General features: G+C 67.2%; 64 protein-coding genes, 1 tRNA gene and 1 pseudogene (2 of these 66 running past the window's edge). 17 read left to right on the forward strand and 49 right to left on the reverse strand.

Translation table 11 applies throughout. From position 1 onward, the window contains the following. The 4 genes from C507_RS0119400 to C507_RS0119415 form a co-directional block, all read right to left on the reverse strand. Positions 1-577: the 5' portion of a hypothetical protein gene (locus C507_RS0119400; RefSeq protein WP_156829399.1), read on the reverse strand. Its footprint begins 515 nt before the window's first position; 577 of the gene's 1,092 nt are visible here — the first part of the coding sequence; it begins with the start codon at positions 575-577; the stop codon falls past the left edge of the window. 143 nt (positions 578-720) lie between these two features. Next, complete coding sequence (locus C507_RS0119405; RefSeq protein ID WP_018701389.1) at positions 721-1,320, reverse strand: YmfQ family protein; 600 nt, start codon at positions 1,318-1,320, stop codon at positions 721-723. Then, entirely contained in the window at positions 1,317-2,459 is a 1,143-nt protein-coding gene (locus C507_RS0119410; protein ID WP_018701390.1) for a baseplate J/gp47 family protein, read from the reverse strand. Before C507_RS0119410 ends, C507_RS0119405 begins: the two co-directional genes overlap by 4 nt. Beyond that, positions 2,459-2,917: a phage GP46 family protein gene (locus C507_RS0119415; protein WP_018701391.1), complete on the reverse strand. Its 459-nt coding sequence runs from the start codon at positions 2,915-2,917 to the stop codon at positions 2,459-2,461. The genes C507_RS0119410 and C507_RS0119415 overlap by 1 nt, the downstream gene beginning before the upstream one ends. A gap of 69 nt (positions 2,918-2,986) precedes the next feature. Here C507_RS0119415 and C507_RS23200 point away from each other — a divergent pair, with 69 nt between their 5' ends. Continuing rightward, positions 2,987-3,652 (forward strand): hypothetical protein, encoded by a 666-nt coding sequence (locus C507_RS23200; protein WP_156829400.1) that lies wholly within the window; start codon positions 2,987-2,989, stop codon positions 3,650-3,652. On the opposite strand, the gene C507_RS0119425 is transcribed toward C507_RS23200, so the two are convergent. The 28 genes from C507_RS0119425 to C507_RS0119560 all read right to left on the reverse strand — a co-directional run bounded on the left by C507_RS0119425 (position 3,618) and on the right by C507_RS0119560 (position 25,685). Continuing rightward, positions 3,618-3,875, reverse strand: a complete 258-nt coding sequence (locus C507_RS0119425) for a PAAR domain-containing protein (protein WP_018701393.1) — start codon at positions 3,873-3,875, stop codon at positions 3,618-3,620. The two genes, C507_RS23200 and C507_RS0119425, sit on opposite strands and share 35 nt — an antisense overlap. Next, on the reverse strand, positions 3,875-4,312 hold the full coding sequence (locus C507_RS0119430) for a phage baseplate assembly protein (RefSeq protein ID WP_018701394.1): 438 nt from the start codon (positions 4,310-4,312) through the stop codon (positions 3,875-3,877). Before C507_RS0119430 ends, C507_RS0119425 begins: the two co-directional genes overlap by 1 nt. Before the next feature lie 10 nt (positions 4,313-4,322). After that, positions 4,323-5,579, reverse strand: a complete 1,257-nt coding sequence (locus tag C507_RS0119435; RefSeq protein WP_018701395.1) for a phage baseplate assembly protein — start codon at positions 5,577-5,579, stop codon at positions 4,323-4,325. Beyond that, a complete protein-coding gene (locus C507_RS0119440; protein WP_018701396.1) occupies positions 5,579-6,853 on the reverse strand; it encodes a DNA circularization N-terminal domain-containing protein in 1,275 nt (424 codons plus the stop codon). The genes C507_RS0119435 and C507_RS0119440 overlap by 1 nt, the downstream gene beginning before the upstream one ends. Further along, a complete protein-coding gene (locus C507_RS0119445) occupies positions 6,850-9,342 on the reverse strand; it encodes a phage tail tape measure protein (RefSeq protein ID WP_018701397.1) in 2,493 nt (830 codons plus the stop codon). The genes C507_RS0119440 and C507_RS0119445 overlap by 4 nt, the downstream gene beginning before the upstream one ends. A 123-nt stretch (positions 9,343-9,465) precedes the next feature. Further along, positions 9,466-9,948, reverse strand: coding sequence for a hypothetical protein (locus C507_RS0119450; protein ID WP_210162157.1), 483 nt, complete (start codon positions 9,946-9,948; stop codon positions 9,466-9,468). Positions 9,949-10,051: 103 nt separating this feature from the next. Continuing rightward, complete coding sequence (locus tag C507_RS0119455; protein ID WP_018701399.1) at positions 10,052-10,411, reverse strand: phage tail tube protein; 360 nt, start codon at positions 10,409-10,411, stop codon at positions 10,052-10,054. A 54-nt stretch (positions 10,412-10,465) separates the two neighbouring features. After that, positions 10,466-11,962, reverse strand: a complete 1,497-nt coding sequence (locus C507_RS0119460) for a phage tail sheath subtilisin-like domain-containing protein (RefSeq protein WP_018701400.1) — start codon at positions 11,960-11,962, stop codon at positions 10,466-10,468. After that, positions 11,963-12,226, reverse strand: coding sequence for a hypothetical protein (locus C507_RS22145; protein ID WP_018701401.1), 264 nt, complete (start codon positions 12,224-12,226; stop codon positions 11,963-11,965). It abuts the gene before it with no gap. Beyond that, positions 12,219-12,806 (reverse strand): hypothetical protein, encoded by a 588-nt coding sequence (locus C507_RS0119470; protein ID WP_018701402.1) that lies wholly within the window; start codon positions 12,804-12,806, stop codon positions 12,219-12,221. Before C507_RS0119470 ends, C507_RS22145 begins: the two co-directional genes overlap by 8 nt. Beyond that, positions 12,806-13,237 (reverse strand): gp436 family protein, encoded by a 432-nt coding sequence (locus tag C507_RS22150; protein WP_018701403.1) that lies wholly within the window; start codon positions 13,235-13,237, stop codon positions 12,806-12,808. The genes C507_RS0119470 and C507_RS22150 overlap by 1 nt, the downstream gene beginning before the upstream one ends. 162 nt (positions 13,238-13,399) lie before the next feature. Beyond that, a tRNA-Met gene (locus tag C507_RS0119480) sits at positions 13,400-13,474 on the reverse strand. Between the two features lie 8 nt (positions 13,475-13,482). Next, on the reverse strand, positions 13,483-13,917 hold the full coding sequence (locus tag C507_RS0119485; RefSeq protein WP_018701404.1) for a hypothetical protein: 435 nt from the start codon (positions 13,915-13,917) through the stop codon (positions 13,483-13,485). Positions 13,918-14,014: 97 nt separating this feature from the next. Further along, the gene (locus tag C507_RS0119490; protein ID WP_018701405.1) at positions 14,015-14,908 is read right to left on the reverse strand and encodes a Mu-like prophage major head subunit gpT family protein; all 894 of its coding nucleotides are present in this window, start codon (positions 14,906-14,908) and stop codon (positions 14,015-14,017) included. A gap of 9 nt (positions 14,909-14,917) precedes the next feature. Continuing rightward, positions 14,918-15,307 (reverse strand): hypothetical protein, encoded by a 390-nt coding sequence (locus C507_RS0119495; RefSeq protein ID WP_018701406.1) that lies wholly within the window; start codon positions 15,305-15,307, stop codon positions 14,918-14,920. Then, a complete protein-coding gene (locus C507_RS0119500) occupies positions 15,307-16,335 on the reverse strand; it encodes a phage protease (RefSeq protein ID WP_018701407.1) in 1,029 nt (342 codons plus the stop codon). Before C507_RS0119500 ends, C507_RS0119495 begins: the two co-directional genes overlap by 1 nt. A 146-nt stretch (positions 16,336-16,481) precedes the next feature. Continuing rightward, positions 16,482-16,997 carry a phage virion morphogenesis protein gene (locus tag C507_RS0119505; protein WP_018701408.1) on the reverse strand — a complete coding sequence of 172 codons (516 nt, stop codon included), beginning with the start codon at positions 16,995-16,997 and terminating at the stop codon, positions 16,482-16,484. Positions 16,998-17,110: 113 nt separating this feature from the next. Further along, entirely contained in the window at positions 17,111-18,217 is a 1,107-nt protein-coding gene (locus tag C507_RS22615; protein ID WP_018701409.1) for a phage head morphogenesis protein, read from the reverse strand. Positions 18,218-18,336: 119 nt separating this feature from the next. After that, complete coding sequence (locus C507_RS0119515) at positions 18,337-19,923, reverse strand: DUF935 domain-containing protein (protein WP_018701410.1); 1,587 nt, start codon at positions 19,921-19,923, stop codon at positions 18,337-18,339. Next, complete coding sequence (locus tag C507_RS0119520) at positions 19,923-21,563, reverse strand: hypothetical protein (RefSeq protein WP_018701411.1); 1,641 nt, start codon at positions 21,561-21,563, stop codon at positions 19,923-19,925. Before C507_RS0119520 ends, C507_RS0119515 begins: the two co-directional genes overlap by 1 nt. After that, complete coding sequence (locus C507_RS0119525; RefSeq protein ID WP_018701412.1) at positions 21,560-22,117, reverse strand: DUF3486 family protein; 558 nt, start codon at positions 22,115-22,117, stop codon at positions 21,560-21,562. Before C507_RS0119525 ends, C507_RS0119520 begins: the two co-directional genes overlap by 4 nt. Position 22,118: 1 nt before the next feature. Beyond that, positions 22,119-22,421 carry a VpaChn25_0724 family phage protein gene (locus C507_RS0119530; protein ID WP_018701413.1) on the reverse strand — a complete coding sequence of 101 codons (303 nt, stop codon included), beginning with the start codon at positions 22,419-22,421 and terminating at the stop codon, positions 22,119-22,121. Then, positions 22,418-22,804: a hypothetical protein gene (locus tag C507_RS22620; protein ID WP_018701414.1), complete on the reverse strand. Its 387-nt coding sequence runs from the start codon at positions 22,802-22,804 to the stop codon at positions 22,418-22,420. The genes C507_RS0119530 and C507_RS22620 overlap by 4 nt, the downstream gene beginning before the upstream one ends. A gap of 17 nt (positions 22,805-22,821) precedes the next feature. Continuing rightward, complete coding sequence (locus tag C507_RS0119540) at positions 22,822-23,346, reverse strand: type 2 periplasmic-binding domain-containing protein (RefSeq protein ID WP_018701415.1); 525 nt, start codon at positions 23,344-23,346, stop codon at positions 22,822-22,824. Positions 23,347-23,357: 11 nt separating this feature from the next. Beyond that, entirely contained in the window at positions 23,358-24,245 is an 888-nt protein-coding gene (locus C507_RS0119545; RefSeq protein WP_018701416.1) for an N-acetylmuramoyl-L-alanine amidase, read from the reverse strand. Between the two features lie 179 nt (positions 24,246-24,424). After that, the gene (locus C507_RS0119550; protein WP_018701417.1) at positions 24,425-24,796 is read right to left on the reverse strand and encodes a hypothetical protein; all 372 of its coding nucleotides are present in this window, start codon (positions 24,794-24,796) and stop codon (positions 24,425-24,427) included. Beyond that, positions 24,793-25,071, reverse strand: a complete 279-nt coding sequence (locus tag C507_RS0119555; RefSeq protein WP_018701418.1) for a hypothetical protein — start codon at positions 25,069-25,071, stop codon at positions 24,793-24,795. Before C507_RS0119555 ends, C507_RS0119550 begins: the two co-directional genes overlap by 4 nt. Next, complete coding sequence (locus tag C507_RS0119560) at positions 25,068-25,685, reverse strand: MT-A70 family methyltransferase (RefSeq protein ID WP_018701419.1); 618 nt, start codon at positions 25,683-25,685, stop codon at positions 25,068-25,070. The genes C507_RS0119555 and C507_RS0119560 overlap by 4 nt, the downstream gene beginning before the upstream one ends. Before the next feature lie 74 nt (positions 25,686-25,759). Between C507_RS0119560 and C507_RS0119565 the strand changes: the two genes are divergently transcribed. Continuing rightward, the gene (locus tag C507_RS0119565) at positions 25,760-26,227 is read left to right on the forward strand and encodes a hypothetical protein (RefSeq protein ID WP_018701420.1); all 468 of its coding nucleotides are present in this window, start codon (positions 25,760-25,762) and stop codon (positions 26,225-26,227) included. 14 nt (positions 26,228-26,241) lie between these two features. On the opposite strand, the gene C507_RS0119570 is transcribed toward C507_RS0119565, so the two are convergent. The 14 genes from C507_RS0119570 to C507_RS0119635 all read right to left on the reverse strand — a co-directional run bounded on the left by C507_RS0119570 (position 26,242) and on the right by C507_RS0119635 (position 35,415). Next, positions 26,242-26,877: a regulatory protein GemA gene (locus tag C507_RS0119570; RefSeq protein WP_018701421.1), complete on the reverse strand. Its 636-nt coding sequence runs from the start codon at positions 26,875-26,877 to the stop codon at positions 26,242-26,244. Continuing rightward, positions 26,874-27,266 (reverse strand): winged helix-turn-helix domain-containing protein, encoded by a 393-nt coding sequence (locus C507_RS0119575; RefSeq protein WP_018701422.1) that lies wholly within the window; start codon positions 27,264-27,266, stop codon positions 26,874-26,876. The genes C507_RS0119570 and C507_RS0119575 overlap by 4 nt, the downstream gene beginning before the upstream one ends. Further along, the gene (locus tag C507_RS0119580; protein ID WP_245559719.1) at positions 27,244-27,978 is read right to left on the reverse strand and encodes a DUF6551 family protein; all 735 of its coding nucleotides are present in this window, start codon (positions 27,976-27,978) and stop codon (positions 27,244-27,246) included. The genes C507_RS0119575 and C507_RS0119580 overlap by 23 nt, the downstream gene beginning before the upstream one ends. A gap of 113 nt (positions 27,979-28,091) precedes the next feature. Then, positions 28,092-28,307, reverse strand: coding sequence for a hypothetical protein (locus tag C507_RS0119585; protein WP_018701424.1), 216 nt, complete (start codon positions 28,305-28,307; stop codon positions 28,092-28,094). Beyond that, on the reverse strand, positions 28,304-28,540 hold the full coding sequence (locus C507_RS0119590; protein WP_018701425.1) for a hypothetical protein: 237 nt from the start codon (positions 28,538-28,540) through the stop codon (positions 28,304-28,306). The genes C507_RS0119585 and C507_RS0119590 overlap by 4 nt, the downstream gene beginning before the upstream one ends. 12 nt (positions 28,541-28,552) lie before the next feature. Then, on the reverse strand, positions 28,553-29,212 hold the full coding sequence (locus C507_RS0119595; RefSeq protein ID WP_018701426.1) for a DUF3164 family protein: 660 nt from the start codon (positions 29,210-29,212) through the stop codon (positions 28,553-28,555). Beyond that, positions 29,202-29,852, reverse strand: a complete 651-nt coding sequence (locus C507_RS0119600; RefSeq protein ID WP_018701427.1) for a helix-turn-helix domain-containing protein — start codon at positions 29,850-29,852, stop codon at positions 29,202-29,204. The genes C507_RS0119595 and C507_RS0119600 overlap by 11 nt, the downstream gene beginning before the upstream one ends. Further along, entirely contained in the window at positions 29,849-30,154 is a 306-nt protein-coding gene (locus C507_RS0119605; protein ID WP_018701428.1) for a hypothetical protein, read from the reverse strand. Before C507_RS0119605 ends, C507_RS0119600 begins: the two co-directional genes overlap by 4 nt. After that, complete coding sequence (locus tag C507_RS0119610; RefSeq protein WP_018701429.1) at positions 30,144-30,527, reverse strand: hypothetical protein; 384 nt, start codon at positions 30,525-30,527, stop codon at positions 30,144-30,146. The genes C507_RS0119605 and C507_RS0119610 overlap by 11 nt, the downstream gene beginning before the upstream one ends. After that, a complete protein-coding gene (locus C507_RS0119615) occupies positions 30,524-31,138 on the reverse strand; it encodes a hypothetical protein (RefSeq protein ID WP_018701430.1) in 615 nt (204 codons plus the stop codon). The genes C507_RS0119610 and C507_RS0119615 overlap by 4 nt, the downstream gene beginning before the upstream one ends. Beyond that, positions 31,138-31,887: an AAA family ATPase gene (locus tag C507_RS0119620; protein WP_018701431.1), complete on the reverse strand. Its 750-nt coding sequence runs from the start codon at positions 31,885-31,887 to the stop codon at positions 31,138-31,140. Before C507_RS0119620 ends, C507_RS0119615 begins: the two co-directional genes overlap by 1 nt. Positions 31,888-31,943: 56 nt before the next feature. Further along, on the reverse strand, positions 31,944-34,115 hold the full coding sequence (locus C507_RS22165) for a DDE-type integrase/transposase/recombinase (protein WP_018701432.1): 2,172 nt from the start codon (positions 34,113-34,115) through the stop codon (positions 31,944-31,946). Further along, positions 34,112-34,570 (reverse strand): hypothetical protein, encoded by a 459-nt coding sequence (locus tag C507_RS0119630; protein WP_018701433.1) that lies wholly within the window; start codon positions 34,568-34,570, stop codon positions 34,112-34,114. The genes C507_RS22165 and C507_RS0119630 overlap by 4 nt, the downstream gene beginning before the upstream one ends. Then, positions 34,570-35,415, reverse strand: coding sequence for a ParB N-terminal domain-containing protein (locus C507_RS0119635; RefSeq protein ID WP_018701434.1), 846 nt, complete (start codon positions 35,413-35,415; stop codon positions 34,570-34,572). The genes C507_RS0119630 and C507_RS0119635 overlap by 1 nt, the downstream gene beginning before the upstream one ends. Before the next feature lie 110 nt (positions 35,416-35,525). Between C507_RS0119635 and C507_RS0119640 the strand changes: the two genes are divergently transcribed. Next, the gene (locus tag C507_RS0119640) at positions 35,526-36,032 is read left to right on the forward strand and encodes a hypothetical protein (RefSeq protein WP_026319262.1); all 507 of its coding nucleotides are present in this window, start codon (positions 35,526-35,528) and stop codon (positions 36,030-36,032) included. 29 nt (positions 36,033-36,061) lie between these two features. Here C507_RS0119640 and C507_RS23205 read toward each other — a convergent pair whose 3' ends face one another. Both C507_RS23205 and C507_RS22170 read right to left on the reverse strand, forming a co-directional pair. Further along, the gene (locus C507_RS23205; RefSeq protein ID WP_018701436.1) at positions 36,062-36,226 is read right to left on the reverse strand and encodes a hypothetical protein; all 165 of its coding nucleotides are present in this window, start codon (positions 36,224-36,226) and stop codon (positions 36,062-36,064) included. After that, entirely contained in the window at positions 36,223-36,522 is a 300-nt protein-coding gene (locus tag C507_RS22170; RefSeq protein WP_018701437.1) for a helix-turn-helix domain-containing protein, read from the reverse strand. The genes C507_RS23205 and C507_RS22170 overlap by 4 nt, the downstream gene beginning before the upstream one ends. 170 nt (positions 36,523-36,692) lie before the next feature. Between C507_RS22170 and C507_RS23695 the strand changes: the two are divergent. Beyond that, positions 36,693-36,908, forward strand: a pseudogene (locus C507_RS23695) (helix-turn-helix domain-containing protein); the annotation flags it as partial. Positions 36,909-36,917: 9 nt separating this feature from the next. Continuing rightward, the gene (locus C507_RS23530; protein WP_018701438.1) at positions 36,918-37,211 is read left to right on the forward strand and encodes a hypothetical protein; all 294 of its coding nucleotides are present in this window, start codon (positions 36,918-36,920) and stop codon (positions 37,209-37,211) included. A gap of 504 nt (positions 37,212-37,715) precedes the next feature. Here C507_RS23530 and C507_RS22175 read toward each other — a convergent pair. Further along, positions 37,716-38,162, reverse strand: a complete 447-nt coding sequence (locus C507_RS22175; RefSeq protein WP_018701439.1) for a BLUF domain-containing protein — start codon at positions 38,160-38,162, stop codon at positions 37,716-37,718. Positions 38,163-38,334: 172 nt separating this feature from the next. Here C507_RS22175 and C507_RS22180 point away from each other — a divergent pair, with 172 nt between their 5' ends. The 12 genes from C507_RS22180 to C507_RS0119720 all read left to right on the forward strand — a co-directional run. Continuing rightward, positions 38,335-39,192: an IclR family transcriptional regulator gene (locus C507_RS22180; RefSeq protein ID WP_018701440.1), complete on the forward strand. Its 858-nt coding sequence runs from the start codon at positions 38,335-38,337 to the stop codon at positions 39,190-39,192. Between the two features lie 68 nt (positions 39,193-39,260). Further along, positions 39,261-40,418, forward strand: a complete 1,158-nt coding sequence (locus C507_RS0119670; RefSeq protein ID WP_245559720.1) for a zinc-dependent alcohol dehydrogenase — start codon at positions 39,261-39,263, stop codon at positions 40,416-40,418. Positions 40,419-40,530: 112 nt separating this feature from the next. Beyond that, positions 40,531-41,448 (forward strand): FAD binding domain-containing protein, encoded by a 918-nt coding sequence (locus C507_RS0119675; protein ID WP_018701442.1) that lies wholly within the window; start codon positions 40,531-40,533, stop codon positions 41,446-41,448. After that, positions 41,441-43,327: a molybdopterin-dependent oxidoreductase gene (locus C507_RS0119680; RefSeq protein ID WP_018701443.1), complete on the forward strand. Its 1,887-nt coding sequence runs from the start codon at positions 41,441-41,443 to the stop codon at positions 43,325-43,327. Before C507_RS0119675 ends, C507_RS0119680 begins: the two co-directional genes overlap by 8 nt. Continuing rightward, positions 43,324-44,325, forward strand: a complete 1,002-nt coding sequence (locus C507_RS23580; protein ID WP_018701444.1) for a xanthine dehydrogenase family protein molybdopterin-binding subunit — start codon at positions 43,324-43,326, stop codon at positions 44,323-44,325. Before C507_RS0119680 ends, C507_RS23580 begins: the two co-directional genes overlap by 4 nt. 81 nt (positions 44,326-44,406) lie before the next feature. Continuing rightward, the gene (locus C507_RS0119690; protein WP_018701445.1) at positions 44,407-45,363 is read left to right on the forward strand and encodes a Bug family tripartite tricarboxylate transporter substrate binding protein; all 957 of its coding nucleotides are present in this window, start codon (positions 44,407-44,409) and stop codon (positions 45,361-45,363) included. 107 nt (positions 45,364-45,470) lie between these two features. Continuing rightward, on the forward strand, positions 45,471-45,962 hold the full coding sequence (locus C507_RS0119695) for a tripartite tricarboxylate transporter TctB family protein (protein ID WP_018701446.1): 492 nt from the start codon (positions 45,471-45,473) through the stop codon (positions 45,960-45,962). 3 nt (positions 45,963-45,965) lie between these two features. Beyond that, entirely contained in the window at positions 45,966-47,477 is a 1,512-nt protein-coding gene (locus tag C507_RS0119700; protein WP_018701447.1) for a tripartite tricarboxylate transporter permease, read from the forward strand. Continuing rightward, positions 47,470-49,341: a thiamine pyrophosphate-dependent enzyme gene (locus C507_RS0119705; RefSeq protein WP_040401460.1), complete on the forward strand. Its 1,872-nt coding sequence runs from the start codon at positions 47,470-47,472 to the stop codon at positions 49,339-49,341. The genes C507_RS0119700 and C507_RS0119705 overlap by 8 nt, the downstream gene beginning before the upstream one ends. A gap of 11 nt (positions 49,342-49,352) precedes the next feature. Beyond that, positions 49,353-50,801: an NAD-dependent succinate-semialdehyde dehydrogenase gene (locus C507_RS0119710; protein WP_018701449.1), complete on the forward strand. Its 1,449-nt coding sequence runs from the start codon at positions 49,353-49,355 to the stop codon at positions 50,799-50,801. Between the two features lie 2 nt (positions 50,802-50,803). Continuing rightward, positions 50,804-52,564, forward strand: coding sequence for an IlvD/Edd family dehydratase (locus C507_RS22185; protein ID WP_018701450.1), 1,761 nt, complete (start codon positions 50,804-50,806; stop codon positions 52,562-52,564). Next, on the forward strand, positions 52,561-53,264 hold the 5' portion of the coding sequence (locus tag C507_RS0119720; protein ID WP_026319265.1) for a Re/Si-specific NAD(P)(+) transhydrogenase subunit alpha. It continues 868 nt past the right edge of the window; the window shows 704 of its 1,572 coding nt (coding positions 1-704); it begins with the start codon at positions 52,561-52,563; its stop codon lies beyond the right edge, outside the window. The genes C507_RS22185 and C507_RS0119720 overlap by 4 nt, the downstream gene beginning before the upstream one ends.

Below are 53,264 nucleotides of genomic sequence, written 5' to 3' on the forward strand. Positions count from 1 at the left end.
GGAAAGCGAAGTTCTTCACCCCGAAGCCAAGGGAGACGACGGCCTCCACGGCCGAGAAGCCGCCGGTCATGACGAGGCCGTCGACCGGCGAACCGTCGCCGAGGAACGCAATGTTCTTGAAGGTCCCCAGATTGCCAACCACCGAGGCGCGTGCACCATTCTCGCAATAGACCCTTGTGGCGAAGACGCTTTCTGCCAACGCCTTGTTCGCCGCAAGATCGGTTGCCCGGTTGCCGGCGCCGCCACCGTTGGCGGCCCATGCCGATTGCGCGGGAAAGGCCGCGAGCAGATCGGCGGCGATCAGGTGAATGCGAGACCCGTCGGGATGGCTGAAGATGGCGGTCTCGGCGGCGCCGTCGAGACCGAAGTCTTCGGCCGCCACCAGGAAGGTGAGCGAATAGCCGGGCGCGATCCGGTAGCGCGTGGCCCATTCGAACGCATCCTGGAAGGTTGCAAAGTCCCCTGTGCTGCCGATCGTCTTGACGACATGGGTGTCGATCACCCGGGAGGCTTTCAGTGCCAGCCAGAGCAGGTCCCAATTGTCGATGTCCCCCTCGAGGCCGGCTTCCTCGATCACCTTCATCAGGTTTTCCTGGACGGCGTTGAGCCAGGGGGCGGTCACCTCCGTACCGGACACTCCGTCGACAAGGCTCTGCGAGCGGAAGCCCCGCCTGCCGCCGCCGATATCAACCCAATCGGCTCCGTTGACGCGGTCCATGGTCAGGCCTCCTCGAGCACGTAGGAAAACACCACGCGGGTGTGGGAATGGGCGATGCGGCGGAGCTCGCACTCGATGGCGGAGATGACGATCCAGCCGAGTGGGTCGCCGGCTCTGCCGGCGCCGGCCCGAAACAGGAACTCGCCGATCGGAGCGAGCTTCACGCGCCAGACGAACTGCTCGCCGTCCGCGATGAGCGGTTGTCCTGCCCTCAGGACGCCGGCCTTCGACGGCCAGAACTCGTCGATCTGGATGGTCACGCCAAGCCGGGCCGCGACGGAGATCAGATAGGGAAGCGACTGGCCGCCGGTCGCTGTCCATCGCTGATGGGCAATCCGCTGGCGTTCGCCCAGCGAGGGCGGGCCAACATCCCGCCCGCACGGGTCCGGGCCGAGCACCCGCTCGAAGTCGGGAAGCAGCGCGACGGCCGCCCGGGGGTCGACCTCGTCCATCAGGGCTTCGGCGCTCGCCTCGGCATCGGCGATTGGGGCGGCGATCCCTTCCAGGAGCGCGTCAAGCACTCCACCACGCTTGCCGAGGGCAAAGCCGATCGGCAGCTTGCCGATCAGGCTCGACAGGATCTGGGCGACGCTGCGGCTCATGGGGCGGCCTCGAAGATGGGCTCGCCCGGCACCGGGTATTCGGTGCGGTCCAGGGTGAACGGAGCGGCCGGCTCGAGGAGGTCGTGGGCGTATTCGCCGGAGGCGGCCGAGATCGCCTCGGAGATCCGCGACGGTTCGATCAGCGCCTCGATCGGCCCGACGTTCACGTCGTCGTCCTCGTCGCCGATCGTGGCGACGAAGCGTTCCCAGGCGTCCGTGACTGCGGCGCGGGTCTCCGTGGTGTCCGGCCGCAACCGGACCCGGAGCGTCAGCTCCGTGACCTCGCCAGGCACCACGATCGCGTTCGCCGTCACCGGCCGCACGCCTTCGGCCTTGCCGAAGCGGCCGATGTGGATCTGCATGGCCTCGAGCTCGCCGACGGTGGGCGCGCGGCCGAAGGTGCCGTCCTTCATCACCGCGACCACGCCCACGGAGCCGCGGCCGATCCACTCCGGCACGACGTGGACGGCGCGCACATCGAAGGCACTTGCCAGCCAGGTCGGATAGTCGAAAGCCGCGCCACCATGCGGGCGCTGGCGGATGTGGGCCATCACCGCCTGGGCCAGTTCGGCCGGCGTCGCCTCGGCCGCTCCGCCGGCGATGCCATCGCCGGCGACGGTGATGCGCGAGATCCCCGCAAAGGGCGTCACGGTCGCCAGCCGAATGCCCGCCTCCAGGTTGCCGGCCGGCCCGGCTGCCGCGGCCGCCACGGCAACCGTCGCGGTGCCTGCCACGCCGATCGTTCCGGCTTCCGTCGTGACGTAGAGCGTGCCATCTGAGCCCGAGAGCTCAAGGTTGGAGGGAAGCGGCGTCCCAGCCGTCCCCTCGATGTCGACGCTGCCGACGGCCGTCGTCGCCGGCCGGGGCTCAATGCCCCAGATCCCGGAGTGCCGATAGACGAACTCATCCTCGGCCGTGTCGACGAAGTACTGTCGGCCCCACCAGGCGACGTGATCGTGGACCTCCCGGATTTCGAGCGAGACGGCGCGGCCGACGGCAGCCAGCATTCCCCGTGCGGAGCGCACCGCTCGCGACAGCGCCACCGGATCGACCAACGGCCGGATACGGGTGATCGCGACCTCGAGGCCGCCGGCGATGCGCTCCGCGATCTGGGTCGCACTCCGGACCGGCCAGGCCATCAGCTGATCGCCTTCGTGCCGGAGACGGTCGCGTCAGCGACGAGCACGCGCCAGCCGAGTGTCTGGGGATGGATCCAGCTCACCTCGATGTCGGCCGGCTGGCCGGTATCGCGCTCCGCCCAGGCGAGGCATTCGCTAAGCCAGTGCTCGAACAGAAGCCGGGTGGTCTCGGTCTCCTTCGCCCGGTCCAGAAGCCACAGGCGGGAGCCGACGCGCTCGCCGGCCTGGTCCAGGGCGTCGCCGGCCCAGCCGCGGCGTTCGTTGAAGCCGGAGGGTGTGAGGAACTCGGTGCGGCCCTGGGGCAGCTCGTCGTCAGGCTCGGCGCGTCGATCCAGCCCGACCGAGAGCAGCACGGCCGTGATCGACGTGTCGTCGATCAGCAGATCGCCATCGTCCCCGAGTGCGAGATCGCAGCGTCGGGTCTCCCGGTCGTAGACGAGGGCGAGGTCGAAGAACATTGCGCGACGCTATCGCGCGCGCGATCCTCGGATCAGACCGCCACGGCGGGCGAAGTTAAGAGGTGGGAAATGGGAGAAATTCAGGAGTTCCTCCACCGCCTGATCGTGGAGATCAACCAAGCACTGGAACCCACGTTGTCATGGGCCGCCGTCAAATCATTCTTTGAAGGCTCGTCGTCAGTTTGGGCGGCGGTCGCTGCGGCGATTGCCCTAGCCAGCACGCTGCTGAATTGGTGGTCAAGTCGGGAAGCCCTTAATCAGGCTCGGCAACACTTCATCGAGGATGCTCAACAATCCAGGCTGCTCTTCCTTGAAGAAAAGCGTCGCCATAGGGAAGAAAGGTCGTCTGCAGTCACCTTCGAACGTGCCAGGTGGGGCATGCGAAACCGGGAGGCCAAGAAGGTTGGGGACCTCGAGCCGGAACAGTGGAGCGAGCACTTCACAAATTTCCATACCCAGCTCTGGATCTGGCGCGAAGCGGCGGCAGACGGGCTTCCAACCCATCCCGACTTCAGAGCATGGGACTTACTCGATTGCTCACATGCTGCGGATATTCGCGACCACGGGGCAGCTGCCGCATTTCCCGAGCCATTGCGGACAACAATCCTGAATGCCGCCATGACCTTTGACGGTTGGGTCGAACAACAGAAGGCGCGAGGAGAACCATTCACCAGTGACGACGTGCCACTATTTTGTTTCCCTATTCACACTCCCACTTCACCGCCCCCGAAATGAGCGCTGCGCCGCAGGCGGCGTGATCGCCGTGCCGGGCAATCGGCGCGCCCTCGCACGTCCACCTCGAGGAGCCTTCGACGATCGGTTGAGGGCCGTGTAAAGGGCATTCGAGGATGTCCCCAACGCGGGCGATCGGCTCGCCCTCGCAGTCCCAGGCGGCCGCGCCCGACGAGACCACGCCGCCATGGTCGGAGCCGTCACCCAGGCGAACGATCAGCGGCATTATTCCAGCTTCCCCGAGCCGGCCTTCAGCGACAGCGCATCACCTTCCACTGAGACACCGGCCGGCGACGTGACGGTGACGCTCGCGCCCGTCTTGATGTCGAGGTCGCCGCCGGCGGTCAGCACGAGCTTATCCCCGTGCTTGTTGTAGAGCCCGACCTCGCCCTCCTGGAGACCGCCCATACGGTTGGAGGGATTGGCGATCGGCAGCACGATCAGGTCGCCTTCGTCGCCGCCGATCGTGAGCACGATGCCGAGCGCCCCGTCCGGCGGCACGTGAGCGGCGAATCCGTACGGCATGATCACCTCGACCTCGTCGCGCCAGACGCCGGCGGCAACCTCGACCGAGCAGGTCTGCATCTCACCGTCGTCGCGGACGCTGCGGATCGTGCAGCGCCGCATCATCCCCCGCAACTTGCCGGCGGTGTCCTGATCCATGGTGATCTCCTCAGAGTTCGTAGGCGGTGGTGTCTAGCGCTTTTGGAGCCGGCTTCGCCTTGGCGGTGCTGCGGCTCTTCTGGTTGGTCCGCCGGCGATCGACGGGGCGCTCGTCGAAGGCCTCCGGCGACGAGAGAGCCATCTCGGTCAGCTCGCCCTGCTCGTCGTAGCGGTAGACGGTGCGCGCGATCAGAAGGTCACGCTCGATGCCCTGGTAGGCGTCGGAGACGAAGGCGAGCTGGTTGATCCTCCAGAGCTTGCCGTTGGCCCGGAATCCGTGCACCCAGGTCACGAGCTCCTCCGCCTCGGCGCGGGCCGTCCGCATCCGCCAGTCGGCTTCGTCGGCCGCCGCCTGGGCGTCGGCTTGTGTCTTGGCGAGGTGGACGATCGGCCGGTAGCGGGTGATCTCGGGATCCTCGGCCGAACCCTTCACGGCCGTGCCGAACCGCTCGCGTTCCGTGGCGCTGCCGTCTCCGGCAGTGCGGTCCCCGATCGAAAGCGGCTCGGCCGTCACATCGAGAGGCGCGGGCCGCCCCGAGCGACGTCCGCCGGCTCGCTCCGCCTGGGCGTGCACCACCGTGACAGAGTAGCGGGCCTCGTGGCTGTACTCGGCCAGGCTGCCCTTCATGTTGCCGGGGAGCGTCAGGTCGGCCGGCGCCCGCGTGGCGCCCGTGCGGGTGATCACGACGCCACCTGTGCCGTCCGACGTCATCAGGGCGTGCCGCTGGCGCGCGCCCTTCTCGATCGCCGCGAGCCCCGTCTCGGCCAGCTCCAGCGGATAGCGGTCGAAGGGCCGGCCGGTGTCGATCTCGCAGCGGACCGAGAGACCGAAGGGCGCGCAGATCCGCTTGGCGGCATCCTCCAGCTTCACCTGGCGGAACTCGCCGGGCCCGGACGGCGCCGCCGCGCAGTCGACCAGGTCGCCCGCCTTGTCGCGCCCGGAGATCGTCACCTCGGCGCGGACCTCGTCGATGACCGGGCGCGCCCGCTCGATCCAGCCGGTCAGCACCGGCTCGTCGTCGATATAGAGCCGAGCTCCCGGCCCGGGCCGCAGCCGGACAATCGGTGGCGGCGAGGCCCAGTCAAAGGTGGCGATCGAGCGGGTCGCGTCGCGCGCGACCACGGTGAAGGAGCCGGAGAAATCCCTCAGGTCGCGAACAATCTCGACGGAGACGAAGCTGTCGAAGGATCCGGCGCCGTCGATCTCCAGGCGCACGCGCCGGGTCGGCTCGGTGGCCGGGACAAGCTCGCGCGAGATCACGGCCATCAGCGCGCCGCCTCGATCCGCCCGGCCGGCAGTGCGGCGGGATGGCGCGGCCGGTTGCGGGCCACGATGTCTGCATAGCCGGCCTCGATCGCCGCCGGCGTGTCGCCGAAGAGATGCGCGGCCACCTGGAAAGCGTCGGCCGGTCGGGACGTGGAGAGCGCCACCACCTGCGGCAGCCGGCCGATCACCTCGTTGAGGTCGGCGATCGCCGCCGTCCGGAAGGTCTCGAGCTCGAGTCTGGCGTCAGTCACGACGCCTGCGAAAATGGTCTCGACCAGAAGGTCGGCAGCGGCAGAGGTCCGGTTCGTCTCGGTGGCGATCGCCGCACGGGCGGTGCGCGCCTCTTCGCGGGTAGCGAACTCCGCCTGGGCAAGCATCGGTCCGGCTTCGGCGATCGCGGCCGCGGCGGAGCCCAGGAGCATGGCCCGGTCGGACGCGGACGGCGCATCGCCGGCGGCCGTGGTCAGGCGGCTCGCCAGCCCCAGCGTGAACTCCAGCCCTTGCCTCGGCGTCAGTCCCTCGTCGGCGGGCAGCGCGGAATAGGCCGGCGCCACCACCGGCGCGGCGGTGAGGGCCGGAACGGAGGACCGCAGCGCCGCCGTCGTCGCCGCGACCAGGTCGGCCACCGCCGCCGGGGTCGCCGGGCTGGCGGATCCGGCGGCCGCCAGGATCGCGCGGGTACCGGAGCCCCGGCGCACGTCGGGCCAGGCCTCCGCCGTCTCTCCGACAGTCGTTGCGAACACGCGTCCCGTTCGGGTCGAGGCTTTGGCGCTGGCGCGGCTGATGGTGAGGCGGTCGACACTCTCGATCAGGAGCAGCGCGGCCGACGTGAGAAGCGCCGCCGTGGCGGCGACGGCTGCCGCCGTGGAGAGGCGCGAGGGCTGGGCCCCGTCCGGCATCCGCTTGAAGTAGGCGAAGAAGCGGGCGACCCGCAGCTCGCGCGCCGAGAAGGTGATCTCGGGCGGCCGATCGACGATCACCCGCATCCAGCCGAGCCAGGGATGGTAGAGCGTGCCGGGCCCGGCCTGCTGGAAAGCGGCACGGAGCGCCACCGCGCGGGCGATGTAGTCGTCGCCGACGATGACGCCCTCCACCGAGACCACCTCGGGCAGTGCCCCGAGATCGTCGTATTCGGCATCGTCCCGGCCGGGGAACAGGTGCTCGGCGACGCGCCGGCCGAACTCCGTGCGGGTGTCCGGCACGTCGAAGGCGACGCCCCGATACTGTCCGGGGATCAGGCCAGGCAGGAGGTCGGCGACGGAATCGAGGATCATGCGCGGCTCACGGCGCGGCCGCGATCGGGGGCGAATGCGACCTGGCGGTTGGAGGATGCCGCCTCGGTGACCCGGCCGGGCCCGTCGACGGCGATACGGATCGTACCCGAGACGTCGGTCTTGGCGGCCGGAACGGCGGCGAACTTGCGGCCGGTTTCGAGTGAGGAGCGACGGCGCAGGCGGCGCCCCTCGACACCGCCGGGCGACGGTTCGGCTGGGGTGTTCTCGTTGGCGGGAGCGCCCCAACCGGCACCACCACCGCCTCCGCCGGCTCCACCGAAAAGGTCGATGCTACCGATCGCGCCCCTGATCTTTCCCGGGATGTCGCGAACCCAGTCGAGGAGAGCGACGAACTGCTGCTTCATTCCAGCGAGCAGGCTGTTGATGGCGTCGATGCCCGCCTGCATCAGGTCGATGTTGCCGAACTCGGCCTTGATGTTCTCGATCGTGGGTCCGAGCAGCGTCGACCAGAAGCCCACGTGGAAGTCGAAGAGCTTCCGCATCACCGACTCTATCAGTTCGCCGCCGCCCTTGATGGCATTGCCGACCGCGTCAAGGAGCGCCCCGCCAATGCCGCCGGCCTCGCCGGACAGGGCAGCGCCGATCACATCTGTCGCGGCCTTGAAGCCGTTCACGAGCATGCTTGCCAGGCTCTGGCCCAATGCGCCGGCATCGATCTTGTCGATCTGGTCGGAGAGCCAGGCGAGCATGTCGCCGGCGGCGTTGATGCCCTCGATCCGCAGCCGCCACCCGGCGATGATGCCGTCGGCGATCGCCTTTCCGGCGTCCGTGGCGGTGGCGCTCCAGTCAATGTCGTCGAACCAGGCGCGCAGGTTCGGGAGGGTCAGGTCCTCCATCGCCGGCATGCGCGCCCAGGCCCGCGATGCCCGCTCGCTCGCCCAGTCCCAGGCGCGGCCGATGCGGTCGCGGATCATCGGCTCGTAGCGGGCCGCGAGCGCGCGACCCTGCCGGAGGATCTCCTGACCGCCTTCGACGAAGGCCCGCTTGGTGCGATCCCAGGCGCGCTGGATCCGGGGACCGTACTTGTCCCAGTTCTTGGCCATGTGGATCGCGCCGGCGGTGATGAGCCCGATGATCAGGCCGAGCGGCCCGAGCGCGATGGCCACGATGGAGCCGAGCGCGGCGAAGCCCGCTCCGACGATCGGCAACGCCAGGCCCAGAGCGCCCAGGGCGCCCGCGAGAAGGATGCCGCCGCCGGCGGCAACCAGCGCCTTGCTGATCCACCCCCCGGTCGCCTCGTCCGTGGCGCGCATCCACCTGAGGCCGGCCTCGAGCTGGTCGTTGATGCCGGGCAGCCATTCGCCGAACGCGGATCCGACATCGCGCACGGCCTGCACGCCGATCTCCCGGAAGCGAACCAGCTGGACGTTGAGCCCCCGCATCTTGGTGTCGAAGTCGGCGTCGATCGTCGCGCCGGTCGCGGCCGCGACCTCCGCCTTGATCCGCTGGTACTCGTCGATGTTCGCCATCATCGGGATGAGGAAGTCGAGGACCTGCTGATCCTGGAACAGCTCGCCCAGCTTGCCGGCCGCCCCGATGGCCTCCAGCTGCTCGCGGACGAACTCGAGCGCCTCGCCACCTTCAAGGCCGCGCTTCTGGGCGATCGCCATGTACTTGCCGATGGCATCCCCGGAGACGCCGGTGAGCGTCCCGATCTTCTGGAGCATCGCCTCGATCGGATTGATGCCCTTCGCGGCCGCGTCCTGCATCACTGCCTGGATGTCGACGCCCATCTCCTGGAACTTCTTCTGGGTCACCGGCGCCAGTGCTTTCGACAGGAAGTTCTGCAGGTTCGTCGCCGCCTGGGCGGGATCGCTCGTTCCCATCCGGGCCACCTGCAGCATCGCCGCCAGCTGGTCGGACGCCTCCCGGCCGACGATGCCGAACTTCTTCATCTGGCCGGTCAGCTGCGGGAAGTAGCGCGCCATGTCCTTCAGCTCGAAGGCGCCTTCCTTGCCGCCGACGACGAGGCCCGCGAGCGCGCCTTCCAGTTCGGTCTCGGGCACGTCGAGGATGTTGAGGAGCGACGTGGCGACGGCCGCCATGTCGGAGAACTCGGTGCTCGCCGCGGTGGCGGCCTTGCCGATCGTCCCGAGATTGCGGTCGATGACGCCTTCGTTGACGCCGGCGGCGATCATCTGGCCAGCGCCGGCCGCGATCGTGTCCGACGTCTGGCCGACGGTGAGCGCGAGATCCTCGTACTGGCGCCTGGTCTCCCGTGCGAAATCGAAGGCCGCGTCGCCGACCAGGTTCGCCGTGCCGGCTATGTCCAGGAGTTGCTGCTCGAAGGCGGCCGCCTGCTGGATCGGACCGAGGAAGGAGATCGCGGCTATCGCCGTGCCGATAAAGCCGATCTGGCGGCCGACGTTCACCAGCGAGCGCAGGTTGCCCTGCAGCCGGCGCATCGGGCCGGACATGCGGTCACGCAGCCGGACCAGGACGTCGAGAGCCATCGAGCGGTTCGCCATGTCACTCCACGTCCCTCATCAGCTCGCGGCCGGCCATGAGCGCGTTCCACCAGAACGTCAGGTCGGAGACGGTGAAGGCCTCCAGCTCAGCCGGCGAGAAGCCCGTGGCCTCGGCCAGGACGCCTAGCTGCGCTTGCCAGTCGTCCGGCCACTCGCGAAAAAATTGTTCATCACCTGACCGCCGGCGGCGATGTCGGCGGCGTCCATTTCGTCGAAGAGCTTGTTCATCACCGCCTGGTTCTCGCGGGTGCTGCGGGCGAAGGCGACCACCGCCTGCATGTCGTCGCTTGCCGCCGCGATGGCCCGCTGATCGGCGCCGGTCAGGCGATGGAAGACCAGCTTGTCGAAGCGTTGCTCTCTGATCTGGTTGTTCTTCTTCCGCCGCACGGTGCGGGGATAGAGCAACGGCAGCGTCACCGAGCCGTCGGAGTTGCGCACGGCGCGCTTCGGCAGGCGGTCGGCCGGGTCGAGCTCAGCGTCCTCGTCGACCACGTCCTCGTCGGTCTCTGCGAGCGCCACCCGCGCGTCCTCGTCGATCGGCGCCTCGGCGTCCTCGTCGACCACGTCTTCGTCCAGGGCCAGCGTGCGGGCGGGCGTCTTGTTCATCATGGCAGCCTCACGTCAAACGGGTTTCGAAACGACCTTAAGAGGTCCTGGGTGGGACCAGGAAAAGTGGGAACCGGTTTTCCGCTCGGGTCCCTCCCTCAGGCTACGAGAGGATTTCCTCAGGGGCTGAGGCCGCCCAGGTCAGCTCGAACTGTCCGTCTTCGCCGCCTGTGATCTCGGGGCGTTCCGTCAGGAAGGCGTCGCCCATGACGAACGTCTGGCCGGTATCGCAGACCACCTGCAGCTCGCCTTCGTTCGGATCCCAGAGCGAGCCCCAGCGCTGGCCGCGCTCGAAGTTGGAGGTCGCCTTGACCTCCGAGCCCATGAACTCCTGGGCCCGTCCGACCTTGCGGCCGTACGTGACCACCGTGTTCTGGATGCCGCCGATGGTGATCTTGGCGCCCTTCTTCACGGGGATCTGCCGACCCCGCCAGACGATGTCGATGATGCCGAGCGTCTGCATATCTCAAGCTCCCTGTCGTGACTGCGGCACGCGCGCCGGCCGGTCAGGCCGTCCCTAAACCTCGAACTCAAGGCTGCCGGCGAGCACCATGAGGTTGCCGGCCACCTTCACGTGCTGCCGGCTTTCCAGCCGGTTGGCGTCGTCTTCGGAGATCACGAACTGGCTCTTCTTGATCGTGCGGTCCGCGTCCTGGATCCACACCTTCTTGGCGTAGAGCCGGCAGCGGGCGGCCCAGCTCGCGTGCATGCGACGCGGCGTCACCACCGAGTTGTCGTCCCCGTCGTCGTCGCTGTCACCGGAGCGTTCGGTGATCGCGGCCGTCTCCTCGTCGATCACGAGCTTGGCGCGCGGATACTGGAGCGAGACATAGGCCGCCCAGTCGTAGCGGATCCGGCTCATGGTCGCCGGGACCATGATGTCCAGCCAGGCGCGATCGGCGACGCCCAGGTTCGACTGCTTGTAGGTCGTGACCATGCGCGACACGACGGTGGTGCCGTCCGAGAGATGGTCGAAGGTCGAGATGCCCTTGCGCAGGAGAAGATCCTGCTCGGTCTCGGTGAACTGGTCGACCCCGTCGGGCCCGTCGAAGCCGGTCATCGCCAGCGATTTCAGCTGGCGTGCCGGATCGTTCGTCAGGTGGAAGGTCGCGAGACCCATGGCGACGGCCGACAGCACCCACGAGCTGGACTTCGGACGGCTCAGCCCGAGGCAGGTGAGGAACGGCGAGTTGGTCAGCGCGCCCCAGGTCCCGAGCTGGCCATACGTTCCGCGCTTGCCGACGAAGCCGTGCGCGTCGAGCTTCGACATCGCCTGGTAGCGCCGCGCCAGGTCCTCGGCGAACGCCGCCATGTTGGTGGCGTCGTTCCACGGGTGCCCGATCTGGGTGAACCAGTCGTTCTCGATGATGTCGAGCGCGTCTTCCAGATCCGGGTTGCCGGCGCCGTTGGCCATGTCGACGATCGTGATCGTCAGACCGGAGGGGAGCGGCTGGTCGGTCGTGTCGACGCGAAGGTCGATGTCGTTGCCGACCTCGCCGCCGTGCCTGGCGGTCACGGTCACGACGGCCGCAGCCGCCGCGGCCGTCACGGTCAGCGACGTCTCGGCGTTGATCGCCGCGGCAAGCTTGGTGGCCATGTCGGCGACCGCGTCGCCCGAGGCGGCGGTGAAGCGGATCGGCTTTCCGGCGATCATGAACCGGAGGACGGTGGAGACCGCGACCGCGCCGGCGAAGGTGAGCGTGCCCGTTGCCTTGACCGCGCCGCCGGCGTCGGCGAGCGCCTGGACCATGAGCGGGCTGGTCCTGTTGATCGCCCGGAACGCGGCCACCTGCTCGGCGCCGATCGAGCCCTCGCCGAAGAGAGCGATCGCCTCGTCGGGATGCACGACCTCGACCAGCTGGCCGGGGGCGAGCGTGCCGGTGTCGAGCTTCTGGCCGATGAGGTGCGCCTTCACCGGATAGGGCAGAAGCCCCGTGCGCGAATAGTTCGGCTTGACCTCGAGAAAGGTGCCGGGCTCGAGCCAGTCGAAGGGGATCTCATCGAAGGTGAACATCTAGCTCTCCGTCTTCTCGCGCCGCCGGGCGCCGCCGGCCTTCGGTGTGGTCTCTTCCGGTACCGGTTCGGGATCCGGCTGGGCGGGTTCAGCCTGGTCCGTCTTCGGGGCGACCAGGTCTCCGTCCTTCACCCGCCGGCGCACGTAGCGGCTCGGCGCGGCCGCGAACGGGATCGGGCGGCCCTTGTCGTCCGTAGGCCAGGGCGATCCGTCTTCCAGCGGCACCGTGCGGCCTTCGGCCGGAACGAGGGTCTTCTCAGACATCGGTCACGATCTCCTGGGTGATCTCCGGCACCTCTGCGAGGTCCGCGTTGTCTTCGTTCAGCCAGGTCACGCCCAGGCCGGCGAAGTCGGCGGCGGTCACCAGCTTGAGAGCGCGGGCGCTGGCCGAGTACGCGACCTCGAAGTCGACCTGGTTGACGACGGTGGCGTCGTCGCCCCAACCCTCGGCGTAGACGGCTTCCACGCTGGTGACGCGGGTCGCGCCGATCCCTTCGAGGGATGCGCCCTGCAGGAGCACCACGGCCACGTCGGTCATGGCGTCGAGACCGATCTCGTGGGCGTCGCCGGAGAAGCGCGTGCGGAAGTCCCGGCTTGCCTTGACCACGATGATCAGCCGCCAGCGCATGGCGGCCTGGATCTCCCGGCCGGAATTCGGGTCGGGCCGGATGCCCATGAAGGCGAGCCCGAGGAACGGCGGCTGATGCAGCACCCGTTCGAACTCCTTCACCGTCAGGACCGAAGGTATCCGCTCCAGCGAAAAGGTCTTCTCCGGAAAGGCGAGCCGCAGCCGGGCGGTCAGCACCGGTTCGACGGTTCGGATCGGGGCGGTGGAAAGGTCCATCACCAGCCCCTGAGGTTATCGTCGGAGAAGGGACCGCAGCGGTCTGAGGTGCGCGCGCCGCCGGCGCCGCCGGACGTCGCACCCGAGGCCGGCGCGTCGATCGTCACGGAGCCGTTCGCGAGCCCCTCGAGCCACCCGATGACTTCCTTGCGGGCCAGGCGCATCTGCTCGGTCGGCTCGGTGCGCTCGCCCTGGGCAAGGTCGTAGCGGGCGAGAACGCAGTTGGCCCGGACCAGGCTCTCCGGCGGCGTGGCGACAGGGACCTGGTAGCGCTTGCGCAGATAGTCGTCGATCAGCGCCGAACCGTCCGCCAGGGCGACCTCGATCTTCGCCGCGTCGACCTCCTCGGCCGTGCGATCGTCGGGCTTGGAAAGCCGGATCATCTCCAGCTCTCCGAAGCGGTCGATCATGTTGGCGACGGTGGCGTACACTTCGTTCGGTCCCTGTCGTGCCTACGGCACTCCACGCCTCTTGATGATGCGAGGCGTCTCTCGAAAAGCTTCGGCCGGCGGGCTGAGCCCCTACGTTCTCGACATCCCCAAAGGGTGCTGGGGGCCTTGCGAGCCGTACCAGACCGGCCTCTCTGGGCATTCTGGTTGCGGAGGCCGGACTTGCACCGACGTCCTCCTGGTTATGAGCCAGGCGAGCTGCTTCTGCTCCACTCCGCAGAAAGCTGTCAGGCCCCCGAGTTGGCGGCCGTATCGGTCTCCCCGTCGTTCTGGGAGGCGCCCTCGGGCGACGCGGTCTCTCCGGCCTCGGCCGGCGTCGCGTCGGCGGCGTTCACGGCGGCGGCCATCGCCGCGTCGATCTCGTCGGCCGTTGGCTTGAACCCGAGCTTGCGCTCCAGGACGGCGACCTTCGGGCGGCCGCCCTGAGTGAACTCGTCTTCCTTCAGGGTGCCGACCGCGGCCCGGACGGCTTCGCTCCGGGGGACGCTGCCGCCCGGCTCCGCCGCGCCGTCTCCGGACTCGATCACCTCGAAGGCGGGATCGGCACGGATCGTGTCGAGCTCGTCGGCCGTCCAGCGGCCGGACGGATAGGTCTTCTTGGCGGGATGCTCGACGCCGCAGCGGCGCATGCCCGGCGAGCGGCAGAGGATCTGAACGGTCATGGTGCGTCTCCCGATGGGCTTGCCGGAGCCGCTCTCGCAGCGGCTCTGGAAAGCCCCGCCCGGTCGGCCCGGGCGGGGAAGTTGGGGAGGAAGCGGATCAGGCCAGGTGCGGGATGACGCGCACCTCGGCGGTCTTCGCCCAGATGTTGGTGTCGCCGCCGTTGATCAGCGCGGCCTCGACCACCTGCCGGGCCTTGGTCTCCAGGCTCGGCGGAACGAGCAGTTTGGTCGGGCGGATGTTGATCACCTGGCCATTGCGCCGGCGGATGGTGCCCATGGCCGCACGCGCCGCGGCGTAGTTCTCCGAGGTGAGTTCGGCCTTCGACATGTAGGCGAGCTGCCAGAGGCCGAAGCCGGCGTTGCAGCGGCCGTCCACGCCCCACACGAACTTGCCGCGGTAGAAGACGTTCTCGTCCGTCTCCTTGTCCATCGGCACCAGCTGGAAGAGCTTGCGCGACTGGAACACCATCGGCTTGAGCACCTGGGTGTCGTCGATCAGGTACCAGGCGGGGTTCGCTCCGGCCTGGTAGTTGGAGACCGACGTCACGTCGCCGTTCTCGTCGAAGCCCGGATGATCCGTGTCGAAGAAGTACTGGCCGTCGTAGCACTTCGTGGTGGCCCCGGCCTTGAGCAGCGGGAACACCAGCTCGTCCGGGAACGCCGCCGCCGTCTGGCCAAGGTGCGCGGAGACCGGGGTGAAGAGCCCGATCTGATCGTCCTCGATCTGCGACCGCTTGATGGCGACGGTGCCTTCGAACTCGCGGTTGCGGATGATGTAGTTCTGGGCGGAGAGATCGTGGATGACACGATCGCCGATCCACTCGCGGATCCCCGGCATGTCGTCCATGCGCGGGTATTCGTTCATGGCGGTGACCGAGTTCACGGTCATCGCCACGGTTCCGTAGAACGTCTCGGTCGATTCCAGCCGCTGATTGAAGGCAGTGGAAAGGCCGGTGTAGATGCTGCGCAGCGTGGCCGCGTTGATGTCCATGGGGACCCCCTAGAACTCGACCCAGACGCCGTCGGCGTCCACGCCGTGGATCTTCCCGGCGGCAAGCTCGCCGCCGGCATTGGTGAGCTGCAGCGTCTGGTCGTCCGCCGCGTAGACCGTCTTGCCGATGTCGTCGGCGCCGGCGGCCGTGACGGGGAAGAGACGCACGCCGCGGACGGCACGGACGAGCTGGTCGCCGGTCGCGCCGTCGCGGTTGTCGACCTGCTCCTCGGCGAGCCCGACGATCGCCACGGCGTCCTCGTCGTCCGGCAGGACGGACTCCAGGGTCGCCGTCACGGCGACGATGGTCCGGCCGAAGTGGCGAACCCCGGCGGTGACCGGGTAGCCGTACGCGTCGCCCGATCGCGCCGGGCGCTCCAAATCCTTGGTCGCGGCCATCAGAGCGCGCTCCTCTCAAGCTTCTTCGAGGTCTCCGCGTATGCCTTGGGATCCAGCCCCATCATCGCGCAGACGGAGGTGTCCTCGGGGGAGAGGCCGGCCTCGTCGCCGTCGCCCGAGGGCTTGAACCCGTGAAGCGAGCCGGTCCGCAGCGACGGCATCACCTTGAGCTCCGCCTCGACCTCGGCCGGGTTCTTCATGTGCCGGGCGATCATGTGATCGCGCAGCGCCGGAACCAGGCGACCGCCCTCGATGGCGACGTCGATCGCCGCTTCGGCCTCTTTCCTGGCCGTCGTGGTCATCACCTGGGTGAGCTGGGTGTTGAGGCTCTTCACCTGCTTGCGCAGATCCTCCGCCTCGTCGTCGCCCTTGTCCGCGACCTTCGACTGGAGCGAGGTCACCAGCTCGTCGGCGGTGGCGCCCTCTTCGGCTTCGGCCACCTCGACCAGGCGGCCCATGAGGGCGGTGTGGGCGGTCGAGGCGGCATGCGCCGTCTTGACCGCCTCGAGGACCGCCGCATCGTCGGCGTCCTCGGGAAGGCCCAGGGCCTTCCGAAGCTCTTTGTCCATCTCGCTGTCCTTGCTGTGGTGGAGTGCCTTCAGCTGCGTCAGGTTCGGGCTGTTGGTGAGCGCGACACTGAGGAGCTGGCCGACGGCGTGCGGCTTGCCCTTCGAATGCAGGAAGACGGGGCTCAGGAACCCATAGCTTTTCTCCTCGACGAGCTTGCGCCCTTCCGCGGTCCACTCGACCCGGCCCCAGATCCCGTCCGCTCGTGCCTGCAGCTCGACGACCCAGCCGCGCGCCGGCGAGGCGCCGCCCTTGGCACCGACCAGCTCGATGGAGTGGTTCTCGTCGATCGGGAGCTTGCGGCCGTCCGCCATGGAGGCGGCGATCAGCGCCTCGACGTCCTTGACCACGAAGGGGCCACGGCCGTCAGCACCGTTGAACGTTCCGGCCGGCACCAGGTGGAGCCAGTCGGACGCCTCATTCGGCAAGGGGCGTGCGATCGAGTTGAGGGCCTTGTCCATGCCGCCGACCTTGGCGCGGCGGCAGCCGGCATATCAGTCCGCCAAGGCGGGCGAACGAACGGCGCGGATCGGAGCGGGATGAGGAAAAGTGGGAACCGGTTTTCCGCCCGCATCCCGCTCGTCTTCCAACGAGCCCAGCGGCCGAGCTATCTGCTGCGCGGCAGGTGCCGCTCCAGGAAGCCGTACACGGTTTCGGCGATCATCGCCTCGTCCTCGTCGTCGATCCCGAGGAACGGCCGCGCCGGGATCGTAACCGACTTCGCGAGGACCACGCCAGAGGCGAGCCGGAACACCAGGTGGGAAGCCGTCTTCGGCTTGATGGTGGCCCCTTCCTGGTGGACGCCCGCGTAGACGACGTTGGTTCCGACGCGCACCTCGTCCCGTCCCGGACGCGAATTGATCGAATCCCTCAGACGCCCGCTTTCCGTCAGGATCCGACGGTTCTTCTTGATCGCCCTGTAGTCGGGATTGAGCGGCGCCCACTTCTCGCCACCGGGTGCCGTCTGGGTGACGAAGCGACGATGCGTCGAGCCAACCACGCCGGTGCCGATCGCCGCCATGAGCGGCATGGTGTTGTCCATGACACCGACGAGGCGGGTGAAGGCCCGCTGGACACCGGCGTCCAGGACTTCGGCCGTGATGGAGATCGAGGCTCCGGCCATCTCGCTTGCTCCCTTGTCGGCCGGGGCCTACATTGAGGGCGCGCGCCGAGCCATATTCCGATCGCCATCGTCGGGGTTTACTTCGGGCCCCGCGGCGCGCACCCCACCCCCGATCAGTTCCCGAGCCTCTTCCAGGACCGGATCCGCGTGACCTGGTCGGCGCGTGCGCGGTGAACCGTGGTGACCAGGAACTCGCCGAGGCGGGTCCTCTTGAACCCCACCACGTGATCGCGGCCGTCGATCGACGTGAGACCCGACAGGCGTCCGCGCGGTCCTTCGAAGAGGTCGCCGGCTTCGAGCACCCGTTGCGCCGCATCGACATAGTCAAGGGCGGTGATCTCGCGCCGGCCGGCGTGCGAACGGATCGTCTCCACGGAAAGCCGCGCCCTCGCGCCATCCGCGAGCTCGAGAGCTTCGGCCGCCGCCGGCGGCACCTCTGCGATCGGCACCGTCGTGCCGACCGGGAGGTCGCCGGCAAGCGCGCGCCGCGAGAAGGTCGCGACCTGGTCGGCCGAGGCGATCGGCTCGAAGGGCCGGCCGCCCGACAGCCACGTCCGGCCGGGATTGTGCTCGAAGCCCGGATCCACGCCGTCTGGCACCTGGCGCGGCACTCCCCCGATGAGCTCCTCGTGCGGATCGATGTCCGGGGACTTGTCGGGGCCGGCCTTGCCCTGGCGGCGAAGAGCGCCCTCGCTCACCGGCGTGGTGAAGCAGCCGCACTTCCAGCCGTTCGGCGGATAGTTGGTGAGCCAGAAGCTGTCGTTGGCGCGAAGGACCAGCCCGTCCCAGGCGAGGTGCTGCTCGCGGGGATGCAGCGCGCCGGAATGGTTGTACTGCCAGAACGGAAAAGCCTGGAGCGTCTCCGGCAGGGTCTGCTGGGCGTAGCGTCCGGCCGAGTAGGCGGTCCGCAGGTTGGTGTCGAAGATGACCCGCGTGCGCCAATTGCGCCCACCGTTGTAGTCCCACCCGTGCTTGGCGACGATCTCGTCGAACGACTTGCGGAAGTCCGCGATCGTCGTGCCTTGCTCGAGCGCCTTGTCGATCTCCGCCCGAAAGTCGGCGACGATCGCGTCGGTCGCCGCGCCCGCCACCATGAACGAGTGCGAGTGAGCGGCCGCGTAAACGTCCGTCCAGGTCTGCGTCGGAACGCTCGTTTTCTGCCGGAAGAAGCTGATCGCCTCGTCGAACGGCAGGTCGAGCGCGGAGGCGGTGGTCGGCATGGCTCAAACTTCGCCGTTAAAGGGGTGTTAAACGGGGCAGAATGCGTCCGCCGGAAAAATCGCGCCCCTCGGTGCACGGGACGGTGCTCGCGCGTCCTGGGGCTTCTGTGTGCCTCGCGTCATTCGCGGCCCTGCAGATCGTCGATGAGCGATGCACGCCCGGTGATCTCGGCCAGGGCCATGCCGCGCGCAAGGGCGTCGGCAAGCGCGTCGGCCGACAGGTTCATCCGGGCCAGCCGGCGGGCCGCATCCGCCATGTCGGTGGCCTCCTCGAGCACGGCGCGGATCTCGCCGGCGAGGCCGGCCATCACGCCGGCGGTCTCCTCCTCGAGGCGCCGGGTCATCCGATCCACGAGCGCGTCCTGGTCCTCCCGGGCCATGCGTGAGGCGAGCAGCCGACGCGCCGCGTTGGTGGACGGCTTCGTCTCCGGCTCGTCGCCGGGATCCCCCGGAGGGATGGAGACCGCCCGCCGGCCGCCGACCAGCTCGTCGCCTTCCTTCGGTTCCGGGATGCCGAGCCGGCCGCGCATGTAGGAAAGCGGCGCCGTCACGCCGTGCTTCGCAACCTTGTCGAACGCGGTGGCAAACTGCTCCAGCGGCACCTCGTCGGGCCGGCCGATCCGCACCTTCGGATAGCGGTCCTGCGGCCCGAAATTGAAGGCGACCAGGTTGGGCACAATCTGCGAATTGACCGTGGCCGACACGATCGCCGCGTCGGAGCGCTCGATGTCCTCCTGGACGAGCCGGTGCTCCTGGCTCACCGCGTGGCCGCCGGAGATCGCGTCCGTCGTGGTGGTCTGGCCTAGCACCGCCTTGGAGACCTGGCGGTCCATCCAGTCGGCGCGCTTCTCGTAGAGCTCGCTCGACGACGTCTTGGCGTCGACCTCCTCGAATTCGATCACCATCGAGGCCGGGATGATCGCGGCACAGTCGCCGGCGATGTTGGAGACGGCACGCCAGAGGACGTCCTTCTCCTCTTCGGACGCGTTCGGCCCGAACTTGCCGATGCGGATCGGCATGCCGAAGTTCTGGGTGAAGATCGCCCAGTCCTTGAGCGTGAAGGATTTGTACATCCACGCCCAGGACGCCACCCGCGCCAGGCCGGAGCGCACCGTCAGGCCGGACTTCGACCGGTGGCGATGGACCGCAAAGAGGTGCGGCTGAAGCGGCTCGCCGGCGACGCCCTCCCGAAGGAGCACGGTCTCGCCGTCGTCGCGGTCGAACATGAACCAGCGCTGCGGCCGGTAGATCAGCTCGCGCGGGCAGAGGTGACCCATGTGATAGCGCCAGTCGATCTCCATGACGGAGAAGCCCTTGCCGATCGCGTCGAGCATGTCGAAGAGCGCGGCCGCCAGGATCTCGTCATTGATCCAGGACTGGACCAGCTCGGCGTGCTTCTTGTGCTCGGCATCGTCGGAGGCTGGTGTCACCGTCATCGGCAGCTGCGCGACCGAGCGCTTGCGGGTGGAGAGGACACCCAGATAGTGGAGGTCGCGCTCCTCGATGTCCTCGGCGAGCTCGAAATAGGCCAGCGGATCGCCTTCGGCCGCGGCCTTGTGGATCCGCGCCAGACGCCGCGGAGTAAGCCCCTCGGCAGGATGGCCCGAGATCACCGGCCGCACGCCGCCGAGCGTCGGTCCGGCGACCGGCTTGCCCAGCTCGCGCTTCTTGATGGGCTGGCCGTACTGGTCGAGCAGCTGCGCCATTACCAAAGCCCTCCGCGAAGGGCGGGATCGATCGTCCGCTCCTGGCGCTCGCCGCGCCCACTGGCGCGACGGTAGGAGCCGGCGCGCGCCGCCTCATAGCCGTATTCGAAATGCTCCTGCCGGGACGCGAACCAGCCGAGCATGCCGGCGATCGCGTTGTCGCCGTGGCGGTCCTGGCCATCCTGGCCCTTATGCCGCTGGCCCTCCGGCACCCGGATCACGCCGTTGACGTATTGCAGCGACTGGTGATCGCGGATGTCGTCCTCGTCGGCCGCAACCGTCACGGTCTGGTCGGCGAACGCCTCGATGTAGGCGGGGCCGTGCTCCTGGTACCACTGCGTGGTCAGCTTCACCTCGAAGATGCACTCGCCGTATTTGAGCGCCGCACTCTCTGCATGGGAGGCGCCGTTACCCGTGGCATCGAATGCTCCGGCGAGGAAGCGGGGTAGCCGGTCGATGATGTAGAACGTCGTGTCCCGCTGCTGGTCGAAGGTGATGTTGCGCATCTCCAGGACCAGCCGGAGCCGGCGCACCAGGTCGGTGCCCATCTCGAAGACGCGAGCGGACGACACGTCGCCGGATCGCGCGAAGTCCTGGGAATAGACGTGACCACGGCGCGGATCGAGCGCGTCGAGCACCGGGCGGAGCTCCCGTTCGCAGAAGTCGCGCTGGACCGACTCTCGAATGTCCTTCGAAAGCGCTTTGAAATCGTCGCCGAGCTGCCATCGAACGACCTTCACCGATCGGTCGGCAACGCGCTCGATCTGCACACGGGTCAGGGCCGCGCCCTCGGCATCGGAGGGGATCGCGTCGAGCTCCTGGCGCATCGCCGATTGACGGGTGCCGTAGGCGCCACGGATGTCGTCCAGCCATTCGGCCTTGCCTTCGGGTGAGACCGGCCAGCCGCGGACCAGGCAGACGCGCTCGTAGAGCCCGTTGTCGACGGCCGTCTGAAACGGAATGTGGTGGACCTTGAACTTGTTCTTGCCGGCCCGCGCCTCGACGATCAGCTCGTTGAACGGGTTCAGCATCCCGTTGTGGGTCGAGATCACGCGGACCTTGCCTCCCCAGATCAGGAGGGCGTTGACGGCGTCGATGACCTGGCGGACGTCACGGTGATAGGCGGCCTCGTCGATGACGACGGTCCCCTGCAGACCGCGGATGTTGGCCGGATTGGAGGACAGCGCCTCGACACGGAAGCCGGAGGCGAACCGCACCCGATAGGCCGAGATGAACTTGGTGGACCCGTCCGGTTGCTCGTCCTCGAACAGGAACTCTTCGACCTCCGCCAGGTCGCCGGCAACTACCTTGGCGAAGTGGGCAACGTAGCCGATGAACTCGCGTCCCTTGTCCTTCGTGTCGCCGATGTAAAAGACGTTGTCGCCGCCGGCCTTCCTAGAGGCGGCCGCGACCAGCGTATCGTCGAGCGCTTCGGCATAGGTGATCCCGGTACGCCGTCCTTTCTCCGCGATCTTCAGCGTCGATCGGTCTTCCAACCACTCCCGCTGGTGCCTCATCAATATCCCGTCGGCGAACGGATCCTGGTCGTCGGGGATCTCCGCACCGCGGGGAAGCGCCGCTGGCAGCTCATCCGGGTCGCGCGACAGCACAGGCGCGAGGGTTGCGGTCTCCTGGCTCATGTCGCCACGCCCAGGAACTCGCGGCGCAATTGCGCGATTCGGTCGGCGGAGAGACCGGCCGCCTTGCCGGCGTCCTCGACGGCCTTGCTGGCTTTGGCCGCGAACTCAGCCTCGATCTTGCGCCGCCGATCGGTGGAGATCTTCTGGGCGGAGACTGTCGCGTGGAATGCGCGAGCCAGTTCCATCGCTTGCTTCGGTGTCTTGGTGCCGGACTGATCGTCGACCAGTTCGACGATGAGCGTCTTGATGAACTCACCGAGGATCACGGTGTTCTCGTCGACGTCTTCGGCGGTGAACTGGGAGGCAAGGCCGTCGAACATGGCCCGCGCCTCAGACATGCGCCGCTGGGCGGCCGCTAGGCGCATGGCCTTGCGGTTGAAGGCGCTCTTGGAGATCCCTTCCAGACCCTTCGCCTCGAGCCGGTCGTTGAGCTCGAAGCGGATGTCCTCCTGGGTACGCTTGCGCGCGGCAAGCTCCTGGCACGCCCAGACGATGTCGTCTTCGGCCTCTTCCGGCAGGAGATCGATGGACGACAGGCGCCCGCGGCCAGCCATGTCAGGCCTCCGTCGCGGACGGCCGCTTCACGCCCTCGAGCACGGCGCGGCGCTCGACATGATCGACGCCCTGGCGGGTGATCTCGGCAATCACGATGGTGGTTGCAGGGGTGAGCCGGACGGCACCGACATCCGCCAGGAAGCGAAGCTCCTGATGGACCCACTCGCGTGTCCGGGAGATGCCGAACATTTCGTCGAGCGTCGACTGGATCATCGAGCTGGCGAGCTTCCCGTTCGACTGCTCGTTGAGCAGCCGGAGTATGATGAGGCGGGCTTCCTCCCGCATGATCCGATCCAACGTCATCCCCGACTCCGCCGGTCCTTCGCCTCTTCGAGCAGGAACTCCTGCAGTCGCTCCGAAATCGCGGCCACCGGCTTCAATCGCTCCGACAGAACCTGGAGCTCGCCCCGCACCTCGGAGAGCGCCACCTCCGTCCGCTTGGCGCTATGCGCATCCGGAAGGTGCTTCAGGTCTCCCTCTATCGTCGTCAGGCGGGCGGCAATCGCCTGACGCGAATCCGAGCCATCCTGGACATGTTGGGCAAGGCGCTCCTTCACCCCCTTCACATCGTCGCGCAACTCGTCGAGTTCGTCTTTCCGCGCACCCGCCCGATAGACGCTCACGGTCCAGAGGAAGTTGAGACCAATCAGGATGATCGGCGCCCACAGGCGGAGTTCTTCGATCACGACCTCACTCGCACTTACTACGTCACGAACGGACGAATGCGGGCGGCAAAGTTGTCGGGTTCGTCAGGGTCAAACACCCAATCGGTGAGCCGCGCCTCCACCATGGATTTGAGCCGGTCGGTGCCGATCCCGAAGTGCTTCAGCGCGTCGGGCACGCTGCTGAGCGCATAGTCGGCCGCGATCTCGATCGCCTCCGATTTCACCGCGATCGGGATGCCGCCCTTCGCGCGATCGTCGAGCCGGCCGACGGCATAGGTTGCGGCCTTCCGAAGCGCCTGGTCGATCGCGGCTCGGTGGTCAGCATCGATCTTCAGACCAGTGCTCTTGGAGATCCGCGCCAGAGCGAGCGAGGCAAGCCCGCCGAGGAGCGTGATCAGGACCGGAGCGACGACCTCGATCGCGGCCGAGGCAACCGGCCCAAGATCGACCACGCCGTCGGTCGCCGCCTGGGCGGTAACAGCCGCCCCGATCGAGACAACGACGGCACCGGCCGCGCCGATCAGGGTAAGGGCGGCGAGCGCCGCGATGCGAACGGACCTCATGGGTCTCTCCTTCAGCCGAGTTCGGTGACGTAGCCGGAATGGACCCAGCCTTCCTGGGGCACCCCGTCGAGGATGGCGGCAACCAGGTGCCAGCGGGCTTCCGGGAAGCCGTCCGCATAGACGCCGGAGCGGATCACGCGGCAGCGGGTGCCGAGCGGCAGGGTGCCGATGACGTTGTCGTTCCTGGAGGGCCAGCGGCGCAGGTTGAGACCAGTCACCGTCTCGACGTAGAGGCCGCCGTCGTCGTCCGCGTCGATCGGCTCCGGGTCGGCACGTCCGAAGACGCGCGAGCGGATCCTCTCCAGCGGGAAGAGCGGGTTGGTGTCGACCTTGCGCCCCGGCGAAATCGTCCAGTGCGTGGTGAGCCGCTGGGGGGTCTCGATCTTCGGGTACTTGCCGACGATCGCGATCGCCATCCCGAGCGCCGCCTCGATCTGCTCCTCTGTGTACGGCATCCACCAGCCGGAGCCGTGCTCCGGCGTGGAGACGTATTCGAGGTCGTAGTCGGCGACTGAGAAGGTCTCGCCCCACCAGGCGCGAGCAAAGTCGGCGCCCGGCCGGCCTTCCATCTTGCCCGGGTTGACGATCTCGATGCCGGGACCGAGCGAATTGACGCCCGAAACGCCCTGGAAGACCGATCGGCCGGCGTGCCAGCACTTCGCGTTGAACGGGGCGAGCTGGGTGATGGCGCCGTCCCGCTCGATCACGGCCTGGGCGGACGCCTTCGCCGCCGGGTTCACCAGCCAGGAGACCGAGTTGCCTTTTTCCAGGCGGCCGGCCGTGTCGTGGAAGGTCAGCACCGAGGGGTCGATCGTGCCGGACGACTTGTTCGGGGTCGGCCGGTAGTCGACTGGGATGCCGTCCCGATAGAGACGGTGGTTCTTGATGGAGAAGGACATCCGGCGCTCCTGAAACAAGCCAGGCAAGCGGGCGCATCCCGCGTTGCGTTGGTTGGTTCAGGTCCGAAGCTAGTCGCCCCGGCGCCGCATTAATCGTCCGCCTTGGCGGGCGAAATCACGAGCGGGGTAAGGAAAAGTGGGAACCGGTTTTCCGCCCGTATCCCGCTCCCTCGAACGACCTATCGGAAGAGATCGATCTGGCGGGGATCCGTCTCACGGCGCTTCGGCCGGCGAGGATGGCCGGCCCGGCGGAAGAGCTTGTCCACGGCGCTCTCTGTGATGCCGAGCCTGCGCGCAATGTCGGCGTTCGATGCGCCGTGAGCGCGATAGTGTCGGGCGCGCAGCTCCCGCGCAAGCGGAACACGGATATAGCTGCCCTCATAGGTGTGGTGAAGCTTCTCGGAGGCCTCGGGCCCGATGGCGGCATCGATATCGGCCAGGCGTTCGCGGCTCGGGACGTAGACCCGCAACCCGCCGAAGGCCTCCACCAGGGCAATGAAGTTCTCATGGCCGATCAGCTCGAGGAGATCGTCCGACAAGGTCTCGCTCATGGCGTCCCCTCGTCGGTTTCCTGAAGCCTGCGGGCATTCGTTGCCGGCACGGTACGCCCAAGCGTCGTCACCACCACGGCGCGGCCTGGCTCCACCGCGCGGATCACGAGCTTGATGTGCTCCACCTGCACGGCGATCGCGCCCAGCTCCGCGGCGCGCAGGGCTGGCCCGGCCAGGTGCGATCGGATCGCCTCCACGTCGATGCCGTGCTCGCGCTCCAGGTAGCGCAGCACGGCATGGTCGGAGACGGTGAGCTCGGTCGCGCGGCGCTTCATTCCGCCGCCTCGGATGCGTCATTGAAATGATCGGCCTCAAGGCCCCAGACATCGTGGCCGGGCCACGCTTCACGAGCGAAGAGCTCGAGTCCGAAGACCTCCGGGCAGAGACGGTCGACCACCTCCCGCATTTCCATCGGCTTGCGCGAGTGTTCCCGCCGCAGCGCCTCGATCGAAGTCGGAAAGTCTTCGTCGACCTCGGTCTCGATCAGATTGCGTTCCGACTTGGACCGAAGCTTCGGCTCGCCGATCGTGCCCAGAAGAAACGGTTCCGTCGCCGACCGCAGGACATAGCCCGTGCCAAACGCTGCCTTCCCGCTGCGGTACCTCTTGGTCCAGGCGCCGCCCGTCTTGTAGGTGAAGCCCCATGCGCTCATCGTCGCCAAGGCCTGTTCCAGGTGAGCCCAGGTCGACCACATGACCAGGAGGCAGTCTCGGCTGGCCAGGTGACCGACCGGCAGGGCCTGGATGTCGGCAAGCGCCATCGTCTCGTAATGGCTCTCTGGCGATTTTCCGTAGCCCGCCTCCGACCTCAGCACATAGTGCCAGGGCGGATCAGCCAGGATCAGGCCGTAGGACAGGGGCCGCAGGGGCTCGAAGGGCCACGTAGACATCACGCAGCTCCTGCTTGTTCGGGCCGACAGACGCGGCTAGGTTGCAGGCCAGCAGGGCGCGAGAGGATCAGGCTATGCGGAAATTGGCGATAGCTGGAGCATTCGTCGCTGCGGCAATCACGACGGCTGAGGCGCAGAGCGAAGGTGCGCTGGTAGACATCATTGAGGCCGTAACGACCGCCACTTTTGTGGCCCCAGGGGAGCTGCTGAGGACGCGACCACAAAAGGTCTCGGTCACAGCGTGCGAGATCCGCGCGGCAAGCCTGACCGGCGCAAACTGTGAAATAGTCCGAGGCGGCAACGATGCCGGCACCGTAAGGCTTCTTTTTGGTCACCCCGATGGCGCCGGTGGATGGGTTGACGAACTGCCGCCCGAACAGCAGCAGGCGATCGTCTCCAAGTGCAGTGATTGGGAACCCACTGGTTGTTGGGCTCAATTGACTGGATACCCCCTCCGGACCATTGAGGCGGTTGACGCCAAGAGGCTTACCTACCTGTTCTATTTGACGGACTATGAATTCGTCGACTCGCCGGAAGACTGATCCCAAAGGGCACATCACGCCGCTCTCCGCTTCGCGGCCCGCCCGCGGAGCACCCGCCCGAAGGCGTTCATCACCACGATCCATTCCGCGTCGGTCGGCTTCGCCTCGCCAGGCGTTCGTCCGAGGACCGCGAGCACGTCGCCCCAGAAGTGCGCGGGGTCGCGCTTCGGGTGGAGCTTCAGCCACTGCGCGGCGGCGATCTGGAAGCCGTGCCGCCGGGCATAGTCCGGCGTCGTCTCGCCGACCTTCCAGTTGACGCCCTCGCGGGCGCACCACGACTTCAGCGCCTCGACGACGGCCGCGCCCTGGGCGGCGTCTCGAAGCCACTCGGCCCGCTCCAGGCCCGTCTGGCGCGTGATGAAGGCGAGGAGCGCGCTGTCGCGCCGGTCGGCGACCGCACCGAGATTGTAGAGCGCGATCCAGAGGGCCTGCGCCTTGCGTCCGTAGGGACCCGGAAGGCCCTTTCCAGACGGCTTCGAAGCGGGCTTGAAGCCCATTCGGGAGAGCTCGTCGACAACGGCCTTGCACTCGGCGACCGACAGCCCCTTGGCGGACCGTTTGCCGATCGCCCGCTGCAGGGCGTCGCGGTACGTGTCCTCGTCGAGACCGAGCTCGCGCCTGGCAACATGGATCATGCGGATGGAGGTCACCGGGAAGCCTCCGTTTCGATCAGGATCGCGCCTTCGTGAAGGGCCTTCCGGACCGTGGGGTCGAGGTGGTAGCCGCGGCCCCAAAGGGTGCGGATCTCGATGCCAAACGGCAGGAGCTTCCGGCGCATCTTGTAGACGAAGACGTCGATAACCTTGTCGTCCGGCTGATCGTCGGGCCGGTGCGCATACAGCGCTGCGACGATCGCTGGCTTGCTGGCGAGCTCGCGGGTGACAAGCACGCCCGCGACCTTCGCTTCCGCCGGCGTCAGGCCCCATTCAACCGGCGGCAGCCAGGCTTCACCGAACAGGATCTGCTCCAGCTCGGCGATGCGCTCGCGAAGCAGGTCGTTCTCCGCATTGACCACCTCAAGACGCTGCACGTGATCCACGTCTCCGTCTCCGTGTCTTGCGGCCGATCGCTACGGCCAGGCCGCGCCACTGCGGTAGCTTGTGCTGCGCGGCGAAAGCCTTTCCCTCTCGGCTCAGGTGATGGAAGCTCGCCCGAAGGGTGGTCGTGATGTCTTCCGGCTCGTATTCACCGCTGAACTCGTCTGCGAAGAGCAGGCTTTCTACGGCCAGCATGGCGGCCTGGGAGATCGGCGCGAGCTTGGCGTTGGCGCAGACCTCCAGGACCTTGCGCAGGCCGATCCGGTACCGCCGGTTCATGATGCCGTGCATGGTCTTGACGGCGACGGTCTCACCCGCCGCGAACGATGTGCTGGCGGCCGGGTTCTTGAGCACCCGGACGCCGACCTGATCGCAGACCATCGAAATGGTGACCGCGTCCTCGTCGCCCGCCTCGATCAGCGCATAGTGCAGCTGGGTCGGGGTCGCCGTGATCCGGTCGCGGTTGTGCTTGACGAAGGCGATCGCCCGGTCGGCCATTTCGGTGGCGGCGACCACCATGACAGGGATCTGCTCGATCTCAGGATGAGTGGCCGCGGCGATCGCCGTGTGCTGTCCGTCGACTACGTGCAGCTCGTCATTGACCTGGACCACGACCGGCGGCTTGAAGGCGCGCCAATCCCAGCCCTCGACGATCTTGCGGATGAGACGCAGCGACCGCTCCGACAGGTTACGCTGGTAGCGCTCGTCGATCACAAGCGTCTCCGGCCGCACCTCAATCATCGTTGGAGGCGTGGTGTCGGGCACGCACGGCTGAGCATCGGGGAGCCGGAGGGCACGGACATTCCGGAGGGTCGAGGCGGCGTCCATCACACCAGCCCCTTCTCAACGGCGAGGAGCTCAAGCAGCCAGATCCGGACCGTGCCGTCCTCTGCCGCCGGCGAATGCTCCACGTGCGAGAGCGAAAGCTCGACGTTGCCGGCCCGGCCCTCGACCAGGATGGAGCGCTCACGAGTGGCGATGAGCGAGACGCGGACCTCGATCTCGCGATCGACGGGGGCCCGGCGGAACGAGGAAGCGATCATCGTGCCGCCTCCTGTTCTGCCTGCGCGATCTTTCGGCGCGCGGCACGGAGCCAGCTCTTCCTGGCGTCGTCGTAGCTCATCGTGCTGGTGCCGGTGATCCCGGCGAGCCGCATCACGTGCGCGCCGGAGCTGAAAATGAGGCGCGCGCCGTGCAGCTCGACCAGGACCTCTGCCTTGGCCCCTTCGACTACGGGGATCCACCCGCGAAGCGAGGCAATCTTGTCGGTCCCCATCTCCGCCTTCCCTCAGGCCGACGCGAGGTCGATCGGCACGGCCTCCCAGCGGCCGCGGGGATCGTCGCGCACGTAGAACCGGACATAGGTGGAGGAGCCGACGATGCGGATCGACTCCGTCAGCGCCTCCATGGCGCGCTTCCAGCGCTCGTCCTCGATGTCGAGCCGGCGCAGCTGGAATAGAGCGGACCGGTTGATCCGCCCCTCCTTGTCGACCTGGAAGGCGTGGTTCACGAGCGCGCGAAGCTCATCGCTTGCGCCGTCGGCCCACTTGTCGATGCACTCGTCGACAAGCTCCTTCGCCGCTTGCAGCTCGGGTCCGAAGGTCAGTTGGTCCTGGACCTGGACGATCACCTTCATGGTGCCGTCGTAGCTGGTGAGGGTGACGTTGCCTTTCGCGCCACCGCGGGAAGCCCCGTACTTCTCCGAGATCAGCTCCTGGAAGCTGGCGATGTCGTCGAAGCAGTGGCCCCGGAAGCGCCGGAGCTCGTCGCGCAATACAACGGCAAAGCCCATCATCTTGCGGACCGTCTGGTCCTGCAGCTTGTCCTGCGGTCGCACGTTGGCGAGCGGTACCAGGGCGCCCTTGGCATCCGGCATGTAGGAGCGGCCGTCGAGGTTGATCGTGCCGTCACTGACGGGCGGCAGCGCAGTGTCGTGTTCAGCGTCCATCGGAGGACTCCTCGGTTGCGTGATCGGTTTCGAAGGTGCGCAGGTGCGCGATCAGCGCGCGGTAAGCCGCCTTCTGGTCGGCGCGCGCAGTGGCCTGTTCGTCGGGAGTGGTCGACGTGGCGAGCCGGCGCGTGGCGGCGACTAGCCAGTTGCCGGCTTCGATCAGGCCGGTGACCTGTCCCTCGGTCCGATCGGCCAGGTGGGCGCGGGCCAGACGCATGATCTCGACGCTCGACACGGCCGTCGGACCCTTCGCGACGATGCGCAAGGCGGTCTCGTCCAGGCTGGGATCATCAATGCCCAGGATCGAGAGCCGAGCGAAGCACTGCTCCGCCGCAAGCGCGGCGTGGCGCAGCGTCTCCACCGTCGTCCGGAAGTCTGGCTCGGCTTCAATGCGCCGGTCCACCTTCTGGACGCCATGCCTGACCGTCGTTTCATCCTTTCCCAGCAGCCGCCCGATGCTGGTTGAGGGAAGATCGGTCAGCTTCATCGCGAGCCACATCGAGACGTGACGCGCTTCCGAGGTGAGCGTCGGGCGGCGCGATGACAGGACCTCGGTTTCGGAGACGCCGTAGTGCTCGCAGACCACCTTGATGATGGTGCGGACCTGGACCCGCTGGTGGGGGATGAGCGCGTTCATGCGGCGCCTCCCGGTTCCGTCGGCCGACGCGTACTCCGCTGACCGCGCGGGACCAGGCGGACCACCTTGCCGGCCTGCTCAAGCGCCGGGTCGACGGCCGGAGTTTCGTCCGTCTCTGCCGCCAGCGTGGCCGGATCGACGTCCTGGAAGGGGACGGCCTCAGTCTCCAGCTTGCGAGCTTCGCGGACGGCGCGCTCCAGAAAGCGGCTCATCTGGGCGGCGCCCGGTGGCAGGATCTCGATCTCGCCCTGCCGGGCCGACTCCCAGAGCTCCCGAAAGATCTGCAGTTCGTCACTCAGCATTGCGGCCTCCCTTGAGGTGCGAATGGACGCAACCCGACCGGCAGGCCCGGTAGAGCTTCAGGCTGGTGGAGTTGGCGACCCCGCGCGGCTTGCGCTGCTCGCTCTCGCAGCGGTTGCGGGCGATCTCGCCGAGGACTGGGCATTCGACCGTCGCCCCCATGAGCGCGCCGTTGGCGATCCGCTCGACGCGGGAGAGGTCTCCGCCGTACGTCGCGGAGATGACCTGGCTGATCGTCGAGGCGGAGTAGTCGAGCCGCATGGCGGTTTGCTTGAGGCTGGTTCGGTTCGCCTCTTCGGCGATCGCGAGCACCCAGGCAGGAGGCTCGCCCCAGGCCTCGCTGGCGCGAACGAGGAAGTCGGGCCGCTCGATCATGGCCGGTCCTCCTCGGCGACGGTCTCGCCCATGATCGCGTTGCGGTTAGGATCCCAGACGAGCTTGGTGCGCATGATCCGCGGGGCCTCGGGGCCGGTGTTCATGGTCCGCTTCAGCGCATACCGACGCGGCACCCCCGGTTTGCCGGGGTCAATCACACGCAGGTAGCCGGCAGCATCGAGGCGCTGCAGATAGGCCTTCGCGGAGTTGGCCGAGACACTCACGTCTTCGGTCGTCGCTGCGACCATGAGCTCGCGATAATCGACCGCCTTCAGGGCGCGGATCGCTGCCCACATCTGAGCGACACCGAGACCGCCGCTCGTCGGCTGTCCGTCCCGGCGCAGGATCGGCGTCTTCGCGGGTCGGGCGGTGAGCCGGTGCACATGGAGCCCGCCGCGTATGCCCGCCTTCTCGGCAAGGCCTGCTTTGACGAGGCGGCGGATGAAGTCTTCCACCGAGGATTGCCAGGCATCGCGGGAGCGGTCGAAGACATCGTTCACCGACCATGGGCCGGCCTTGTCGAGCTCCCGGATCACACGCCAGAAATGCGTGTGCCCGGTCTTCAGCGGCTCCCCCTCGACGGTCAGCTTCAGGCGCATGAGGACTGACATCACGCCCTCCCGCGCCGCGGGGTCGTGGAGGTGTACCAGCCGCCGGACCGGCTCTCGAACTCGGCCAGGTCGAGGTTGGTTTTGCCCTGATTGTTGGCGACTTCGGCAATCCGCGAGAGGTTGACGACGATGCGCCGTGCCCGCCCTTCAGAGTGGGCGCGGACGGCGCCGATCAGATCCTCGGAAAGCTCGATGCCGTCGCAGAACATGCGGGCCAGCTCCCGCGTGTCTTCCTCGTCGCAGGGCTGGGCGAACTCCCAGCGTAGCACGCGGTTATGGATCCGCTCCCACTTGGCGAGCTTCTGGGGCAGCTGCTCCTCACCGATCAGGATCGTCGGCACGCCGGAGGCGTCGTGCAGCTCGCGGACGATCTCGATGTGGTTCTTGTCAACGAGCTTGTCGGCCTCGTCGATCAGGAGGGGCCGGTTCGGATCGTCCTCAAGCGCCATAGCCGCTTGCTCGACCAGGTCGGAAATCGTGCCCTTCGGCTCCTGGCCGAGTTCGTTGAGGAGACGGGTCAGGAAGGTCTTCTTCGTCCAGCTCTCGCCGACCTCGATCCGGATCGCGCCCGTCTTGTTCTGGGTGTAGACTGAAGCATAGGTCTTCCCCATCCCGGACCAGCCGGAGAAAACCCCGATCCCCGGCAGATGGTGCGGACGCTGGATGAGCGTCGTCGCCAGGAAGTGCAACGAGGAGACGTTGTTCAGGACCGCCAGTGTTTGCTTGACCGGAGGTGTCATCATCTGCATGTTCAGCTCTCCAAAATGAAACCTCAGGGCGCTTCGGCGCCCTTTTTCTTTGGTTGCTAGCCCGCAGTTCCGATCCTGCGGTCTGCCTCGGTGATGCCGAGCGACCGGTACTCGTCGCCGCGCTGGTAGACCGCGAGCCACTTCCGGTCCTCGTCGGAGATCGGTGTTCCTGCCTCCATCTGCGCCTCAAGCGCCCTGGCCTTGGCGAACCGTTCGCGCCTCTCGCGCATGGTGTCGCCGCCGCGCCCGGTGGGCAGCCGGAGCACCCGCGCCGGGCCGGTCGCGTCCTCTCGCTTCAACTGCTCGCGACGCTCTTTCACCTTCGGGTCGACCGGAGCCTCGGTCCGGCCGGCCGCTGCCGCGGCCTCGATTGCTGGGGTCGTGTGCGGCTCGGAGGCTTGCGGGAAGGCGATGAGATCGGCGGTGCCGCGACCCTGGAACTGGCTTTCCACGATGGTCCGGGGCGTGATCGCCAGCGTCTCGCGGCGGACGTCCTTCAGCCGGCCCTCGTGATAGGCCTTGCGCTCCGCCGTGATGCGGGCGTGCATCGCGGCCGGATCGATCCCGGCCAGTTCCGGCGCGATCGCCTCGCCGAGCCAGGTCTCTCCCGTCTCGTCGAACACGATGAGGCGGCCGAGGTCGGCGGGATCATGCCGGCAGAACACGCGCGTGCCGGGCATGGCGGCCGAGGTCCAGTAGTGCTCGCCGCCGACGCGGATGCCCTTCTTGGTCACGGTCCGGTAGCCGTCGGAGCCGGCGATCGGCGCGAGTAGGAGCGCGAGGGCTGCTTCGTTCTGGATGCGCCGGACGGGGCCGGTGTAGGCGGCGGCCACCTCAAAGGGCGTTCGGCGCTTCAGGCCTTCATGCGGGGCATGGGCGTAGATCTCGCGGGTCCAGCGGTCGGCATAGTCCTGCAGTTCCGCTGGCGTCAGATCGACGTCAAAAAGGTGCTTGTCATCGAGCCCGAGGCGCTTGGAAAAGGCCTTTCGGTTCTCGATCACCTTCCGGTCGGCAACCGAGTGGCCGATGAAGCCAGGTAGCGTACGGACCAGGTCGCGCTGGAAGGTTCCGATCGCGCGCTCGACGGTGCCCTTCTGCTGGGGCTGGTAGGGGTCGCAAGCCTCGTGCTCGATGCCGAGCGTATCGATGAGGCGCCGGGTCGAGTGGGCGACGAAGTCGGAGCCGTTGTCCGACTTGATCCGCTCCGGCACGCCCCATTCGACGAGGCATTTGCGCAGGAGGAGGCCGACCGCGGCCGCCTTCGGCGTGTCGGAGACCAGCACCACCATGCGGCGCGAGTAGATGTCGATCGCCACGTAGACCGAGTGGCGGCCGGCCGTGGTCATCAGGTCGGCCGGCGAGGCGTCGATCTCCCAGCATTCATTCAGGCGGGCCGCGCGGGTCGTTCCCGAGGCGCTGGGCCGCATCGTCGACTTGTAGCGGTCCGGATCCGTCAGGAGCAGGAGATCGGCCTTGTAGGTCTCTTTCCACGCCGAGATCGTTGCCTGAAAGGTCCGCAGCGGCGGCAACGCGACGGTGCGGGCGCCCGAGCGGCTCTCGACGGTGACGGTGTCGCCGACCTGGGCACGGATGAAGGCGCGCAGGTGCTTCGCGGTCAGCAGCGGGTTCTTGGCGATAGCCGCCAGGATGAGGGTCCGCACCTGGCCGCCGTTGGCGCGGTCGAGCACGCCGGTTCCCTTGCGGCTGCCGCGCGGATCGACGGCAGGCCCACCGGCCTTCAGGTCTGAGCGCCAGCGCGCGAGCGTCCGGGCGCTGACAGTCTCTGCCTCTTCGCGGATCCAGTCCGACACCTCGACCGCCCCGGAATTGTAAAGGTCGGCGAAGAGATGGTCGGCGGCCGCGGTGCCGAGATCCGTCGACCGGGCGTACCGGTCGGCGACATTGAGAAGCGCTTGCCGCGCGTCCAGCGTCTTGCGGCCGTGGGAAAGTGGATCGTCCCGCTCGGGCGAGACAGGAACGAGGTCGGCGGGGTTCACGCTGAGCGCCGAGCCGGCATAAGCGAGACGGGCGGCGAGCGGCAGACAGTCGATGTGGTACTCGGTGATGGTGCCGCCGCGATCGCGCCGGCTGCGGACCTGGGCGTGATGCCGGTCCCAGCCTTCCCGGTCGATCATCATGCCTACGCCTCGTTTCGTCGCCGGCAGGCCCGGCAGCGAACCGGCTGCGGCGAGGTCGGCGATCTCCTGCGGGGTGAGCCAGACCTTCATCGGCGCGACCCCTTCCAGCGCGCTTCGAGCGCGGCTTCCCGATCCTCGATCTCGCGGCGACGCTCGCGGATGAAGTGCAACTCGATCAGGTCGCGGTATTGGGCCGGCACGACCACGTAGCCGAACTCCTCTGCAAGCCAGCCCAGGAGGTCGACGCTTCCCGTTGCGTGGATGAGAGCGATGAAGCGGTCGAGCGGGATCCGGTGTCCCTCCTTCGCCTCGCTCGTGTAGGCGTCGATCGTTGAGACGGAGACCGGACGACCGAGTTGGAGCGACATGTCTTTGGCGATCGCGGGACGGTTCTTCCCGCTTTCGCGGATCGCCCTGGCAAGCGCCTTGGCGATCTTCGCGTCGAGGCTCGCGGCACGGATCTCGTCCTCGAAGCCGACCGCCACCTTTGGCGGCTGCCACTCCAGGAGGTCGAGCGTCCGTGTGTCGCCGCGAGCGCGTGCCATCAGATCAGGCCCTCCTCGCGCAGGGCCGTGATGAGCGTTGCTTGATGCTGGCGGACGAAGTCGCGCCGGCCTTGTCTGTCGAGCCGTGTGAAGCCGGTTAGAGCCCGCTTCAACGCCAGCTCATCGGCCTTTGGAGCGCGGCGCCCTTCGGCAAGCATCAGCGCGTCGGCGACGGTGTCGGCGCCGGCCGGATCGGACAGAAGCAGATCCAGGACCTTCTTCTGCATCGCGGCGTCGAGGGTGGACAACGTCTGCAGGCTTGCCTGATGGTCGGCGAGCCAGGTGCCCGGCAGGCGGTTGCGGCTGTCGGTGGAAAGGCCATTCCAGATGGCGACGGCCATCCGCAAGGAGCGGTCGGAGAGGCCTACTTTGTCGGCGATCTCCGATCGAATGGCAAAAATTGCCACTTGATTTTCGTCTTTGCGCTTAGTGGCTTGGCTCTTGCGATCGCCGCCGTGCCGGATTTCCGGGTGGAGTTCTTCATAGACGGCGATCAGCTCGGCGAGGTTCGCGGCCCGATCGAGCTTGTTCAGCTCGTTGCGGGCCACGTTCTCCAGGATCTCCTGGAGCCGGCGCTCCTGATCCTTGATCCAGCCGGCCTGGGTGACCCGGGCGTCGATCGTGTCCCAGCCGAGCGCCTTCACTGCGTCGAGACGATGGGCGCCCGCCAAAAGCGAATATCGGCCGCTGTTCTCGTGAACAACGGAGATCGGATGGAGAACACCCTGTTCGTTGATGAGAACAGAAAGAGCCTCGACCCATGCCGGATCGGTCTGCCGGAGCCGCGCGCCGACGTCGATCGACGCGACCGGGATCTGCTCGTAGGTGGCGCGGGGGCCCCTCATCGCCGGCCTCCCGAGCGATGATCACGGGTAGCCCCGCCGCCCCACCACTTTCGCAGGTGGCACGCTTGCCTCACACTCGTCGTGCCAACAACCGAACGTGAGGGAGAGCGATGGCAATTGGAATTAATGAAGGCATTGGTGTCTTCAATGGCATGGTCTCCGCCGCGAAGGCGGTCAGGGATGGCGTCCGGAAGATTTCCGGAGACATCGACCAGGAGATGCGGAACGCTCTCAATACCCAGATTGGCGACCTGATCGACGCGATGCAGGACATGCGGGAGCGTTACACGGCGATGTTCAACCGCCTCTGCGAAATTGAAGAAGAAAACCGCCAGCTTCGAGATTTCCAGATCGATGTCGAGAACTACGTCCTTGATGAAATCGGACCGCAGTCGTTTGCGTACTCGCGCAAGACGGATAGTCTGGCGAATGAGGCAAAGCCCCACCTTTGCGCTCATTGCTTCGATCGCAAGGTGAAGTCGATACTTCAGTTTGAATGCCACAAGGCGCAGACGGATGTTCTGAAGTGCAACGCTTGCGGCAGCACGGTTCACAAGACAGCGAATCGCGAAAGCTACGCCTACACGCCAGCTCCCCTCCGTCGCGCCCTCGACTGACCAACACTTCTTCTGCACATCGGCCAACTTCATCGAACCGCGACCTCGATCACGGCCTGCGCCGCCGGTGCCAGCGCGAGGGCGATCGCCAGCGCGAGTCCCGACCCGACGATCAGCGTGGCGAACGGTGAGGCCGCGCGCCGCGGGGTGAGATTGTCAGTCGACTTCCGGATGGCAGACAGGTTCAGCCTCATGCGGCCCGCCTCTTGTCTGTGGCCGCGGCGGCTTTCGGACTCGCCGAACCGGCCTTGGTGGGGGTAGGCTCCCCTTGCGACGATGACGGATAGCGATCGGGCCACAGGGTCGCCGGGGAGATGCCGAGAAAATCGGCGATCGCCTGCTCTCCGGCCCGGTGGCCACGGCTGAGCGCCATGCAGCACGCGGACGCTTCGAGATCTGCGGCCTTGGCGAGCTTTCGCAAGCTCGTCCCGCGCCGGTGGATCTCGGCAACGATCGCGTGCCGGTCCATGGGCGTTTCAGTTTCCGTCATCCTCGTCTCCGGAGCGCCGGCCTGGCAGGGCCGGCTTTTTCGGGGGAGCAAATCAGCATGATGACGATGTTGCATCAAAGTGCGCAAACGAGCAAGGCAGAAGTGTTCAATATCGGCGGTAGCAATGACTTCTGTGCAGACCCGCCTTCAATCCTGAGGCGGTTCACTCGATGAGCGGCGCTGAAGACCCATATCAGCTGGGCCTCTCAGCGCGCCTTCGCCGATGTGTGGAGTTGGTGGGAAGCGGAAACGAGCTGGCCCGAAGGGCTGGCCTCTCAAGGGGAGTGCTAGAGCGTTATCTGACCGGCAGGAATGAAGTTAAGGCACAGCGCTTGGTCACTATTGCGCAAGCGGCCGGTGTATCCGTCGAATGGTTGGCCACTGGCGATGGAGCCATGATTTCCGAGGAAACCCAGCCGGCTCCCGCCCTGGGTTCAACGGTCGATCCCGCCTGGATGAAGGTGGTTTCGAAGACGGTTCGCGCAGTACATGAGGCCGAAGGAGTGTCGCTCCCGGTCGAGGCGCTGATCGAGGAAACCGCTGCCGCGCACAACGAGCTTCTCGCCCGGGCTGAGGATCCGCTGGATCGCGATGAGCTCGAATCGCTCCTGCCCTGGCTGGAGGCCCGGCTTCGCAAGCGTCTAAAAGCGGCACGCACGGAGCCAGGCACCGGTAAACGCTCGGCTTGATGTTGATCCACTCCGCAACCTGATGCTGCAGAGGAGGCCGCACAACCTGCAAGATGCAGTGGGAGGTTGTGGTTAATCCTGCGGCTGACGGCCGCTTCAACCAGGTGCTCGCGAGTTCCCACTTTCGATTTTTCTAATATACGGATTGCGCCCCGCTTTTCCCTGTTTCTTCAATGATTTAGCTAAAGTGGGAACCGCCCGCCGCCATATGTGCGCCAGTTCCCACTTTCTTCAGGCTGGATTGTTTGATTTCAACGACTTAGCGCGGCGCTCGATTTGCGCGCCCGGCCGTCCTGAATGGCCTGCGCAAGTTTGGTTGGCACTCTTGACCACCTGGACGGTCAATGCCCGCCGCACCCTGATCCCGGTTATGCCATTGAGATCGCGTCGGTTTTCGCGTGATCCCGCCTAATCCCGGAAGATCCCGCCTAACCCCCGCCTATGCCAACCGAAGTTGCGCGTTACAGCAGGGACGGGCTGTTGCGCGCCGCCGTCCTCGGCCCCTCAGAGGGCCGGCGCGTTCCAGAACTCGTTCAGGAAGGCGAGGGCGCCTTTGGCGTCACCGCGATTGAAGGTTTCGACGAAGTCCGGCTCACCGAGACGCGCGAAGCTCGGATAGGCCTCAAGGGCCTTCGCGGTGACGCCGCGGAAGGCCATCGACCAGTCGGCGAAGGTCCGCGTTTCGAGCGGGCCCTGCTCGATCACCACCTTCGTGTGATGCCGGCCATCGGCGAAGATCCGCTTGCGCAGCGTGTCCACGTCCGCCTTCTCGCCCTCCAGCAGCTGCATGAAGCTGCCGCTGTTGCCGTCACGCCCGGCCACGAACAGCAGCGCGCCCGTAATGCCGTGGGCCGGGTTGTAGGCCCGGCTCTCCGCGAGAATGGCCGCCAGAGCCTCCTCGTCGAGCGCGCGTTCTGCTTGGCTGACATAGACCAGGTAGGTGAGTGACATGGACAAAGGCCTCTCGCGTGTCCGGTGCGGTCGCTCCTAACGGTTATGGCCACAGTGTCTGAGCTGTCAATTCGCCCTTATTTCATATCATGAAATTGAATTTTATTATTTCCAGATTGCTTGACTGTTCTCCGACGATTGCGCGACCTTCAACACAACAAGGAAGCGCCATATGGATCACAAAACTGACATCGTCGGAGGGACGGCTGGGCATTCCCTGATCAGCGCAGGCTCGCTCAAGCCGGTCGGCATTGACGGCGAGCGGAACGTGCGAACGATCCAGTCGGTGGAACGGGCGCTCACGCTCATCGAGATCATGGCCGCGGCCAACGAGCCGCTCGCCCTCAACGAGATCGCGGCCCGCGCCCAGCTCAACGTTTCCACCTGCCACCATCTGATGGCCACCCTGGTGGCGCGCGGCTACGCGCTGCACGCCGGGCGCAACCGCGGATACATGCTGTCTTCGCGGCTGAACGAACTCGTGGAGATGAGCGCCCGCGAAATCGACTTCGCCGATTTTGTCCGGCCGAAGCTCGAGGCCCTCGCCGAGCAGCTGGCGGAAAGCGTGCAGATGGCCGTTCTGCGCGGCTCCAACCTGATCACCCAGATCAGGGCCGGCCGGGGCAAGGGCGTTCACGAGGCGGACGAGTTCAAGAAGATGACCGCGCTGCATGCGACGGCAACCGGCAAGGCGATCCTGGCCTGGCTGCCGGAAGCGGAAATGGTGCGCGTGATCTCCGAGAACGGCATGCCGGCCTACACCGAGCGGACCATCACGTCGCTGTCCGGGCTGATCGAGGAGCTGCGGCATGTGCGCCGCAACGGCTTCTCCATCGACGATCAGGAGCTGGAGGCCGACGTCGTGTGCTGCGGGGCGGCCCTGCGCGACGAGAAGGGCGCGGTCATCGCCTCCATCTCGGCGACGTTCGCGGCCCACAAGAACACCGAAGCCTATCGCTCCCACGTCATCCGGCACGTCGTCCAGTGCGCGCGTGCCCTGTCGGGACAGCTGAAGGTCGGCCGCTCCTGAGGCCCAGCCGGCCGAGGATGCGGTTTCAGAACACGTCGAAGAACGAAAGTGGAGGAAACACCATGGCGATGAGTGCAGCAGTCAAGACGAATGCCGACTACCCGGTGCCGGAGACGATGAAGGCCTGGGTCCTGAAGGATCCGGGTGAGCTCGAACTGGTCGACAAGCCGGTTCCGGAGCCGAAGAAGGCCGAAGTCCTGGTGCGCATCGACGCGGTCGCCATCTGCGCGACGGATCTGGAAATCATCTATCACGGGCTGCCGGCGATCATCGAGGGCGGCGAGCCGTTCAACAAGAACTTCACCCCCGGCCACGAGTACATGGGCACCGTCGTTGCCCTCGGCCCGGGTGTCGACGAATACGAGATCGGCGAGCGCGTCACCGTCGAGATCCATGCCGGTTGCGGCCAGTGCAAGCGCTGCCGCGAAGGCATGTACACGGCCTGCCACAACTACGGAAAGAATTACGGCGACGTCGACAAGGGTCACCGCGCCAACGGCTTCACCACCGACGGCGGCTTCTGCGAATACCAGGTCAACAACATCAACACCCTGGTGCACGTGGACGATTCCATGTCCGACGAGGAGGCGACGCTGGTCGTCACCGCGGGCACGGCGATGTACGGCCTCACCGAGGTCGGCGGGCTGGTCGCCGGCGAGAGCGTCGTCGTGACCGGCCCGGGCCCGATCGGCCTGCTCGGTGTCGCGGTGGCCAAGGCGCTCGGCGCGCAGCCTGTCATTCTCACCGGCACGCGTGACAACCGGCTGGAGATCGGCCGCAAGCTCGGCGCCGATCACGTCATCAACGTGCGCAACGAGAACGCCGTCGAAAAGGTGCACGAGCTGACCGGCGGCAAGGGCGCCGACTACGTGGTGGAATGTTCGGGCGCGCCGAACTCGCTCAACGAGGCGGCCCAGATGCTCAACCGGGGCGGCAAGATCTGCCTGGCGGCTTTCCCGTCCACATCGCCGGAAGTGGATGTCGCGTACCTGGTGCGCAACAACATCTACCTCTACGGCATCCGCGGCGAGGGCAAGACGGCGACGCACCGGGCCGAGGCCTTCATGCGTCAGAAGCGGTTCGACGCCTCGCTGATCCACACCCACACCTTCGACATGTCCGATCTGATCGAGGCGATCCGCTACGCCAAGGATCGGGTCGACGATGCGATCAAGGTTGTGGTCCGCAACGAGCATGCGGTCGCGCGGCGCGAAGCCGCCGAATAGGCAACGCGCCGCACACTGCTGGGCGTCAGCCGCTCGAAGAGATCCGCGGCAGGGTGTGTCCCTGCCGCGGGAGAGCGGAGCGCCTGCCTGTCGGGCGAGCAAGAGCACGATCATGCTGACCTGTGATACCTACCTCATGCCGACCAGGCTCGGCGAAGCCCTGCATGCCTGGTCCGAGGCGCCGGCGGGAAGCCGGCTTGTCGCCGGGGCGACCGACATTCTGCCCTACGCCCGGGAAGGGCGCGGCGGCGACGTCCATCTGCCGACGATGATCGACCTCAGCCGCGTGGCGGAGCTTCAGGGCTACGAGGTGCGTGGCAACCGGGTGCGGCTCGGCGCCAACGTCGTCTACCAGCAGTTCCTGGAGGACCCGACGCTCGTCCGGCTCCTCCCCAACATGCCGAGCTGCGCGGTGTGGTTCGCAGACGATCAGATCCGCCAGCAGGCGACGCTGGTCGGCAACCTGGTGAACGCCTCGCCGGCCGGCGACGGCCTGCCGCCGGTCCTCACCCTCAACGGCGAAATCGAGCTCGCCCGTCTGGAAAGTGGCCAGATCGCCACCCGGACCATGCCGGTCGCCGATTTCATCACCGGCCCCGGCCGGACCGAACTCCGCGACGGAGAGATCGCGACCGCCGTCACCGTGGACGCCATGGAAGGCTATGGCGGATCGTTCCAGAAGGTCGGCATGCGCCGGTCCCTGGTGATCTCGGCGGTGTGCTGCGCGGCGCTGGTGAAGACGGATCCCTCGGGCCGGATCTTCGAGGACGTCCGGCTGGCGCTTGGGGGCATCGGCCCGCGGCCCATCCGTCTCTACGACATCGAGGACATGCTCCGCGGCCAGGAGATGACGCGGGAGCTGGTCGCCCGGGCGAGCCTGCTTCCCGCCGACCGCGTCGCATCCCGCAGCCGCGTCGCCTACCGGCGCGCGGTGGTCAGCGGCTTCATCGAGGCCGCCATCGAGGATGCTCTGGTGGCGCTGGGAGCCCCCAAACCGACCCCCGAACAGAGGGAGGCACTCCATGCCTGAGTTCGATATCGACTTCACCGTGAATGGCCGTCCGGTCAGCCGGCGGATCGACCCGAGCCTGCGGCTGCTCGACCTCCTGCGGGAGGGCCTGGCGCTGACCGGTGCCAAGGAAGGCTGCGGCGCGGGCGAGTGCGGAACCTGTTCCGTCTTCATCGACGGCAAGCTGGTGAAGTCCTGCCTGATGCCCGCGGCGAAGGCGCAGGGCGCTTCCATCGAGACCGTCGAGGGGCTGGCCAGGCCCGGCGAACTGACGCCCGTGCAGAAGGCGTTTCACCGAACGGGCGCCAGCCAGTGCGGCTACTGCATTCCCGGCATGGTGATGGCGGCGACGTCGGCGCTGCGCGAGAACCCGGACGCCGGTCTTGAGGAACTCAAGGAGCGCATGGGCGGCAACATCTGCCGCTGCACCGGCTACACCAAGATCATCGAGGCGGTCGAGATCGCCCGCGACGTGGTCGCCGGCAAGCTGCCGCAGACGGCGCTCGATCCGGAAGGCGTCGGCGCGAGCTGGATCGGCCACAACACGGCCCGTCTCGATGCGCCCTCCAAGGTCTCCGGCCGCCTGGCCTATGCCGGCGACATGGTGATGCCCGGCATGCTGCACATGCAGGTGCTGCGCTCGCCGCACGCCCATGCCCGCATCGTGCGCATCGACACGTCCGAGGCTGAAGCCCTTCCGGGGGTTGCCTGCGTGGTCACCGCCGACGACGTGCCGGGCGAGGACGGCTTCGGCGTGTTCGTGCACGACCAGCCGGTGATGGCGCGCGGCAAGGTCCGCCATGTGGGCGAGGCCGTCGCGGCCGTTGCGGCCGAGAGCGTGCGGATTGCGCGTGAGGCGCTGAAGCTGATCCGCGTCGAGTACGAGGAGCTTCCGGGCCTCTACGATCCCGAGGATGCTCTGAAGCCCGGCGCGCCGGTCATCCACGATTACTGCCCCGACAACGTCGTCAAGCACATCCCGGTGCGCAAGGGCGACATCGAGGCCGGGTTCGCGGCGGCGGACGTCATTATCGAGGACGAGTTCGCCACCCAGCAGGTCGAACACGCCTACCTGGAGCCGGAGGCCGGCCTCGCCTACGTCGACCACGACGACGTGGTGACGGTCATCTCGCCGAGCCAGAACATCACCCACCACCGCCACATGCTGGCCGACATCCTGGCCCGGCCGATCAACAAGGTCCGGTTCATCATGTCGCCGGTGGGCGGCGGCTTCGGCGGCAAGGAAGACATGATCTACCAGGGCATGCTCGCCCTGGCCGCGTTGAAGACGCACCGGCCGATCCGTCTCATTTTCACCCGCGAGGAGAGCATCGCCTGCTCGGCCAAGCGCCATCCCTCGCGCACCCGTTACCGGATGGGGCTGACGAACGACGGGCGGATCACCGCCATCGAGTTCTCTCTGCTCGCCGATGGCGGCGCCTACGGCATGTCGTCGGAGGGTGTGATGCGCAAGGCCGCGATCCTCAGCTGCGGCCCCTACGAGGTCGACAACCTGAAGGTCGACACCAAGGTCGTGTACACCAACAACACGCCGTCCGGCGCTTTCCGCACGTTCGGCGGAATGCAGGCCCAGTTCGCCACGGAGAGCATGATGGACATCGCGGCCGAGCGGCTCGGCCTCGATCCCTTCGAGATCCGCCGGCGCAACATGATGCGGGCCGGCTCGCTGACCCACACCCAGCAGAAGCTCAATTCGGCCGCCATCGACCGGGTGCTCGATGCCGCCGAGGCCTCGAGCGGCTGGGAGCCGGGGGCTCCGACGGTACGCGGCAGCACGCGCGGCGACCTGGCCGGCCCGGGCACCCGGCAGCCCTGCACGCTCGGCGCGCGGTTCGCGACGGCCGGAGCGGATATCGAGACAGTGAAGGTGGCGTCATGAAACGCAAACTGCGCGGACGCGGTGTCGCGGCGAGCTGGTACGGCATCGCCCGCACGGCAACCATCGACCGGGCTGGCGCCTGGGCGGAGCTCGACGACGGCGGCACCGGCAAGGTCGTCACCGGCGTGACCGAGATCGGCGAGGGCATCCTCACGCTGCTCTGCCAGGTCGCGGCCGAGGAGTTCGGCATCAAGCCGGAGCAGGTGACGATCGGCGACAACGACACGGCCCGTTCGCCCGAGGCCGCCCATGCCGGTGCCACCCGCCAGACCTACATGATCGGCAATTCCGTGGCGCTTGCCTGTCGCGAGGCCCGCGGCCGCCTGTTCGACGAGCTGGCCGATCACTGGGACGTGCCGGTTGAGGACCTGCGGGCCTTCGACGGCTTCGCCTGGGCGGAAAACACCAACAAGCGCATGTCGATGGCGGAGGCCGTGGCGCTCTGCAAGCAGCGTGGCGTGGTCCCGGTCGGGTCGGGCAGCTTCACCGCCCACGGCACCGGGCTCGACCCGGTGGACGGTCACGGCAGCCCCTGGCAGGCCTACGTGTTCGGTACCCAGGTCGCCGAGGTCGAGGTCGATACCGTCACCGGCGAAGTCCAGGTAATGGGCATCTGGGCGGCGCACGATGTGGGGCGGGCGATCAACCCGCGCGGCGTCGCGGGGCAGATCGAGGGTGGCGTCGTCCAGGGGCTCGGGCAGGCGCTGATGGAGGACTACCAGACCAGCGAAGGCCACCCGGTCACGCACGGCTTCGCCAAGTACATCCTGCCCACCGCGCTCGATATCCCGGAGATCAACACCACCATCGTCGAGGATCCCGATCCGCTGAGCCCGCTCGGCGCGAAGGGCATCGGCGAGCCGGCCCTGGTGCCCACCGCTCCGGCGATCATGAACGCCATCTACGACGCCGTCGGCGTGCGGATCCGCTCGCTGCCGGCCACCCCGGAGAAGGTTCTTGCGGCGCTCGCGGAGAAGCGTGCGCACGACATGAACTGACCGGGACACGCAACCTGCCAAGTCCGGCGGAAGACCGGGCGGGCCAAAAGACTTTTTCAGCAAAGGAAGAGGGAGGAACTCATGTTTAAGAAACTGCCGACACTGGCCGGAGCATTGCTTGGCGCCGCCGTCTTTACTGCCGCGCCGGCGCAGGCCGAATATCCCGACAAGCCGATCGAAATGACGGTGCTCTTCGGGGGAACAGCCAACACCATTGCGCAGCTGCTTTCGCAGCTGATGACCGAGGAGCTCGGAGATCCCGTGGTCCCGGTGAGCCGTCCCGGCGGCGGTGGCGCAGTCGGGTATGCCTTCGTGCAGGGCACCCGGCCGGACGGCTACAACATCGTCTGGAACTCCAACTCCATCAACACCTCGCACCACACCGGCAAGATCCCGTTCGACTACTCGGCGTTCGAGCCGATCGCCCGGGTGTCGGTCGAGACGCCGGCGCTGGCCGTCTCCAACGACAAAGGCTGGAGCTCGCTCGGCGAGATGGCCGAGGACGTCAAGGGAATGGACGGCAAGCTCAAGGTCGGGATCTCCGGCAAGGGCTCGTTCACGCACCTCACCTCCGCCGCGCTGTTCGACAAGATGGGGATCTCCGACAAGGTGACCTACATCCCGTACGGCAAGGGCAAGGCGCCGGTGGAACTCCTGGGCGGACGCATCGACGCTGCGATCCAGTGGCCGGGCCAGTTCAAGTCCTACGCTGATTCCGGGAAGCTCAACGTTCTCGCCGTTACCGGCACCGAGCGCGTGGACATCCTTCCGGACGTTCCGACCGCGGCCGAACAGGGCGTCGACGTCGACATCACCATGTGGCGTGGGCTGGCAGCGCCGAAAGGCACGCCGAAGGACGTCATCGTGACGCTCGATACGGCGGTGAAGAAGGCTACCGAGACCGAGCAGTTCAAGGATGCGTCCACGAAGCTCGGCTTCTCGCCGGCCTATCTTGGCTCTGAAGCCTTCGGCGAGCAGATCGCCAAGGACGACGCCTTCTACGGTCAGCTTCTGCAATCCCTTGGCATGGCCAACTGACGCGCCCGCCGGGAACCGGTTGGTTGCAATGAACTACAGCCGGCGCGGTTTCGCGCCGGCTGCCGGGTGGCGCTGCGCCACAGGGCTTGCAGAGGGAGGTCGAACCGATGATCCGCAATCAGAAGGACATCCTGTCCGGGGTGATCCTGCTCAGTCTCGCGATCTTTTGGTGCGCGTACGTGGTGCAGAGCATCCCGGCGGGCACCGGTGGCGCCGATGTCGGACCCCGTGCCTTTCCGCTTCTGCTCGGTACTCTGCTCGGCATCCTTGCCCTCGGATTTCTTGTCTCCCGCCTTTTCGAGCGTCGCCGTCTGCGGGCGGAGACCGAAGCGCCCAATGAGCTTGCCGCCCCCCGGGAGTGGCCGGCGCTGGCAATGATCTTCTTCCTGCTCCTGGCCTACGGCTGGGCCATGCAGAAAACCGGCTTCGTTCTGGCGACGGCTGCGGTGGTGGCGCTGACGATGATTCTGATCCTGCGCGACCGGTCGCCCGTTCGGATAACCGCGATGACGTTCGGTCTGACCTTCGGCTGCTGGCTGATCTTCGGCCAGATCCTGGACATTCCCCTCGCAACGGGCACCTGGATTTCGGTGGGCTGAACCATGGATCTCTTTTACCAAGCCGCCGTCGCATCGCTCACGCCCGCCGCCATCGGCGCTGTCGGGCTCGGGACGCTGATCGGCCTCATCTTCGGCTCGATTCCGGGCCTGACCTTCACGGTCGCGCTGGCGCTCGCGCTCCCCATCACATTCGGCATGGATACCGTGCCAGCCATCGGCATTCTTCTCGGCACCTATATCGGCGGAATGACCGGAGGGTCCGTATCGGCCATCCTGCTTGGCATTCCCGGTACCCCGTCATCTGCCGCAACGGTGCTCGACGGCTACCCCATGACGCGGCAGGGCCGTGCTTCCATCGCTCTGGGAACCGCGGTCATCGTCTCCTCCATCGGAGGTTTGTTCTCGCTGCTGGTGATGATTGTTTCGGTCAATCTGGTCAGCAAGATCGCCATCCAGTTCGGACCTGCCGAAATCTTCGCTCTGGTCCTGTTCGGCATGTCGACGATCTGCGGGCTCGCTGGCGGCAGCATGCTCAAGGGCCTCATCGCCGGTGTACTCGGCCTAATGATCATGACCGTCGGGATCGACGCCATCGACGGCGTGAATCGGATGACCTTCGGCACCATCAACATGATGCAGGGCGTCAACCTGCTCGTGGCCATGATCGGCCTGTTCGCGGTACCGTACATCATCGAGACCTTTGCCCGGCACGGGCGCGGCGAGACGGAAACCAACGACACCCAGTCGCTGCGGGTCGAGCTTCCGTCCTTCGGCCTGCTCGGGCGCAACTCCTGGCTGATCGCGCGTTGCTCGGCGATTGGCACCGTGATCGGCGCGATCCCGGGAGCGGGCGGCCCGATCGCCGCCTTCCTGGCCTATGACAACGCGCGCCGGTTCTCCAAGAAGCCCGAGCGGTTCGGCCGCGGAGCCATCGAGGGCGTCATCGCGCCTGAGACCGCCAACAACGCGGTGACCGGCGGAACGCTCATCCCGCTTTTGTCGCTGGGCATTCCTGGCGATCCTGCCACTGCGATCGTACTGGCTGGGCTCATGGTCCATGGCATCACGCCAGGACCGGCGCTGTTTATGCAGTCGGAGGTCCAAGTCTACGGCATCTACATCGCCGTGGCGCTCGCCTATGTCTTTATCCTGGTGCTTCAGCTCGGCGGCATCCGCCTCTTCGTCCACGTCTTGAGGATCCCCCCGCAGCTCCTGTCGGTCGTGATTCTCGTGCTGTGCGTCGTCGGTGCCTACTCGATCCGCAACAGTGTCTTCGACATCTACACGATGGCGGTGATCGGTGTGCTCGCCTACGCGCTGATGCGGGTCGGGATCCCCACCACGCCGATCATTCTCGGCATGGTCCTGGGGCCGACGCTGGAAAACGAGTTCCGGACGGCCATGGCGCTGTCCGATGGCAATTGGGACATCTTCTACACATCCCCCGTCGCGCTGCTCTTCTTCGGACTTGCCGCGCTGATCGTGGGACTTCAGACGCTGAGCGGCCTCCGGCTGCGCAAGCCCAGATCTTTTGCGGAGACGTCAAATGCTTGAAAGCCCGAGCAGTTCAATCGCCCCTGAGATCGGCATGCGTGCCCGGGCACGGCGTTGGGTCGAAGCCGGCGCCGATGGCCTGATCGACGACGGTCCGCTCCTGGAGGTCACGCTCTCCGAGGCGCTCGTCCTGGGCCTTCTCAAGCAGGGCGTGCGCACCTTCTTCGCCATCTTCGGCCACGGCTCCACAGACCTCGGCGAGGTGCTGCGCATCTACACCGAGGCCGGCGCGACCACGGTCGTCAATTGCCGCAACGAGGTGGAGATGGCGCATGCGGCGACGGCCCATGCCTGGGTCTATGGCGAGACGCCGGCCGTCGTGACATCCATCGGACCGGGGGCGCTTCAGGCCATGGCCGGCTCGCTGGCGGCAGCCTCCAACGGGGTCGGCGTCTATCACATCTACGGCGACGAGACGACGTGGGGTGAAGGCTACAACATGCAGCAGGTGCCGAAGGCCCAGCAGGAGATCTTCGGCCGGATGACCGCCCTGATGGGGCAGTCCTACGTGCTGCACACGGCCGAGGCGCTGCGCGAGTGCATGCGGCGCGGCACGGCCTGCGTCCATCATCCCTATCGGGCCGGCCCGTTCTTCATCATGGCGCCCATCAACACCCAGCCGAAGCCGACGCTGGTCAACGTGGAGACGCTTCCGGGCCGCCTCGACGCGCCGATGGTGGTGTGTGCCGACGACCGTCGCTACCGGCGCGCCGCCGACCTGCTGGGTGGGCACAAGCGCATCGTCATCAAGGCGGGCGGTGGCGCCCGGGCACATGCCGATGCCGTGCGTCGGCTGGCCGAGCACATCGGTGCCCCGGTCGTCCTGTCGCCGGGGTCGACGGGGGTGCTGCCCGACGCCCATCCCCTCAACATGCATGTCGGCGGCTCGAAGGGCTCCATCAGCGGCAACTTCGCGATGGAGGAGGCGGACCTCGCCATCTTCATCGGTTCGCGCGGCGTCTGCCAGGCCGACTGTTCGGGCACCGGCTGGCCCGGCGTGGAGGCGGTGATCAACATCAACGGCGATCTCGACGACGCCAGCCATTACGCCCGCACCGAGATGCTGCTCGGTGACATCACCGGGGTCATCGACCGGCTGCTCGCCGTCGCACCGAAGGGCGACACGGCGGCGTTCCAGGCCGAGTGCGCGGCAAAGAAGGCGGAGTGGCAGTCCTTCAAGGCCCATCGCTACGCGCAGCCGCCCGTCGAGGATCCGGTCTGGCGCCGCCCGGTGCTCACCCAGCCCGCCGCGATCAACGCGGTGGCGGAGTACGCGAAGCAGATCGGTGCGGTGAAATTCTTCGATGCCGGCGACGTGCAGGCGAACGGCTTCCAGATCGTGGAGGACGACGCCCCGTACCAGACCTTCACGGAAACCGGTGCCTCCTACATGGGCTTTGCGGTCTCCGCTCTCGTCGGCAACGCCGGCACGACCGCTCCGAAATATGGTGTCGCCTTTACCGGCGACGGCTCCTTCATGATGAACCCGCAGGTCCTGATCGATGCGGTCGAGCACGGCGTTCGGGGCATGATCGTCCTGTTCGACAACCGGCGCATGGCCGCGATCACCGGCCTGCAGCTGGCCCAGTACGGACACGGCTTCCGCACCAACGACAGCGTGCCGGTCGACTATGTGGCGATGGCGGGCTCGGTGGAGGGCGTGAAGGCCGTTCACGGCGGGTATTCCGTCGAGGAGCTGAAGGCGGCGCTGGCTGCCGCACACGATCACCCGGGCCTCAGCCTCGTGCACGTCCCCGTCTACGGCAACCACGACGATTTCGCCGGGATGGGGGCCTACGGAAGCTGGAACGTCGGCAATTGGGTCGAGGACGTCCAGAACGACTGGCTGCGGCAGAGCATCTGAGAGGGACGAGCATGTATCACGACCTCAATCTCTACATCGCGGGCGCCTGGCGCGGCGCCTCGGACGGCGCCACGCGGCCCGTCACCGATCCGTCCACCGAGGAAGCCCTGGGCACCATCGCGGTCGCCACGGAAGGGGACATCGACCTGGCCCTCGAGGCGGCTCGCGAGGGCTTTGCCGAGTGGCGGCAGGTCGGGCCCTGGGACCGGGGCGCCAGGCTGCGTCGCGCGGCCGAACTGATCCGCGAGCGTACCGATGCCATCGCCACGCTGATGAGCCTGGAGACCGGCAAGCCGCTTGCCGAGGCCAAGGGCGAGACCGGCGCGGCGGCGGACCAGTTCGAATGGTACGCCGAGGAAACCAAGCGCATCTACGGCCAGACCATCGAGGGCCGGACGCCGCAGAGCCGCATGGCCGTGATCTACCAGCCGGTCGGCGTCGTTGCCGCCTTCTCGGCCTGGAACTTCCCGGCGCTGCTGCCCGCGCGCAAGATCGCCGCCGCGCTGGGCGCGGGCTGCTCGATCATCGTCAAGCCGGCCGGCGAGGCGCCGGCATCCTGTGCGGCGCTGGTCGAGGCGTGCCACGACGCCGGCATTCCGGCCGGGGCGGTCAACTATCTGACCGGCAACTCCTCGATGATCGCCGAGCGGCTGATCCGCTCGCCCATCGTGCGCAAGGTAACGGTCACCGGCTCCGTTCCGGTCGGCAAGGAGATTCTGCGCCTGGCTGCCGAGGGCGTGAAGAAGGTGTCGATGGAGCTCGGCGGCCATGGCCCCGTGCTCGTCTTCGACGACGTCGATGCCGCCGCCGTGGCCGAGACCTGTGCGCTGACCAAGTTCCGCAACTGCGGCCAGGTCTGCATTTCCCCCAGCCGCTTCTACGTCCACGAGAGCAAGTACGAGGCCTTCGCCGCCCGCTTCGCCGAGGTGGCCAAGTCGCTGAAGCTCGGAAGCGGCCTCGACGAGGGCGTCCAGATGGGGCCGATGGCCAACCGCCGCGGCGTTGCCACGGTCGAGGCGATGGTGGCAGACGCGCTCGGTCGGGGGGCGGATCTGCTGGCCGGCGGCGGCCGCCCGGCATCCATCAACAGCGGTTACTTCTTCGAGCCGACGGTGCTCGGCCGGGTGCCCGACGATGCCCAGGTGATGGTCGAAGAGCCGTTCGGACCGATCGCGCCGATCGCCACCTTCACCGACTACGACGACGTGATCGCCCGCGCCAACGCGCTGCCCTTCGGCCTCGCGGGCTATGTCTTCAGCGACTCCATGACCACCGCGACGCGCGCCTACGAGGATCTCGAGGTCGGCATGGTCGGCGTCAACGAGATGCTGCTGGCAACCGCCGAGGCGCCCTTTGGCGGTGTGAAGGAAAGCGGCATGGGCCGGGAAGGCGGCTCGCTTGGGATCAAGGATTACCTTGATCCGAAATATGTAAAGATGAAAATCGGAACGATGCGTTGACGATGAGTGAAGATGATCCCAAGGGCTTCGAGCGCGGGCTGACCAACTACGGCGACAAGGATTTTTCCGTCTATCTTCGCAGGTCCTTCGCGTCCTCGATGGGCTACTCGCGCGAAGTGCTGAAGAAGCCGATTGTCGGCATCGCCAACTCCTTCTCCGGCTTCAACAACTGCCACCGCCACTTCCCCGAGCTGGTGGAGCACGTCAAGCGCGGCGTGCTCCTGGGCGGCGGCCTGCCGATCGAGTTCCCGACCATCTCGCTTGGCGAGGTGTTCCTGTCACCGACGTCGCTGAAGTTCCGCAACCTCATGTCGATGGACACGGAGGAGATGATCCGTGCCCAGCCGATGGACGCGGTGGTGCTGATGGGCGGCTGCGACAAGACGGTACCGGCCCAGCTGATGGGAGCGGCCTCGGCCGACCTGCCGGCCGTGCAGCTCGTGGCCGGGCCGATGATGACATCGCGCTACGGCGAGGAGCGCCTCGGGGCGTGCACCGACTGCCGCCGCTTCTGGGGCAAGTACCGCGCCGGCGAGGTCTCGGACGACCAGATCAACGACATCGAGGGGCGGCTGGCGACGACCTCGGGCACCTGCGCTGTCATGGGGACGGCCTCGACCATGGCGTGTATCGCGGAGACGCTCGGCATGGCGCTTCCGGGAACCGCCGCGATCCCCGCCGTCCACGCCGACCGGCTGCGCTCGGCGGAGGCGAGCGGCTTCGCGGCAGCCCGGATGATCGATAATCCGATTCGGCCAAGCGAGGTGATTACCCAGAAGTCCGTCGAAAACGCCATCCGCGTCCTGTTGGCGCTCGGCGGGTCGACGAACGCGATCATCCACCTCACGGCGGTTGCCGGCCGCCTCGGCATTACGGTCTCGCTCGAGCGCCTCAACCAGCTGTCCGACGAGACACCGGTTCTGGTGAACCTGAAGCCGGTCGGGTCGCATTATATGGAGGACTTCTTCTTCGCCGGCGGCATGGGGGCCGTCCTGCGCGAGCTGAAGCCGCTGCTCCATCTCGACACCGTTTCCGTCACCGGCGAGACGCTCGGCGACCGGCTGGAGCAGGATCCGGGCTATGTCGACCGGCGCGTCATCGCATCCGCCGACGAGCCGCTGGAGCCGCAGGGCGGCCTGGTCGCGCTCTTCGGCAATCTCGCGCCGCGCGGGGCGATCCTCAAGCGCTCGGCGGCCGATTCGACGCTGTTTGAGAAAGAGGGCAGGGCGGTCGTCTTCACCTCGCTGGAAGACCTGGCTGCCCGGGTCGACGATCCCGATCTCGACATTCGTCCCGACGACATCATGGTGCTGCAGAATTCAGGACCGAAATCGGCCTCGGGCATGCCGGAGTCCGGCTACCTGCCGATCCCGAAGAAGCTGTCCTCCAAGGGCGTCAAGGACATGATCCGGATCTCCGATGCCCGCATGTCCGGCACCGCCTTCGGGACCATCGTGCTGCACGTGGCACCGGAGGCCGCGGTGGGTGGACCGCTCGCCCTCGTGCGGACCGGAGACCGCATCCGCCTCTCGGTCAGTGACAAGCGCATCGAGCTTCTTGTCGATGATGCGGAGCTTGCCCGGCGACGTTCGGACTGGACACCGGACATCGTTCCGGCGGAAAAGCGACGCGGATATGACCGCCTATACGCGAGCGAAGTGTTACAAGCGGACGAGGGGTGCGACTTCTCCTTCCTCCAGCCTGTGGCTGGTGCCGCCGAGACAGATCGCTCCGCATCGGAAAAAGAGGGACGCCTGCGTTGAAAATAGGAACACCGAGGGAAAGTGTCTCGGGCGAGGCTCGGGTGGCGATGACGCCTGCCAGTGCCGCCCAGATCCAGAAGCTTGGCCATCAGTGTGTGGTCGAGGCCGGCGCCGGTCTCGCGGCCGGCTTCACCGATGACGCCTATCGCAACGCCGGCGTCGAGGTCGTGGAGGGGGCCGCGGCGCTCTGGGAGGCCAGCGACGTTGTCGCCAAGGTCCGCCCGCCGAGCGACGAGGAGGCCGACCGGCTGAATTCCGGGCAGACCCTCATCAGCCTCTTCTACCCGGCCCAGTCGCCGGAGCTGTTGGAGCGGTGCCGGTCCAGGGGCGCGACGGTCGTGGCGATGGACATGGTTCCGCGCATCAGCCGCGCCCAGAAGATGGACGTGCTGTCCTCGATGGCCAACATCGCCGGCTACCGGGCGGTGATCGAGGCGGGCAACCATTTCGGCCGCTTCTTCACCGGACAGGTGACGGCGGCCGGCAAGGTGCCGCCGGCCAAGGTCCTGGTCGTCGGCGCCGGCGTGGCCGGTCTCGCCGCGATCGGCACCTCCACCAGCCTCGGCGCCATCACCTACGCCTTCGACGTGCGTCCGGAGGTGGCCGAGCAGATCGAATCGATGGGCGCGGAATTCGTCTATCTCGATTTCGAGGAGACGCAGGACGGGTCGTCCACAGGTGGTTATGCCGCGCCGTCCAG

The sequence above is a fragment of the Amorphus coralli DSM 19760 genome, from assembly GCF_000374525.1.
Classification (GTDB): domain Bacteria; phylum Pseudomonadota; class Alphaproteobacteria; order Rhizobiales; family Amorphaceae; genus Amorphus; species Amorphus coralli.

What these genes read in the sequence shown, in the direction of transcription:
- C507_RS0119405 (WP_018701389.1), bottom strand. Translation starts at nt 1,320, where the DNA reads ATGAGCCGCAGCGTCGCCCAGATCCTGTCGAGCCTGATCGGCAAGCTG.
- C507_RS0119410 (WP_018701390.1), bottom strand. Translation starts at nt 2,459, where the DNA reads ATGGCCTGGCCGGTCCGGAGTGCGACCCAGATCGCGGAGCGCATCGCC.
- C507_RS0119415 (WP_018701391.1), bottom strand. Translation starts at nt 2,917, where the DNA reads ATGTTCTTCGACCTCGCCCTCGTCTACGACCGGGAGACCCGACGCTGC.
- C507_RS23200 (WP_156829400.1), top strand. Translation starts at nt 2,987, where the DNA reads ATGGGAGAAATTCAGGAGTTCCTCCACCGCCTGATCGTGGAGATCAAC.
- C507_RS0119425 (WP_018701393.1), bottom strand. Translation starts at nt 3,875, where the DNA reads ATGCCGCTGATCGTTCGCCTGGGTGACGGCTCCGACCATGGCGGCGTG.
- C507_RS0119430 (WP_018701394.1), bottom strand. Translation starts at nt 4,312, where the DNA reads ATGGATCAGGACACCGCCGGCAAGTTGCGGGGGATGATGCGGCGCTGC.
- C507_RS0119435 (WP_018701395.1), bottom strand. Translation starts at nt 5,579, where the DNA reads ATGGCCGTGATCTCGCGCGAGCTTGTCCCGGCCACCGAGCCGACCCGG.
- C507_RS0119440 (WP_018701396.1), bottom strand. Translation starts at nt 6,853, where the DNA reads ATGATCCTCGATTCCGTCGCCGACCTCCTGCCTGGCCTGATCCCCGGA.
- C507_RS0119445 (WP_018701397.1), bottom strand. Translation starts at nt 9,342, where the DNA reads ATGGCGAACCGCTCGATGGCTCTCGACGTCCTGGTCCGGCTGCGTGAC.
- C507_RS0119450 (WP_210162157.1), bottom strand. Translation starts at nt 9,948, where the DNA reads ATGAACAAGACGCCCGCCCGCACGCTGGCCCTGGACGAAGACGTGGTC.
- C507_RS0119455 (WP_018701399.1), bottom strand. Translation starts at nt 10,411, where the DNA reads ATGCAGACGCTCGGCATCATCGACATCGTCTGGCGGGGTCGGCAGATC.
- C507_RS0119460 (WP_018701400.1), bottom strand. Translation starts at nt 11,962, where the DNA reads ATGTTCACCTTCGATGAGATCCCCTTCGACTGGCTCGAGCCCGGCACC.
- C507_RS22145 (WP_018701401.1), bottom strand. Translation starts at nt 12,226, where the DNA reads ATGTCTGAGAAGACCCTCGTTCCGGCCGAAGGCCGCACGGTGCCGCTG.
- C507_RS0119470 (WP_018701402.1), bottom strand. Translation starts at nt 12,806, where the DNA reads ATGGACCTTTCCACCGCCCCGATCCGAACCGTCGAACCGGTGCTGACC.
- C507_RS0119485 (WP_018701404.1), bottom strand. Translation starts at nt 13,917, where the DNA reads ATGACCGTTCAGATCCTCTGCCGCTCGCCGGGCATGCGCCGCTGCGGC.
- C507_RS0119490 (WP_018701405.1), bottom strand. Translation starts at nt 14,908, where the DNA reads ATGGACATCAACGCGGCCACGCTGCGCAGCATCTACACCGGCCTTTCC.
- C507_RS0119495 (WP_018701406.1), bottom strand. Translation starts at nt 15,307, where the DNA reads ATGGCCGCGACCAAGGATTTGGAGCGCCCGGCGCGATCGGGCGACGCG.
- C507_RS0119500 (WP_018701407.1), bottom strand. Translation starts at nt 16,335, where the DNA reads ATGGACAAGGCCCTCAACTCGATCGCACGCCCCTTGCCGAATGAGGCG.
- C507_RS0119505 (WP_018701408.1), bottom strand. Translation starts at nt 16,997, where the DNA reads ATGGCCGGAGCCTCGATCTCCATCACGGCCGAAGTCCTGGACGCCGGT.
- C507_RS22615 (WP_018701409.1), bottom strand. Translation starts at nt 18,217, where the DNA reads ATGCCGACCACCGCCTCCGCGCTCGACCTGCCGTTCGACGAGGCGATC.
- C507_RS0119515 (WP_018701410.1), bottom strand. Translation starts at nt 19,923, where the DNA reads ATGGCGCAGCTGCTCGACCAGTACGGCCAGCCCATCAAGAAGCGCGAG.
- C507_RS0119520 (WP_018701411.1), bottom strand. Translation starts at nt 21,563, where the DNA reads ATGAGCCAGGAGACCGCAACCCTCGCGCCTGTGCTGTCGCGCGACCCG.
- C507_RS0119525 (WP_018701412.1), bottom strand. Translation starts at nt 22,117, where the DNA reads ATGGCTGGCCGCGGGCGCCTGTCGTCCATCGATCTCCTGCCGGAAGAG.
- C507_RS0119530 (WP_018701413.1), bottom strand. Translation starts at nt 22,421, where the DNA reads ATGACGTTGGATCGGATCATGCGGGAGGAAGCCCGCCTCATCATACTC.
- C507_RS0119540 (WP_018701415.1), bottom strand. Translation starts at nt 23,346, where the DNA reads ATGAGGTCCGTTCGCATCGCGGCGCTCGCCGCCCTTACCCTGATCGGC.
- C507_RS0119545 (WP_018701416.1), bottom strand. Translation starts at nt 24,245, where the DNA reads ATGTCCTTCTCCATCAAGAACCACCGTCTCTATCGGGACGGCATCCCA.
- C507_RS0119550 (WP_018701417.1), bottom strand. Translation starts at nt 24,796, where the DNA reads ATGAGCGAGACCTTGTCGGACGATCTCCTCGAGCTGATCGGCCATGAG.
- C507_RS0119555 (WP_018701418.1), bottom strand. Translation starts at nt 25,071, where the DNA reads ATGAAGCGCCGCGCGACCGAGCTCACCGTCTCCGACCATGCCGTGCTG.
- C507_RS0119560 (WP_018701419.1), bottom strand. Translation starts at nt 25,685, where the DNA reads ATGTCTACGTGGCCCTTCGAGCCCCTGCGGCCCCTGTCCTACGGCCTG.
- C507_RS0119565 (WP_018701420.1), top strand. Translation starts at nt 25,760, where the DNA reads ATGCGGAAATTGGCGATAGCTGGAGCATTCGTCGCTGCGGCAATCACG.
- C507_RS0119585 (WP_018701424.1), bottom strand. Translation starts at nt 28,307, where the DNA reads ATGATCGCTTCCTCGTTCCGCCGGGCCCCCGTCGATCGCGAGATCGAG.
- C507_RS0119590 (WP_018701425.1), bottom strand. Translation starts at nt 28,540, where the DNA reads ATGGGGACCGACAAGATTGCCTCGCTTCGCGGGTGGATCCCCGTAGTC.
- C507_RS0119595 (WP_018701426.1), bottom strand. Translation starts at nt 29,212, where the DNA reads ATGGACGCTGAACACGACACTGCGCTGCCGCCCGTCAGTGACGGCACG.
- C507_RS0119600 (WP_018701427.1), bottom strand. Translation starts at nt 29,852, where the DNA reads ATGAACGCGCTCATCCCCCACCAGCGGGTCCAGGTCCGCACCATCATC.
- C507_RS0119605 (WP_018701428.1), bottom strand. Translation starts at nt 30,154, where the DNA reads ATGCTGAGTGACGAACTGCAGATCTTTCGGGAGCTCTGGGAGTCGGCC.
- C507_RS0119610 (WP_018701429.1), bottom strand. Translation starts at nt 30,527, where the DNA reads ATGATCGAGCGGCCCGACTTCCTCGTTCGCGCCAGCGAGGCCTGGGGC.
- C507_RS0119615 (WP_018701430.1), bottom strand. Translation starts at nt 31,138, where the DNA reads ATGTCAGTCCTCATGCGCCTGAAGCTGACCGTCGAGGGGGAGCCGCTG.
- C507_RS0119620 (WP_018701431.1), bottom strand. Translation starts at nt 31,887, where the DNA reads ATGCAGATGATGACACCTCCGGTCAAGCAAACACTGGCGGTCCTGAAC.
- C507_RS22165 (WP_018701432.1), bottom strand. Translation starts at nt 34,115, where the DNA reads ATGAAGGTCTGGCTCACCCCGCAGGAGATCGCCGACCTCGCCGCAGCC.
- C507_RS0119630 (WP_018701433.1), bottom strand. Translation starts at nt 34,570, where the DNA reads ATGGCACGCGCTCGCGGCGACACACGGACGCTCGACCTCCTGGAGTGG.
- C507_RS0119635 (WP_018701434.1), bottom strand. Translation starts at nt 35,415, where the DNA reads ATGAGGGGCCCCCGCGCCACCTACGAGCAGATCCCGGTCGCGTCGATC.
- C507_RS0119640 (WP_026319262.1), top strand. Translation starts at nt 35,526, where the DNA reads ATGGCAATTGGAATTAATGAAGGCATTGGTGTCTTCAATGGCATGGTC.
- C507_RS23205 (WP_018701436.1), bottom strand. Translation starts at nt 36,226, where the DNA reads ATGAGGCTGAACCTGTCTGCCATCCGGAAGTCGACTGACAATCTCACC.
- C507_RS22170 (WP_018701437.1), bottom strand. Translation starts at nt 36,522, where the DNA reads ATGACGGAAACTGAAACGCCCATGGACCGGCACGCGATCGTTGCCGAG.
- C507_RS23530 (WP_018701438.1), top strand. Translation starts at nt 36,918, where the DNA reads ATGATTTCCGAGGAAACCCAGCCGGCTCCCGCCCTGGGTTCAACGGTC.
- C507_RS22175 (WP_018701439.1), bottom strand. Translation starts at nt 38,162, where the DNA reads ATGTCACTCACCTACCTGGTCTATGTCAGCCAAGCAGAACGCGCGCTC.
- C507_RS22180 (WP_018701440.1), top strand. Translation starts at nt 38,335, where the DNA reads ATGGATCACAAAACTGACATCGTCGGAGGGACGGCTGGGCATTCCCTG.
- C507_RS0119670 (WP_245559720.1), top strand. Translation starts at nt 39,261, where the DNA reads ATGAGTGCAGCAGTCAAGACGAATGCCGACTACCCGGTGCCGGAGACG.
- C507_RS0119675 (WP_018701442.1), top strand. Translation starts at nt 40,531, where the DNA reads ATGCTGACCTGTGATACCTACCTCATGCCGACCAGGCTCGGCGAAGCC.
- C507_RS0119680 (WP_018701443.1), top strand. Translation starts at nt 41,441, where the DNA reads ATGCCTGAGTTCGATATCGACTTCACCGTGAATGGCCGTCCGGTCAGC.
- C507_RS23580 (WP_018701444.1), top strand. Translation starts at nt 43,324, where the DNA reads ATGAAACGCAAACTGCGCGGACGCGGTGTCGCGGCGAGCTGGTACGGC.
- C507_RS0119690 (WP_018701445.1), top strand. Translation starts at nt 44,407, where the DNA reads ATGTTTAAGAAACTGCCGACACTGGCCGGAGCATTGCTTGGCGCCGCC.
- C507_RS0119695 (WP_018701446.1), top strand. Translation starts at nt 45,471, where the DNA reads ATGATCCGCAATCAGAAGGACATCCTGTCCGGGGTGATCCTGCTCAGT.
- C507_RS0119700 (WP_018701447.1), top strand. Translation starts at nt 45,966, where the DNA reads ATGGATCTCTTTTACCAAGCCGCCGTCGCATCGCTCACGCCCGCCGCC.
- C507_RS0119705 (WP_040401460.1), top strand. Translation starts at nt 47,470, where the DNA reads ATGCTTGAAAGCCCGAGCAGTTCAATCGCCCCTGAGATCGGCATGCGT.
- C507_RS0119710 (WP_018701449.1), top strand. Translation starts at nt 49,353, where the DNA reads ATGTATCACGACCTCAATCTCTACATCGCGGGCGCCTGGCGCGGCGCC.
- C507_RS22185 (WP_018701450.1), top strand. Translation starts at nt 50,804, where the DNA reads ATGAGTGAAGATGATCCCAAGGGCTTCGAGCGCGGGCTGACCAACTAC.